Genomic DNA, 55,494 nt, shown 5'->3' on the forward strand with positions numbered 1-55,494 from the left:
CGCTTCAGGTGATGGCTGGGCAAAATTGCAGCCCAACGGCTCGCTAAAGGGCCAAATCTGCTTCCACAACGGCGATGAAGCAAACTTCACCGCCCGTCCGTGGCCGACTTCTTCAACAGCCTGCTAGCGCCGAACCGGCGCTTCAGCCCATCGAAGCCGGCTTGAAACACCGCCTGGGCGCGGCTGCGGACCGCCGCTTCCTGGTCGGTCTCCAAAGTCGCGCGCCAGACGATGAAGCATTGATCGCCGTCGATTACCGGCTCGAGCCGGATCACCGCGCGATAGTCGCGCATCGGGAGCTTGGTTCCAGGCGGCGTGCCGACGATGGCATAGCCGATCGTCATCTCGGCGTCGGAAAGCTGGGTCAATTCGTGGACCCAGACGCTGCCGTCGTCGAAGGCCAGCCGGCGGCGGCAGCCGATGCGGTCGGCCGGGCCATCCTCGATCGCCGAGCTCAGGATCGCCGCGTTCCAGTCCGGCATGGCGTTGAAGTCCCGGATCAGCGCCCAAACCAGCTGCGCCGGCGCGGCGATGACGGAGCTGCGATAGACCTCGATCATTCGACCACCAGGCTCATCCGGAGATTCTCGTCGAAGACTTCGCCGCCGATCCCCTGGTAGAAGCCGATCGCGAGCGGGTTCTTGCGCCAGACTTCCCAGACGATGCGCTGGGCCTGCTGCGCCCGGGCGATTTCCTTGACGGCATCCATCAGTGCCCGGCCGGCGCCGGTGCCGCGGGCCTCGGCGCCGACGAACAGGCTGATCACATAGATCGAGCGCCAGATCTCCCAGACCCCGGGATGGAAGCTGATGTAACCGACCGGCCGGCCGCCGGCTTCGGCGATCAGGGTCCTGCAGACCGGGTCCGGCCCGAACGACTGGTCGAGCAGTATGTCGAGATCCACCGCGGCATCGGAAGGCTCGATCGCGTTCAGGTATTCGATGAACTCGCCGAGCAGGCGTTTGACCACCTCGCGGTCGTCGGAGCGCGCCGGCCTGACTGTGACTGCCATGGATTCCTCTTTCCGTCTTTGGTCCGACTTTAGGCATCGGGACACGAAATCGGAACCTATCTTCGGGCCGCAGGGTTGGCCTCGGAGGCCCCGATACTCAAGCAAAGGGACATGAGCGATGGGAAACGAGGCGGGGCGCGGCATCCACGGGCATGACACGATCGTCATCGGCGCCTCGGAAGGCGGGCTTGAGGCGCTGCAGACGCTGGTGCGGACCTTCTCCGCCGATCTGCCGGCCGCTGTTTTCATCGTGATGCACATCGGCATCCGCAGCCATCTCACCGAGATCCTGGGCAAGAAGAGCGCACTGCCGGTCCTCTCGGCCGAGAGCGGCGCCCCGGTCCGCACCGGCACGATCACTGTCGCGCCGCCGGGGAAGCACCTGCTGATCCATGACGGGCATATGCTGCTGCGCCGCGGCCCGCGTGAGAACATGGCCCGGCCGGCAATCGATCCGCTGTTCCGAACGGCTGCCGCGAGCCGCGGCGGGCGGGTCATCGGCGTTGTGCTGTCGGGCAATCTGAATGACGGCACCGCCGGGCTGCGCGCGATCAAGCGCTGCGGCGGCCTGGCGGTGGTGCAGGACCCCGAGGATGCCGCCGTGCCCGCCATGGTCCGAAGCGCCCTGCGTCACGTCGATGTCGACCACGTGCAGCCGATCGACGGCATGGGCGACTTGCTGTCCGAACTGGCGCGCAAGCCGGCGCCGCCGACACCCGAGATCCCGCTGGAAATCCGCGTGGAATCGACTATTGCCGCCCAGGAGCTGGCCACCATGGAGCTTGAGGAAGAGCTCGGCGAACTCTCCCCGTTCAGTTGTCCGGAATGTAACGGCGTCTTGTGGGAGGTTAATGACGGAAGTATGCTTCGCTATCGTTGCCATGTTGGCCACGCTTTCACGGCGGAAACCGTCCTCTCTGCCAGGGCAGCGGAGGTGGACCGGATGTTGGAAAGCCTGTTGCGTTCCCATCAGGAGCGGGCGGCCCTGGTGCGTCGGATGGCCCAGCACGAGCGAAGCCTGCAGAACGACTCCCTGGCCGCACAACTCGAAGCGCGCGCCGAGGAATACGAGCACGACGCCGAGGTGGTGCGGCGACTCGCGCGCCATGGCCGGCCGACCGAGGGAGATGAAGGGGAATTTCTGAGGAATGAAGCGGCCGAAGAGCAAGAAACATGAGGAGCAGAAGCCGCCGGAGAAGAACCACGCCACCCCGGTCGTCGGGATCGGCGCTTCCGCCGGCGGCATCGATGCACTCCGGACCTTCGTTCCGGCCGTCGCGAAGGACAGCGGCCTGGCCTTCGTCGTCGTCCAGCACCTCGATCCCGATCACACCAGCCATCTTTCGACGCTGCTCGGGCGGGCGACCTCGATTCCGGTGGTCGAGATCCACGACGATACCCCGATTGAAGCCGACCACATCTACGTCATTCCGCCCAACACCGCGCTCAGCATCACCGGCAACCGCCTGCTCCTCACAGCGCCGACCCAGAACCGCGGCTTTCGCACGCCGATCGACGGCTTCCTGATTTCGCTCGCGGAAGCGCGCGGCGAGAATGCTGCCTGTGTCATCCTCTCCGGGACCGGCAGCGACGGCACGCTCGGCCTGCGCGCCATCAAGGAGCACGGCGGCGCCACCTTCGCGCAGAAGGGCGCCGAATACGACGGCATGATGCGCAGCGCGCTCGGCACCGGCCTGGTGGATTTCGTGCTGCCGGTCGAGGAAATCCCGGGCAAGCTTGCCGACTATTTCCGGCACCTGGCGAGCGTGGACGGGCTCAAGGGACCGGACGGCCTGCGCACCGAAGCCGGCGACCACCTGGCGCAGATCTGCAGCTTGCTGCAGATGCGCACCGGGCATGACTTCCGCGGCTACAAGGACAAGACCGTCGCCCGCCGCGTGCAGCGGCGCATGCAGGTGCTGCAGATCGACGACGTCACGGCCTTCATCGAGCGCCTGCGCAAGGATCCGCAGGAGCTCGACGCGCTGCTCCAGGACCTGCTCATCGGCGTCACCAACTTCTTTCGCGACCCCAAGGCCTTCGACGCCCTGGGACAGATCATTCCGCAGATCTTCTCGACCAAGACCGGGCAGGACACGGTCCGGGTCTGGGTGCCCGGCTGCTCGACCGGCGAGGAGGCCTATTCGATCGGGATCCTGCTGAAGGAATTCACCCTCGCCAAGCAGGGCATGCCGAAGATCCAGATCTTCGCCAGCGACATCGACGAGGAGGCGCTGCAGATCGCCCGCATCGGCCGCTATCCGGCCGCCATCAGCAAGGATGTGCCGCAGCGCCTGCTCGATCGCTATTTCGTGCATGAGGACGGGACTTACCGGATCTCCGGGGAGCTGCGCGAGGCCTGCCTGTTCTCGGCCCACAACCTGCTGCGCGACGCACCTTTCTCCAAGCTCGACCTGGTTTCCTGCCGCAATCTGCTGATCTACCTGACGCCGGACCTGCAGAACCGGCTCATTCCGCTGTTCCACTACGCGCTCAATCCCGGCGGCTATCTCTTCCTCGGCAGCTCCGAGAACGTGACGCGGCACACCCGGTTGTTCTCCACGGTGGACAAGGCGCAACGCATCTTCCAGCGCCGGGCGCTGGTCGAGCGCCGCCTGCCGGAATTCCCGCTCACCGCGCCGGAGGGCGCCCGGCGCAAGGCGTCGCCCGTGGCCCGTCCGGCCAACGAGCAGGAAAGCCTGCAGACCCTGGCCGAGCGCCAGCTGCTCGACCGCTATGCGCCGGCTTTCGTGGTGATCAACGGCGAAGGCGACCTCATCCATGCCTCGGGGCGGACCGGCAAGTATCTCGAGCTGGCGGTCGGCACGCCGAAGACCGACATCTTCAGCCTGGCGCGCCGCGGGTTGCGGCCCGACCTGCGCGCCGGCGTGCACAAGGCCATGGCCACCGGGCAACCGGTGCTGCAGTCGAATGTCGTCGTCGGCACCAATGGCGGCCGGCAGGCCATCAACCTGGTGGTTCATCCGCTGCGCTCGCCGCAGAGCCACGATCCGCTGTTCATGGTCGTCTTCCAGGACATCGGCGGCATCAAGGGCAGCGGCGAAGCAGAGCAGGGCAATGAGGATGTGGAGAATTCCAGCCTGCGCCAGCTCGAGCAGGAATTGCGCGCCACCAAGGAACGGCTGCAGACCACGACCGAGGAGCTGGAATCCTCCAACGAGGAGTTGAAATCCGGCAACGAAGAACTCTCCTCGATGAACGAGGAGCTGCAATCGGCCAACGAGGAGCTCGAAACCTCCAAGGAAGAGCTGCAGTCGATCAACGAGGAACTGCAGACCGTCAACGCCGAGCTGAATGCCCGGGTCGAGGAGCTCTCCCGCGCCAACAGCGATATCGCCAACCTGCTGGAGAGCACGCAGATCGCGACCGTGTTCCTGGACCACAACCTCACCGTCAAGAGCTTCACGCCGGCGGCCAAGGATGTGTTCCGGCTGGTCGAGAGCGACACCGGGCGGCCGATCAGCCATGTCCGGCCGCGCTTCGCCTCGGATACCGTGCAGGAAGATGCCGAGCGGGTGATGCGCACGCTCGGCACGATCGAGCGCCAGGTACAGAGCACGCATAATGAGTCCCGCTACGTGATGCGGGTGCTGCCGTATCGCACCGTCGAGAACGTGATCGCCGGCGTGGTCATCACCTTCACCGACGTGACGCGGATCACCGCCGCCGAGGCGCGGATCAACGAGCTGACCCGCGATCTGAAGAGCCGGCTGCAGAGCCTGGAGACGCTGATCGAGCTGGTCCCGGTCGGCATCCTGATGATGGAGGATTCCAGGACCGGCGCCGTGCGGGTCAATCGCTATGGCGCGCAGCTGCTGGGCGAAAGCGGCAGTGGCGACGCGCTGCGGCCGGTTTCCACCAGCCTGCGCATTCTGCATCAGAATCAAGACGTGCGGCTGGACGAGCAGCCGCTGCAGAAATCGGTGGGCTCGGGCGAGCCGATCGCCGGTTACGAGGCGGTGCTGGTACGCCCCGACGGCAGCCGCGCCGATGTGCTGATGTCGGCGACACCGCTTGCCAACGACGAAGGCAAGGTCCGGGGCGGCATCGCGGTGATCCTGGACATTTCCGAGCGCAAGCGGGGTGAGTTGCAGCAGCAGGTCCTGCTGCATGAGCTACAGCACCGGGTCAAGAACATCATCACCACCGTGGGCGCGCTGGCGACCCGGATGCTGAAAGGCACGACCTCGTTGGAGGATTTCTCGACCGCCTTCACCGGGCGGCTGAGCGCGATGGCGAAGACCCATGAGTTGCTGACCGCGAGCAACTGGCAGGGTGCCGGCCTGCGACCGCTGATCGACGCGACGGTCAGGGCCTACGGCTCCCGGGACGGGCTGAACATTTCTGTTTCCGGGCCCGACCTCGTGCTGGCGCCGGCCGCGGCATCGACCCTGGGGCAGGTGCTCTACGAGCTCGCGACCAATGCGGTCAAATACGGAGCGCTCAAGGAGCGCAACGGGCGGGTCGATATCAAGTGGCGGGTGACGAAACTCGACGGCAGTGCGGATGTTGCCCTGGAATGGATCGAATCCGACGGGCCTGTCGTCGGGGCCAACGCCAAGGAAGGCTTCGGCACCGCCTTCATCCGCCGGAGCGTCGAGTACGAGTTGAACGGCAAGGTCGATATCGAGCTTCAACCGACCGGCTTTCGCTGCCGGATCCTGTTTCCGAGCGAGCGCAATCTGCTAGATGGCCCAACCGGGTTGGGAGGCCAAAGGAATGTTTCACCACCCGACTGACTCCGCGCCCCGGGCTCACACACTGCGTGTGCTGGTGGTGGAGGACAATCTGCTGATCGCGGAAACGCTCTGCGACGCGCTGGAGACGTGGGGGTGTGTGGTGGTCGGGCCGGTGCCGGACCTGCCGCGCAGTCTGGCGCTGCTCGACCAGGATCCGCCCGACGCCGCGCTGCTCGACATCAACCTCGGCGGCACGCTGTCTTTTCCCTTGGCGGAGATCCTGGAAAAGCGGGGCGTGCCCTTCGTCTTCATGACCGGCTATGACGACGGCGTGGTGTTTCCGCCGGAATTCCGCGAGGTGCGCCGGCTTTCCAAGCCCTTCGACTCCAAGGATCTCACCGAAGTCCTTGAAGTCTGGGCCCGATTGGCGCGCGGCTGAAGCGGTCGGACAGCCACCGTCGGCGGGAACTCCCGACCTCCTCCCGGGTTCATCCCGGGACTGGAAGTGGGGTGTCGGGATGCTGCGCTTCGTCGGCGATGTCGGGATCTATCTGCCGGATCGGGATGCCATCACGTTCACCGCCTTGGACGGGCGCCTGCCGGTGGCCTGCCGGGTTCGGCGGTCGGCCCTGACCGCGCTCGGCTGCAGCTTCCGCGCCACCCCGCAGGAGCTGGTGGACGGGTTCCAGTCGGTGCGCAAGTTCCTCGAGCGGGTCGCCCGCTTCAAGTGGAACACCGGCCGTTTCTCCCGGGGCGCCAACCACCACCCGGTGGTCAATATCGAGGACGCCGACATCTACAGCTTCTATCGCGTCGAGGACGGCAAGCCGATCGCCGAACTGCAGGCGGTACCGGAAGGCCAGCCCGACGACACCATGTGGCATGAGGGCACCGGTTCGCCGCTCCGGCTAAACCTGCACAGCCTGCGCATCCTGGTGGTCGAGGACAATTTCCTGACCGCCGACGCGATCCAGGACCTGCTGGAGACCAACGGTTGCGAGGTGGTCGGCCCGGCGCCGAGTGTGGCCGCGGCGCTGGAGCTGATCGCGGCTGCGCCCCTCGACGGCGCGGTGCTGGATATCAATCTCGGCGGCGAGCTTTCATTTCCGGTCGCGGCGGCGCTGATCGAGCGCGATGTGCCCTTCCTCTTCCTGACCGGCTACGACGAGCTGGTGGTGCCGCAGCAGTATCGCGGCATGCGCCGGCTGGAAAAGCCGACCGACCTGCGGCAACTCGCCGAGATCGTCACCAGCGCCTTCGGGCAGCCCTCGCGCTTCGCCCACTGACGCGGCCAACGGCGTCGCGAAAATGCCCCCGCGGTTCGGGCCGCGAGGGCTTTTTCGTCAAGGGCGTGCAGCGCTAGTTGCCGCTGCTGCCGCCACCGCCGGAACCACCGCCGCCGGAGCCGCCACCGCTCGACCCGCCGCCGGCGCCGCTGGTCCCATCGCTGGTGCCGCCGCCGCCCGCACCCGTGCCGGTGCCGGAACCCGTGCCAGTGCCGGTGGCTGGATTGTTGGCGCCGCCGACCCCATTGTCGCCGCCGCCGTTGGGGACCGTGTTGGTGTTGGAGCTGTTGTTGTTGGTGCAGTTGGTCTGGTTGGCGCCGGAACAGTTGGCTCCGTTATCCTGCGGCGTTGTGGTGCTCTGGGCCGCCGCCGGAAGCGCCGCGGAAGCGACTATGAGCGCGACCGCCGCCGTTCCGGCGAGGCCATTGCGCGTGGCTTTCAGGATGATCATGCAAACTCCTTCTTGATGAATTGCAGCATGTGGAAAGCCAACCGGGGTTCTCTGAGCGAGTTCCGGGCACAGCGCTTTGTCGGACCGCCTCCCGCTTTGCGCGAAACAGATGGGTGATGTAGCCTTTCGCAAAGTGGAACCGGCAGGGGACCGGGATGGCCGAGAATGTCGAGCAACGACAGGTGAAGCTGGCCGCCGCCCAACACGCGGCGGAGCGGGCGCGCGCCATTGCCGGCCGCACTTCCAAGGCAACGCCGAGCTTCCTGCGCTACCTGCTGGCCCGCTTCCAAAGCGACGGCTGCACCACCGCGGCCGCGGCCCTGGGCTATACTTCACTGCTCGCCATCGTGCCGATGCTGACCATCGCGCTGGCGATGTTCGCGGCGTTCCCGTTCTTCGCCGATATCCGCGGCGGCATGATCCAGAGCCTGTTCACCAATCTCGCGCCGAGCCTCGGCGCGACCGTGAACACCTATCTCAACACCTTCATGGACAATGCCGGGAAGGCGACCGGCGCCGGCATCGTCGGCCTGGCCGTGACCGCGATCCTGCTGATCCACACCATCCAGACCGCGTTCGACCGGATCTTCGGCTCGACCCGGGGCAGGACGCAGTGGGGCCGCTTTCCGATCTACTGGGCGCTGCTCACGCTGGGGCCGATCCTGTTCGGTGTCAGCTTCTCGATCTCCACCTATTTCTTCCAGATCGGCGCCGAGGCCGACTTCTACGGCATCAGCACCGGCGTGCAGATCCTCGGCAACATCCTGCCCTTCGTGCTCGAGGCGGCGGGCTTCGCGCTGTTCTATCGCCTGATGCCGACGCGGCCGGTGCTGAACGTCGATGCGATATGGGGCGGGCTGGCCGCCGCCTTCCTGTTCGAGGTGGTGAAGCGGGCGTTCGGCCTCTATCTCACTTACGCGCCGACCTACCAGGCGCTCTATGGCGCGCTGGCGGCGATCCCGATCTTCATGGTCTGGATGTACCTCGCCTGGGTCATCACCCTGATCGGCGCCGAGATCACCGCGGCCCTGCCGGAATGGCGCGCGGGCCGGCGCGCCTTCGTGGCGCACCACCGCCGCGGCGACCAGCTGAGCTTCAGCCTCGGCGCCCTGGCGCTGCTCCGGCAGGCGCGGGCCCACGGGGTCGGGGTGCGCAGCCAGGACTTCGTCGAGGAACTGCACGCCGATCCGGTGCTGATGCATACCCTGCTGGAGCAGCTTCAGCGCGCCAACATCATCGCGCACAGCGACCGCGGCCGCTGGGTGCTGACCCGCGACCTTTCCGCGATGACCATGCATTACCTCTGCCGCGTGCTCGGCGTCACCCTGGCCGGCGGCGAAAGCGGGAACGTGCCGCGGGTCGGCCCCCTGGTCGAGCGGCTCGACCAGGAGGAGCAGGGGATGCTGGCGCAGTCGGTCGAGGCGGCGCTGGCCGCGCTGGACAAGCCGGCCCCAGAATCCAAGGAGGCGGAGCCCAAAGAGGCCGCCAATTCGCGGTAGTCGCCCCGGACCGGCGCCGCTATAACTTCCCGCTCAACCGAATGAGCTGAGGAAAAGGCGGAATGAGCGCGATCATCGACATCCACGCAAGACAGATCCTGGACAGCCGGGGCAACCCGACCGTGGAGGTTGATGTCACCCTGGAGAGCGGCGCCATGGGCCGCGCCGCCGTGCCCTCCGGCGCCTCGACCGGCGCCCATGAGGCGGTCGAGCTCCGCGACGGCGACAAGTCGAAGTACGGCGGCAAGGGCGTCCTGAAGGCGGTCGATGCGGTCAACGGTGAGATCTTCGACGCGATCTCCGGCCTCGACGCCGCCGGCCAGTTGCATATCGACAAGACCATGATCGACCTCGACGGCACGCCGAACAAGGCGCGGCTCGGCGCCAACGCGATCCTCGGCGTCAGCCTGGCGGTCGCCAAGGCCGCGGCGCAGGAAGCCGGCCTGCCGCTCTACCGCTATATCGGCGGGACCCAGGCCTCGGCCCTGCCGGTGCCGATGATGAACATCATCAACGGCGGCGCGCATGCCGACAACCCGATCGACTTCCAGGAATTCATGGTCCTGCCCTGGGCGGCGCCCTCCTGCGCCGAGGCCATCCGCTGGGGCGCCGAGGTCTTCCACGCGCTCCGCGCCGAGCTGAAGAAAGCCGGGCACAACACCAATGTCGGCGACGAGGGCGGCTTCGCTCCCAATATCGCCAGCGCCGAGAAGGCGCTCGAGTTCGTGGTGAAGTCGATCGAGAAGGCCGGCTTCAAGGCCGGCGATGAGATCGCGCTCGGCCTCGACACCGCCTCCACCGAGTTCTTCAGGGACGGCAAGTACGTCATGGAAGGCGAGGGCAAGACCCTGGATTCCGACGGCATGGTGAAGCTCTATGCCGACCTCGTCGCCAAGTTTCCGATCGTGACCATCGAGGACGGCATGGCGGAGGACGACTGGAAGGGCTGGAAATCGCTGACCGACGCGATCGGAAAGAAGGTGCAACTGGTCGGCGACGATCTCTTCGTCACCAACCCGAAGCGTCTCAGCGACGGCATCCAGAAAGGGGTCGCCAACGCGATCCTGGTGAAAGTGAACCAAATCGGCAGCCTCTCGGAGACCCTGGAAGCCGTGGAAATGGCGCATAAGGCCGGCTACCGCGCGGTCATCTCGCACCGCTCCGGCGAAACCGAGGATTCGACCATCGCCGACATCGCCGTCGCCACCAATGCCGGCCAGATCAAGACCGGCTCGCTGTCGCGCTCCGACCGCAACGCCAAGTACAACCAACTGATCCGCATCGAGGAACAGCTCGGACCCAGCGCGCGCTATGCGGGGAAGGGCGTGTTCCGGCGTTGACATAGGGGCGTCAGCACCGGCGGGCGGCCAGGAGATACCATGTCACAATGGGTCATTGGTGCGGGCGTGCTGATCCTGGCGGCTCTCCTCGCCGGCTTTGGTGTCAAAAAACTACGTTCAGGCTCCAGAATCGGCCTGATCATGATCCTGTTCAGCTTGTGTCTATTGCTGCAGGTCTTCGGGTATGCGGTGGTCTTGCGGAGATAGGCCATGTCGTTCGACTCACGAAAAATGAATCTCTTCTAACCTGTTGAATCGATTTCTGTTGACGGCAGGAATCGTGATGTGATTCGCTCTTCTCATGGACCTCCGCCGCGATATCAAGCGTCGACTCGCTCAAGTGACCTGGCCGATGCTGGGCGCCTGCCTTGCGGGCTACTTCGTCTATCACGCGGTGCAGGGCGATCGCGGCATCGTCGCCTGGATGCAGTTGAACCAGCAGATCCGCGTCGCCGAGGACGAGCTCGCCAAGACCGATACCGAGCGGCAGGAGATGGAGCAGCGCGTGGCGCTGCTCTCCAACACCAGCCTCGATCTCGACATGCTCGAGGAGCGCGCGCGGGTGATGCTGAATTTCGCGCATCCCGACGACCTGGTGATCTTCTACAACGCGCAGCAGACACCCGGCACCGCGCCGCAGCCCGCGCTCAACTGATCCTTGCCTTACTTTGCATAGTTAACTTCAATCCGGTTAACTGTCATTTTATGTTGTAAATTCATAGCAATAAGTCGGATTGAACTTTTATTGCGCTGAGCCTAATTTACCCCCTGCGGCGGCTTCCTCGACCCCAAGCGAACCCGGGTGAACCGGGCGTGTTGTGGACGGGTTCCTAGTTCGCCCGCCCAATGAAGCCAACAGGGGGTCTCATGGCCAAAACCGCCACCAAGCCTGCCGCCAAATCCGCCGCCCAGCCGGCCAAGATCCCTTCCGAACAACTGATCCAACATTACCGCGACATGCTGCTGATCCGCCGCTTCGAGGAGAAGGCGGGCCAGCTTTACGGCATGGGCCTGATCGGCGGCTTCTGCCATCTCTACATCGGCCAGGAAGCCGTGGTGGTCGGCATGCAGGCGGCCTCGGAAGAGGGCGACACGGTCATCACCTCCTACCGTGACCACGGCCACATGCTGGCCTGCGGCATGGATCCGAAGGGCGTCATGGCCGAGCTGACCGGTCGCGCCGGCGGCTATTCCAAGGGCAAGGGCGGCTCGATGCACATGTTCAGTGCCGAGAAGGGCTTCTTCGGCGGCCATGGCATCGTCGGCGCGCAGGTGCCGCTCGGCACCGGTCTGGGCTTCGCGCATAAGTACAAGAAGGACGGCAAGGTCGCGATGGCCTATCTCGGCGACGGCGCCGTGAACCAGGGCCAGGTCTATGAAGCCTTCAACATGGCGGCACTCTGGAAGCTGCCGGTCGTCTATGTGATCGAAAACAACAAATACGCCATGGGCACCTCCGTGCAGCGCTCCGCCGCCGGCACCAAGCTCTGCGATCGCGGCCTCGCCTACGGCATTCCGGGTGAGCAGGTCGATGGCATGGACGTCGCCACCGTGCGCGCCGCGGCCGCCAAGGCGCTGGGCCATGCCCGCGACGGCAACGGTCCCTACATTCTTGAGATGATGACCTATCGCTATCGCGGCCATTCGATGTCGGACCCGGCGAAGTACCGCACTAAGGAAGAGGTCGCGAAGATGCGCCAGGAGCATGATCCGATCGATCGCCTGCGCGAGCGGCTGCTCTCCGAGAAGCATATCGACGAGAACGGCCTGAAGAATATCGACCGCGAGGTGAAGGAGCTGGTCTCCCAGGCCACCGAGTTCGCCCAGGCCTCGCCGGAGCCGGATCCGGCCGAGCTCTACACAGATGTCCTGGTCGAAGCCTAGGGGGAGCGCAAGATGTCCGTTCAAGTCCTGATGCCCGCGCTCTCGCCGACCATGACCGAGGGCAAGCTGTCGAAATGGCTGAAGTCGCAGGGTGACGCGGTGAAGGCCGGCGACATCCTGGCCGAGATCGAGACCGACAAGGCGACGATGGAAGTCGAAGCGGTCGACGAGGGCGTGCTCGACCAGATCCTGGTGCCCGAGGGGACGGAGAACGTCGCCGTCAACACGCCGATCGCGGTCCTGCGCGGCGATGACGAAGCCGCGGGTGCGGCGCCCGCACCGGCGGCACCCAAGGCTGAAGCGCCGAAAGCGGAAGCGCCGAAAGCCGCGGCACCGGCGGCGGCCAAGCCCGCCGCGGCACCGGTCGCCGCCGAGGCCGTGTTCACGGGGCCGACCACGACCCAGACCGTGCGCGAGGCCTTGCGCGACGCGATGGCCGAGGAGATGCGGCGCGACGAGACCGTGTTCCTGATGGGCGAGGAAGTCGCTGAGTACCAGGGCGCCTACAAGGTCAGCCAAGGCCTGCTGGAGGAGTTCGGCCCGAACCGGGTGATCGACACGCCGATCACCGAGCATGGCTTTGCCGGCCTCGCGGTCGGCGCCGCGTTCAGCGGGTTGAAGCCGATCGTCGAGTTCATGACCTGGAACTTCTCGATGCAGGCGATCGACCAGATCGTCAACTCGGCGGCCAAGACCAACTACATGTCCGGCGGCCAGATGGGCTCGCCGATCGTGTTCCGCGGGCCCAACGGCGCCGCGGCCCGCGTCGCCGCGCAGCATTCGCAATGCTATGCGAGCTGGTACGCGCATATCCCGGGCCTCAAGGTGGTGGCGCCGTGGTCCGCCGCCGACGCCAAGGGCCTGTTGAAATCCGCGATCCGCGATCCCAACCCGGTGATCTTCCTGGAGAACGAGATTCTCTACGGCCAGAGCTTCGAGGTGCCGCAGGACAAGGATTGGATCGTCCCGATCGGCAAGGCCAAGATCGTGCGCAAGGGTTCCCAGGTCACCATCACCGCCTTCTCGCGCATGGTCGGCGTCGCCCTCGAGGCCGCCGAGCTGCTGGCGAAGGAGGGGATCGACGCGGAAGTCATCGATCTCCGGACCATCCGACCGCTCGACACCGAGACCATCGTCGCCTCGGTGCAGAAGACCAACCGCCTGGTCAGCGTCGAGGAAGGCTGGCCCTTCGCCGGCATCGGCTCGGAGATGGCGGCGGTGATCATGGAGCAGGCCTTCGACTATCTCGACGCGCCGGTCGCGCGGGTCGCCGGCGTTGACGTGCCGATGCCCTATGCCGCCAATCTCGAGAAGCTGGCGCTTCCGCAAGCCGCGCAGATCGCGGATGCGGCCAAGCAAGTCTGCTATCGCTGAGCGGGGGGAGGGAGCGATGCCGATCAACATCCTGATGCCTGCCCTCTCGCCCACCATGACCGAGGGCAATCTAGCCAAGTGGCTGAAGAACGAGGGCGACACCGTCAAGGCCGGCGACGTGATCGCCGAGATCGAGACCGACAAGGCGACCATGGAGGTCGAGGCCGTCGATGAAGGCAAGATCGGCAAGATCCTGGTCGCCGCCGGCACCGAGGGCGTGAAGGTCAACGACGTGATTGCCGTGCTGCTGGAGGAAGGCGAGAGCGCTTCCGACATCGGCGCCACGCCGCAGTCGAACCCGGAGCCCGCTGCCAAGACCGCGGATGCCAAGCCGAAAGCCGCCGCCCCGGCGCCCCAGGCACCGGCGCCCAAGCCCGCGGCTGCGGCAACGCCGGCAGCGAAACCCGCCGGCGGCAACCGCGTCTTCGCCAGCCCGCTCGCGCGCCGCATTGCCGAGCAGAAGGGCATCGACCTGTCCGGCCTCGCCGGCAGCGGGCCGAACGGCCGCATCGTGCGCGCCGATCTCGACAAGGCGCCCGCGGGCCGTGCAGCTCCCGGTGCCGCCGCGTCGAAGCCGACGACCTTGCCGGGCGCGCCGAGCTTCAACGCATTCGGCGAGCCGGAATTCGAGCTGATCCCGCACACGACCATCCGCAAGACCATTGCGCGCCGCCTGCAGGAGTCGAAGCAGTTCGTGCCGCATTTCTACCTGACGGTCGATTGCGAGCTCGACCGGCTGCTGGCCTTGCGCGAGGACGCCAATGCCGGCTCGGCCAAGGAAGGGCCGAACGCCTACAAGCTCTCGGTCAACGACTTCATGATCAAGGCCTATGCCATCGCGCTCCGCCAGGTGCCGAAGGCCAATGCCTCCTGGAGCGATGAGGGTATCAAGCAGTACAAAAGCTCGGATATCTCGGTCGCGGTGGCGATCCCGAACGGGCTGGTGACGCCGATCATCCGCCATGCGGAGTCGAAGACGCTGACCCAGATCTCCGCAGAGATGAAGGAGCTGGCCGGCCGCGCCAAGACCGGCAAGCTGAAACCCGAAGACTACACCGGCGGCAGCGGCTCCCTCTCCAATCTCGGCATGTTCGGGGTGAAGAGCTTCAGCGCGATCATCAACCCGCCGCAGGCAACAATCCTGGCGATCGGCGCCGGCGAGCAGCGCGCGGTGGTGAAGAACGGCCAGCTCGCGGTCGCGACGGTGATGAGCGCCACCTTGGCGGTCGATCACCGGGCGGTCGATGGCGCGCTCGGCGCCGAACTGCTGGCGGCCTTCAAGCGGCTGGTCGAAAGCCCGGCCGCGATGCTGGTCTGATCGCAAGACGGAGGCTGGGCCATGCGCCCCATCATCTATGTCGCCGCCGGGCTGATTCTCTTGATCGTGGTTGCCCTTGCCGGCGGCGTGGCCCTGATCGGCGGCGGGGTTACCTGGGTCGCCACCAAGAAGGTGGATGTGAGCGATCCCAACGCCGCCGACACGTTCCGGACCAAGTTCGAGCAGAACTGCAGCACGATGGCGACCAAGCGCATCGACAAGCAGGACTACCAGAAGATCGCGCTGGTCAAGCAGGTCTGCAGTTGCGACGCCAAGGCGCTGATCGCCTATATGAGGCGCAACAAGGACATGACGATCCTGGAGCTGGAAAAGCGCCTGCTGACCCGGGACGCGGCGATCATTCGCGAGTTCGACTCCTGCAACAAGGCATACGGCGTCGATGTCGAGCCGGACTGACGGCATGTCCGCGGAACGCGCCGGGGGAACTGCATGAAATACGTATTCTGGGGCATCGTCATCGTGGTCGTACTCGCCGTCGTGGTGGTCGTCGGCGGGGTCTATTGGTTCTCCACGACCACGGTGGATTTCAACGACCCGCAGCTGGTCGGCAAGTTCGGCGAGACCTACGCCAAGAACTGCGTCGGCACCTACGAGAAGCAGCTAACCAAGGCCGGCACGCCGCCGACGTCGGAGCAGCTCGTGGCTGCGGAGGCAGCTTGCAAATGCGCCCGCGATCCGGTGATCGCAGCGCTCGCCAAGCGCCCGAAAATGACTGTCTCCGAGCTGGCCGGCATCATGGCGGCGGATCCGGAGATTAGGACCATCACCAAAACCTGTTCCGAGGCGGCCGGCCTGACGGTGCCGCAATGAGCCAACAGCCGTATATGAAGATCTATCTCGGCATCGCGGCCGTCATCGTCATTGCCATCGGGATCGGCGTGTATCAGTTCGCGTTCATGCATGTCCCGGCCGGTATGGTTTCGACGAAAGAAATGACCAAGAGCTGCGAGGACCAGGCGTTTCGCAAGGAAGCCGCGGTGACGGATCCCGAGGCCGCCCGGATGAAGGTCGTCTGTGAGTGCATGATGGAAGCGAATGCGGCGGCCTTGAAGGAAGGCGTGACCGTCGTCGAATGGATGGCCGAGGCGCAGAAGAACGCGACGGCCTGCATGGCGAAGGCCGGCATCTCGACGGAGTAGAGAAAGGAAGGATTGGCGTGGCCGATACGAATTTCGACGTGGTCATTCTCGGCGGCGGGCCGGGCGGCTATGTGGCGGCGATCCGGGCCGCGCAGCTGAAGCTCAACACCGCGGTGGTGGAGCGCGAGAATCTCGGCGGCATCTGCCTCAACTGGGGCTGCATCCCGACCAAGGCGCTGCTGCGTTCGGCCGAGGTCTATCACCTGATGAAGCACGGCGATGCCTATGGCCTCAGCGCCAAGGAGGTCAGCTTCGACTTCCAGAAGGTGGTGGACCGCTCGCGCAAGGTCTCCGGCCAGCTCACCGCCGGCGTGAAACACCTGATGAAGAAGAACAAGATCACGGTGTTCGACGGCACCGGGAAGCTCAACGGCGCCGGCAAGGTCAAGGTCGAGAAGGACGGCAAGCCGGTCGCCGACCTCTCCGCCAAGCACATCATCCTGGCGACGGGTGCCCGGGCCCGCGCGCTGCCCGGGCTCGAGCCGGACGGCAAGCTGATCTGGACCTATCGCGAAGCCTTGATGCCGAACATGATGCCGAAATCGCTCCTGGTGGTCGGCAGCGGCGCCATCGGCATCGAGTTCGCCAGTTTCTTCCGCACCCTCGGCGCCGAGGTGACCGTGGTCGAGGTGCTCCCGCGCGTTCTGCCGGTCGAGGATGCGGAGATCTCCGCCTTCGCCCATAAGGCCTTCGAGAAGCAGGGCATGAAGATCAAGACCGGCGCCACCGTGAAGGCGCTGAAGAAGGGCAACAACAACGTCACCGCCACGATCGAGGCCGGCGGCAAGACCGAGGAGCTGACGGTCGATCGCGTCATCATGGCGGTCGGCATCGTCGGCAATGTCGAGGGCATCGGAATCGAAGGCACCAAGGTCAAGGTCGAGAAGACCCATGTGGTGATCGACGAATTTGGCCGCACCGGAGAGCCCGGCGTCTATGCGATCGGCGACCTTGCCGGCCCGCCCTGGCTCGCCCACAAGGCGATGCACGAGGGCGTGCTGGTGGTCGAGAAGATCGCCGGCGTCAAAGGCGTCCATCCGATGGACGTGAAGAACATCCCCGGCTGCACCTATTGCATGCCGCAGGTTGCCAGCGTCGGCCTGACCGAGGAGGCGGCCAAGGCCGCGGGCCGCGAGATCAAGGTCGGCAAATTCCCCTTCATCGGCAACGGCAAGGCGATTGCTCTGGGCGAGCCGGAGGGCCTGATCAAGACCGTGTTCGACGCCAAGACCGGAGAATTGCTGGGCGCGCATATGGTCGGCGCCGAGGTGACGGAACTGATCCAGGGCTATACCATCGCCAAGACCCTGGAGACCACCGAAGCCGAGCTGATGGCCACGGTATTCCCGCATCCCACCCTCTCGGAAATGATGCATGAGTCGGTGCTTGCGGCCTACGGCCGGACGCTCCATTTCTAGGGGGAAGAAACTTGCAGAACCAGGGGCCACCCGACGCTTTATTCTGGGTCATGATTGTCATCATGATCCCGATCTATGCGGTGACGATCTGGGCGATGGTTCGCATCATCCAAAAGGCCGGATATTCCGGCTGGAACTTCCTGTGGTACCTCGTGCCGATCGTGAACATCGTGATGTTCTTCATCTTTGCGTTTGGAGAATGGCCGGTCACCCGGCGCATCAAGGAGCTCGAAGGGCGCGTCTTCGGTGATCTGCCCGACCCGAGGCTCAATAGGCCGTTGTAAGTATGCCCAACGAAACCGCTCTCTTGCGTCACCCCGAGAAGGCCCATCGGCCGGACACGCCACTCCTGCGCAAGCCGGACTGGATCCGGGTCAAGGCGCCGATGTCGACCGAGTTCGCCGAGACTCGCGCCCTCATGCGCAAGCTCGGCCTCAACACGGTCTGCGAGGAAGCGGCCTGCCCGAATATCGGGGAATGCTGGAAGCAGAAGCACGCGACGGTAATGATCCTGGGCTCGCGCTGCACCCGCGCCTGTGCCTTCTGCAATGTCGCGACCGGCCGACCGGACCTGCTCGATCCGCATGAGCCGGCGCATGTTGCCGAAGCCTGTGCGGCGCTCGGCTTCCACCACATCGTCATCACCTCGGTCGATCGCGACGATCTCCCGGACGGCGGGGCCGGGCATTTCGCCGAGACCATCCGGCGCATCCGCGCCACCTCGCCCCAGACCACCATCGAAGTGCTGACGCCGGACTTCCTGAAGAAGCCCGGTGCCATCGAGACCGTGATCGAAGCCGGCCCCGACGTGCTCAACCACAATCTAGAGACCGTGCCGCGGCTCTACCGCAGCGTCCGGCCGGGGGCGCGCTATTTCCATTCGCTGCGGCTGCTGCAGCGGGCGAAGGAGCTGTCGCCGACCATATTCACCAAGTCCGGCATGATGGTCGGCCTGGGCGAGACATTGGACGAGGTCGGGCAGGTGATGGATGACCTCCGCGCCGCCGATGTCGATTTCATGACCATCGGCCAGTATCTGCAGCCGACCCGCAAGCATCACCATGTCGATCGCTTCGTGACCCCGACCGAGTTCAGCCAGTTGAAGCAGCAGGGGCTCGGCAAGGGTTTCCTGCTGGTCGCCGCCTCGCCGCTGACCCGCTCGTCGCACCATGCCGGCGACGACTTCAAGAAACTGCAGGCGGCGCGGGCCGCGAAGCTCCCGGCCGAATGATCGCTCTGGTCGTCGAGTTCGTCGCATGGCGATGAAGACCCATCATGAGACGCGGCGGCTGCCTTATTCGCCGCAGCAGATGTTCGACCTGGTGGCCGATGTCGCCCGCTATCCGGAATTCCTGCCCTGGTGCGTCGGCGCGCGGATCCGGGAGCAGCAGGCGGACATGCTGCTCGCCGACCTGATGATCGGCTTCAAGATGGTGCGCGAGAAATTCTCCAGCCGGGTCTGGCTGCACCGGGCCGAGCGGCGCATCGACGTCGAATACATCAACGGCCCGTTCCGCCAGTTGAAGAACCACTGGACCTTCCACGACGATCCGGATGGCTGCCGGATCGAGTTCTTCCTGGAGTTCGAGTTCAGCTCGGCCATGCTGCAGAAGCTGATCGGCGTGCTGTTCCACGAGGCCGTCCGCCGCATGGTCGCCGCCTTCGAGGCCCGGGCGAAACAGCTCTACGGCTGACCGCGGCGCTTGAAAGCCCAGGTAGAACCGCCAATCTCCCGTAAGATAGCTGTCGTCCAGCCAGTTCAGGGAGGAATCATGCGTAAGCTGTTGATTCTACTTCTGCTCAGCGTCGGTATCGGCAGCAGCGCCGCCTGGGCGCATCACGGCTGGAGCACCTATGATGCCGCGACCGTCCTCACCATCGAGGCACCGATCCTGACCGCCGCCTATGAGAACCCACACAGCAACATCACCCTTAAGGATCCGGCCGGGAAGGAATGGCATGTCATCCTGGCGCCGCCCTCGCGCATGGAGCGCCGCGGCATCGCCAAGGATGCATTGGTGGCGGGAAAGACCGTGACCGTGGTCGGCTATCCGAGCCGGAACGTCGATGGCGAGATGCGGGCCGAGCGGATGACCATGGACGGCAGCGTCGTCGAGCTTCGTTAGCCCGGTGGAGCACGCCGCGGGGGCGCCGGGCTGGGCGGTGGCGCTGCAGGATTCCGCCTTTGCCTTCGCGATACGGGATTCCACCTGGATCTATCCGACCGCCAATCTCGCCCATATTCTCGGCCTGGCACTGCTGGTCGGCTCGATCCTGATCCTCGATCTTCGGGTCCTGGGTGTCGGCCGCTGGGTTTCGACCGACGCGCTCTCGCGGCTGACGACGCCGTTCACGATCCTCGGCCTCTGCTTGTCGCTCAGCAGCGGCAGCGTGCTGTTCTCCGCCGACGCGGCGGCGCTCGCCTCCAACCCGATCTTCCGCCTGAAGATGGCGCTGCTCGCCGCCGGGCTCGCCAACGCCCTGCTGTTTCGACTGCTCTGGCAGCGGCGGATCGCCGGGTGGACCGAGCGCGCACCGGTGCCGGCCCGCCTGCAGGCCGGACTCTCCGGTCTCGGCTGGCTGGCGGTCGCGGGTTGCGGACGGTTGATCGCCTATTTCTAGCCGGGGATCGCCAGGATGCAGGTGATCGGGTCGCTGTAGCCGTCGGAGGTCTTGAACTCGCGATAGCCGGGTGACTGGCCGCGGGCGACGATCTGGAAATCTTCGAGTGTCGCCAGGTCGAGCAGGCTGCCCGGCGCCCGCGCATCGGTCGAGGCGATCACCATACCCGCGGCGTTGACAAAGGCGGCGAAGCTGCCGGCATAGGGCGCGCCGCTGTCATCGACCGGGAGCACGTCCAGGAGCATCTGGTGGAACTGCGGCGCGCCGTCGAAAACGATCGCCACGCCGCCGACCGTGCGCGCGGAATCCGGCGCCAGGATCGAGCCGCAATAGACATAGGTCGGCCGCCCGTCATAGAGCGGCGTCGGTTCGAAGGCGGAGACCGAATAGGCCTGGGTGTTGCGGCCGGCCAGCGCTGCTTCGATATGCGCGCCGGCAAGCTTCTCGCCGACCATGCCGCTGGCGCCGCTGCGGGAATCCGCGACCACGCGACCGCCCGCATCGAAGACGAAAAGCGTGCTGTAGACGGTATAGAGCCCGTTGATATAGGCGAGGATCCGGCCGATCTCGGCGGCTTCGCCCGGGCCCGGCGTGCCGGCCGCGAGCGTATTGCGGAAGTATGGAGTCAGCGCCCACCAGCGGTTGTCGTTGGCGCGCTCATAGAGATTGCGGTCCATGATATCGACGCCGAGCGCCGCCATCTGCTCCGCCTCGCGGCGCAGGCTGCCATGGGTCTGTTCGTAGAGCGTGCCGATCACGCCATGCACGGCGTTGCGAATCTGTTCGCCGACCTCGCGGATGCTGCCCAGGACCGCGGGCAGCACGCGGTTGTTCTCGCGGTCGGCGGCGATCTTGCCGTTGAGGCCGATCAAGTGCAGGTCGGAATCGATCGCATAGGCGCGGCGCGAGATCTGCTTCAGGGTATCGGAGACGATCGCCGAAGCGGCGACGCTGCGCTCGTCATGCTCGTCCGTCGCCGCGGCTTCCTGCGCTTCCTGCCGCAGCAGGGCGGGGCGCAGTGCAACGCCGCTCCAGCCGAGGCCGAAGAAGCCCTGGTAGCCGCGGGTCGGGCGCCGCAGAGCGAGATGGTCTTCGTCATCGAGCGTCACGGTGACGAGCTGCTCCGCTGCGATATCGAGGCGCGACCCGAGGGCGAGACCGGCGGTATCGCTGCTGGCGATCACCTGGCCGTCGCGGTCAACGATTCCCAGGATCAAACCGGGCGCGGCGCCCTGGAGCAGGCTGGCGAAGATGCCGCGCATCTCGTCGTCGAACTTGAAGGAGAGGGCGAGGACGCCGATCGGGGCGCGGCTCGGACCGGGGATGGTCTGCACGTACAGCAGCTGCGCTGTGCCGTCCGGCCCATGGCGAAAGATTTCGCGGAAGCTGCCCGCCTGCTGGAGCGCCGCATCGACCAGCGGATCATCCGCGCCGAAGCGGCTCGCGGCGCCCAGCCGGGTCACATGCAGTGCGCCGTTCGACCGGTAAACCGCGATGTCGTCATAGACCGAGTATTTGGCAACGTATTCATCCAGCCGCTGTCGCAGGGCTTCGATCTCGGATTCGGAAATTTCGGCGGCGCAGAGGCTGTCGATGATCGCTCCGTCCTCCGCCAGGAAGCCGACATCGGCGGTGCGCTCGAACAGATTACGGATCAGGATGTCGATGGAAATTTGAGCACGGGTGCCCAATTCGACGGCAGTTTCGCGACCCTGCGATTCGGCGAGCGCCGACATGAGCTCGCCGCGCAGCTTGTTGAACTCGCCGCCGACCTGCTCCAGAGAGGCCAGCAATCCGGGCTTTTCCGCGAGGCCGTTGGGCTTTCCGCTCATCACCAGACGCGCCCAGGTGCGCTGCAGCTGGCTCAGCGTCTCGACGGAAACGACTCTCTCTTGCGACATGATGCGACGGAACAGCCCCCAGGACGGGCGGCTCTAAGCAATTTCCGTGCAACTTCGAGAGAGCGCTCCAGCGGCGGCCGGACCGGGCCGCCGCTTCGGCAGCGTCGCCGTTACTTCGTCACCGTGAAGGCCAAATGCATGCCGGCGTCGAAATGACCCGGCTGGTTGCAAAACACGACATAGCGCCCTGGCTTCAGGTCCATGGTGAGCGAACCGGACTTGCCGGGATCGAGATCGCTGCTGAGCTCCTCGACGCCTTTCAGCTTGTCCTCATCCACCTTGGCCGGGTTGTCGGGATCCTTCGGAAACTTGTCGAAGGCGAGGTCGGTCTTCCAGATCAGGAACTCGTGCACCATGCTGGTCGACGAATTCTTCACCTCGAAGGCGACCTTGCCGGCCTTCGCATGGTCGGTGCTGAGGGTCATGCCCTGGCTGCCGTCCGCCTTGTTCCAGAGCTCGACCTTGACCGGCGCGGTCGCCGCCGCGGCCCCTGTCGCGGAGGCGACGACCGTCGTTGCCGCCAGCAGGATGCCGGCGGCTGAATGCCTCTTCATGACTCGAATCCTTTCCCAGTTGCTCTGCGGCGTCCTGTTCACTGCCGCGGTGCCGTGATCATGAGCGCCCTTCACTGACGCCGTGCTGACCGCGTCAGGAAAATGCTGCGCGCGCGACCGGCAACGCTGCGTAGATGATTCCCTCGAGCCGCTGGTCGGGATCCGGCTCGACCTCGATCTCGGCATGGGCGGTGGCGACCGCGGCGATCACCGCGTCGAGCGCGTCGCCGCCGCTGTTGTCCAGCAACATCCGCTGAATGCGGCGCTCCGGCCGATCGATCAAGCCGGCATCGACCAGGCGTTGCAGGATCGCCGTGCGCTCGAGCCGATGCGCGCCGCTCCGGCCCTTATAGGCGGGATAGAAGCCGATCGCTTTCAGGCTGCTGGCCGGGCAGGCCTCGATCAAGATCGGGTGAGGCTTGGCGGGCAGCGGCTGATAGGGGCGAATGACGGCGGCGCCGGAGGCCAGCAGCGGGCCGAGCAGATGGGCAATCCCCCACCAGGTCTGGCGATAGATGCGCAGGTTGTAGGAGTTGAACGGCGTCTTGGCCGCACGGTCGGTGGCGCGGCGGATCTCCCGCCCGTCGGCACGGCGCAACGCCCAATCTCGAAATGAATCGGGATCGGGAAAGCGCGCGGCAAAGCCCGCAGCGAAGCTTTCCCAGCGCGGCGTGTCGATCACCGACTTCGGCAGTGTGAACGGAAAGTCGAAGCCGGCAATCGTGTCCGGCTGGCTGACGACATGCCGCGCCAGCGCCGCGATCGCAATGGCCGGCGCCGTGCCGCTGTCCGGGAGATCGGCGGCGGGAAAGAGATCGAGCAGCGTCAGCCGGTTGCCGCGGCCGCGCTTGCATTCCGCGATCCAGATCTTCCGCCCGGCATCGCTGGCGCCGCTGAAATCGACGCCAAGGACCCGTTTGGGCTTCATCTACACCGTGGCGGAATAGAGATGGATGAGGGCGCGGGTGACGGTCTGTGCGCGGACAGAGTCGCGGTCGCCGTCGAACAGGCAGCGTTCGACCTGATGCCAGCCGTCCTTGCGCCAGAGGCCGATATAGACCAGGCCGACCGGCTTCTCGGCCGAGCCGCCGCCCGGCCCGGCGATGCCGGTGACGGAGATGGCGACATCGGCTTGCGAGCGGTGCAGCGCGCCCTTGGCCATCGCTTCGGCAACCTCGCCGCTGACCGCGCCATGGGCCTCGAGCAGGCTCGCGGAGACGCCGAGTTGCTCGCGCTTGGCCTCGTTGGAATAGGTGACCCAGCCGCGGTCATAGACATCGGACGAGCCGGCGACCGCGGTCAAAGTGCCCGCGACCAGGCCGCCGGTGCAGCTCTCGGCGGTGGCGATCTTCAGCTTGAGATCGCGATAGCGCTGCAGGAGGGCCGCTACGTCCATTCAGGAGAGCGGGAGAGCCACGGTGGCCATCGCCTGGGCGGCGATGCCTTCGCCGCGGCCGGTGAAGCCGAGCTTCTCGGTGGTGGTCGCCTTCACGCTGATGCGATGTGCATCGATGCCCATGATCTCGGCCAGCCTTGCGATCATCGCCTCGCGGTGCGGGCCGACCTTCGGCTTCTCGCAGATGATGGTGATGTCGCAATGGGTGACGTGGCCGCCCTGCTTGGCGACCAGCTTCATCGCAAGGTCGAGGAACTTCCAGGACGGGGCGCCCCGCCATTGCGGGTCGGAGGGCGGGAAATGCGCGCCGATATCCTGCGCAGCAATCGCGCCGAGGATCGCATCGGTCAGCGCGTGCATCGCGACGTCGGCGTCGGAATGGCCTTCGAGCTTCTGGTTGTGCGGAATGAGGATGCCGCACATCCAGACGCCGTCGCCATCGACCAGCCGGTGCACGTCATAGCCGCTGCCGGTGCGGTATTCCAACGGCACCACCGCACGCTGTTCCGCCATCATACGCTCGGCCCGCTCGAAATCGGCTCGGGTGGTCACTTTGAAATTGTTCACGATTCCCGGCACCAGCACCACCTTGATTCCCGCGGCCTCGGCCACCGCGGCGTCGTCGGTCATTTCCGGCCCGGTCGCCGCCTGGCGATGCGCCGCCAGGATCGACTGGAAGCGGAAGCCCTGCGGGGTCTGCGCCCGCCAAAGCCCGGTGCGATCGACCGTCTCGCCGCTGAACTTGCCGTCGGCGCGCTTCAGGGTATCCACCACCTGGACGGCGACCAGGGCGCCGTCGTGATCCTGCAGCGCATCAATCGTACGATCGATGGTCGGCGCGTCGACGAAGGGCCGTGCCGCATCATGGATCAACACCAGGTCGGGCGGGCTGCCGGTCAGGCTCTCGAGGCCATTTCGCACCGAGGCCTGGCGCGTCGCGCCGCCGAGTGCCGGAGCGAGCAGCGGCAAACCGGTCGCCGCCGAATCATAGAGCTCGCGGTAGGTGTCGTTGATCACGACCTTGACGCCGCCGATCCGGGGATGCGCGGCGAAGGTCTCCAGGCAATGGCGCAGCAGGGGCTTTCCCGCCAATGGCAGGAACTGTTTCGGCAATTCGCCGCCCATGCGCAGTCCGCTGCCCGCGGCCACGACCAAAGCTACAACATTCGTCATTCGGGGTCCTCAATGGGGGCGCAACCTAGTCAGGATGCGGCGATTTGCCAAGCTGGGCCGTTTGCCAAGGCGGGGTCCGGCAACCATAATAGTCAGATGCACACGACTCTCATCTCCCAGCTGGCCGCCCTGGTGGCCTTGTTGCCCCTGACCGCCGCGGCCCTGGCGGCGCGGCTGGGACGCAATCTGCTGCTGTGGCTGCTGCTGGCCGCGGCCATCGCCGGTCCGGTCGCCCTGGTGGTCTCGCAGATCAGCGCCGGCTGGCAGCCGGGACTGTCCGCCAATCTCTGGGCCAGCATCGCGGCGACCTTGCTCGCCTTCGGCGCGCTCTGCCTGGTCCGGCCGGGCGCCTATCGCCTGGGCGCGCTGCTGCTGCCTTACCTGGCCCTGAGCGCGATCCTGGCGATCGCCTTTTCCAGCGCGCCCAATGCCGAAGGTCCGGTGGTGCTGACCGGCACCTGGTTCTCGCTGCATGTGGCGCTGGCGGTTGCGAGCTATGCGACCCTGACTCTGGCGGCGATCGCCGGAACGGCGGTCCTGCTGCAGGAGCGCGCCTTGAAGCGCCGCGCCCATCTCGGTTGGACCGGCCAGACCCTGCCGCCCCTGGCCGAGGCCGAGGGGATGCAGATCCGGCTGCTGACCTGGTCGGCCGGGCTGATGGCGGCGGCCTTGGCGACCGGCGCGGCCAACGAGGTCATTGAAACCGGGCACGTCCTGGCGCTCACCCATAAGATCCTGCTGGCTTTCCTGGCCTTCGGCCTGATCGTCGCCCTGTTGCTCCTGCACCACCGCACCGGCCTCAGGGGCCGCCATGCCGCGCGCTGGCTGCTGGTCGGCTACCTCTTGTTATTGCTGGCTTATCCGGGCGTGAAGTTCGTCAAGGACGTGTTGATGGGCTGACCGCAGCCGACCCGGGGCCTCATTCCTTGGGCGGAGCTTTGCAGCGCAGCAGACAAGTATAAAACTGTTGCTTCCGCGCCATAATTCCGGTGTTATCGCCTGGATTTTGTGCAACGCCGCAAGTGTGCTTAGAGAATGAGCATCCAAATCGGTCCAGTCACACTGAGCGACCCGGTCATCCTGGCGCCCATGTCCGGCGTCACGGACATGCCGTTCCGTCGACTCGTGAAGCGGGAGGGCGCCGGCCTGGTGGTCAGCGAGATGATCGCCAGCGAGGCGATGATCCGGCAAACCCGGCAGTCGATGAAGATGTCGACCAACTGCGCCGATGAGTTCCCGATGTCGGTCCAGCTCGCCGGCTGCGAGCCGCATGTGATGGCCGAGGCCGCCAAGCTCAACGAGGACCGGGGTGCCGCGATCATCGACATCAATTTCGGCTGTCCGGTGAAGAAGGTGGTGAACGGCGAGGCCGGCTCGGCGCTGATGCGCGACGAGGTCAAGGCCGCCAAGATCCTGGAGGCCACCGTGAAGGCGGTGAAGCTGCCGGTGACCCTGAAGATGCGGACCGGCTGGGACCACAGCAACCGCAATGCGCCGAGCCTCGCGAAGATCGCCGAGGATTGCGGCATCCAGATGCTGACCGTGCACGGCCGCACCCGCTGCCAGATGTATAACGGCTCGGCCGACTGGGCCTTCGTGCGCCAGGTGAAGGAGGCGGTGAAGCTGCCGGTCGTGGTGAACGGCGACATCGTCTCGCTGGAAGACGCGGCGAAGGCGAAAGAGGAATCCGGGGCCGACGGCGTGATGGTGGGGCGGGGCGCCTATGGACGGCCCTGGTTCCTGAAACAGGTCATGCAGTTCCTCAAGAACGGCGAGCGCCTGCCGGATCCCGCGCTCAGCCATCAGCTCGCGACCTTGCTCGAGCATTATCGCGCGATCCTGGAGCATTACGGCGTGCAGCATGGCGTGAAGATCGCGCGCAAGCATGTCGCCTGGTACTCGAAGGGCCTCTACGGCTCCAACGAGTTCCGCACCAAGATCAATTTCATGGACGATCCCAAGGCCGTGGAAGCTGAGATCCTTAGCTTCTACACACCGCAGATCGAGCGAGCCGCCGCCTAGATGACGAACCTTGCCGCCGCCCTCACGCGCCCTCAGCCGGATCAGACCTCGGAGCGGCGCAGGGCGACGGACCTCATGCCCTTCGCCTGGTCGGTCCTGCTTGACGCCGTGCCTTTCGCCTTGGTCGTGCTCGATCCCCAGAACCTGATCGTTGCCGCCAATCATGCCGCGGAACAGCTGCTCGGCGCCGGGCGCACCCTGCTTCATGGCAAGGCGCTCAGCGACTACATCGCCGGCGACAGCCCGCTGTTCACGCTGATCGCCGAAGCGCGGAACGGCAGCATCGCCGTGGCCGAGCCGGACTTGGCGCTGTCCGGGCCGAAGCTGCAGGCCGCGCATGTGGCCATCGACGCCGCACCCATCGCCGAGCAGCCGGGCCACGTGGTGCTGGTGGTGAAGGACCGCAGCATCGAGCGCCGCTTGAACCGCCAGAGCTTGAGCCGCGATGCCTCGCGCTCCGCCAAGGCGATGGCGGCGATGCTCGCCCATGAGGTGAAGAACCCGCTTTCCGGCATCCGCGGCGCCGCACAGCTGCTGGAGAAGCGCGTCGAGACCGACGGGCGGATCCTGACCCAGCTGATCTGCGACGAGACCGACCGCATCGTCGGCCTGGTCAACCGCATGGAGATGCTGAGCGACGAGCGGCCGGCGCCGATGTCGCCGGTCAACATCCACGAGGTGCTCAGTCACGTGCGCCGCCTGGCGCAGGCCGGTTTCGCCAGCCACGTCGGCTTCCGCGAGGACTACGATCCGTCCTTGCCGCCGGTCTGGGGCAACCGGGACCAGCTGGTCCAGGTCTTCCTCAACCTGGTGAAGAACGCGGCCGAGGCCTGTCCCGAGCATGGCGGCAACATCGTGCTGGCGACGCAGTTCGTGCCCGGCTTGCGGCTCGGCGATCGTTTCACCGGCGCGCGGCCGCGCCTGGCGCTGACCGTGCGGATCCAGGACAACGGCGCCGGCATTCCGTCGCATATCCGCGACGGGCTGTTCGACCCCTTCGTCACCGGCCGCGTCGGCGGGAAAGGGTTGGGGCTGGCGCTGGTCGCCAAGATCATCGCCGAGCATGACGGCGTCATCGAGTTCGAGAGCCAGCCGCGCCGCACCGTGTTCTCGATCTCCCTGCCACTCGCCGATGTCGAACCGATCCCCGAGCCGGAAGCGGCGGCAACCCCCGCAGTAAGGAGCTGAGCCGATGGCAGCCACCATCCTCGTCGCCGACGACGATCGCGCCATCCGCGTCGTGCTCTCCCAGGCTCTGGGCCAGCTCGGCCATAATGTGCGGGCGGCATCCGACGCCTCCACGCTCTGGCAATGGGTGCGCGAAGGCGAGGGCGACGTCGTCATCACCGATGTGGTGATGCCCGACGAGAACGCGCTCGACCTCATCCCGCGCATCCGCGAGCGGCGCCCGGACCTGCCGATCATCGTGATGAGCGCGCAGAACACCCTGGTGACCGCGATCCGCGCCACCGAGCGCGGCGCCTTCGAATATCTGCCGAAGCCCTTCGACCTCACCAATCTGGTCGGCGCGGTCGAGCGGGCGCTGGCGGAGACCAAGGAACCCGCGCGCCCTGAGCCCGAGGTCCCGGCGGTCGACCATCATGCCGGCGGGCCCGACGCGTTGCCGCTGATCGGCCGCTCGCCGGCGATGCAGGAGATCTACCGGGTGATCGCCAGGCTGGTGAACACCGACATGACGGTGCTGATCCACGGCGAATCCGGCACCGGCAAGGAGCTGGTGGCGCGCGCGCTGCACGATTTCGGCCGGCGTCGCGACAAGCCCTTCGTCGCCGTCAACATGGCGGCGATCCCGCGCGAGCTCATCGAAAGCGAGCTGTTCGGCCACGAGAAGGGCGCCTTCACCGGCGCGGTCAACCGCGGCATCGGCCGCTTCGAGCAGGCGGCCGGCGGCACCTTGTTCCTGGACGAAATCGGCGACATGCCGCTGGAGGCCCAGACCCGCCTGCTGCGCGTCCTGCAGTCGGGCGAGTTCTCGCCGGTCGGCGGCCGCCAGGCGATCCGCGCCGACGTGCGGATCGTCGCCGCGACCCATCGCGATCTCCGGCTGATGATCCAGCAGGGCGCCTTCCGCGAGGACCTGTTCTATCGCCTGAACGTGGTGCCGATCCGCCTGCCACCCCTGCGCCAGAGACCTGAGGACATCGCCGACCTGGCGCGGCATTTCCTCACCCTGGCGCAGCGCGACGGCCTGATGCCGAAGACCCTGGACCCGACCGCAATCGAGCGGCTGAAGGCCTATTCCTGGCCCGGCAACGTGCGCGAGCTCGAGAACCTGATCCGGCGCATGGCGGTGCTCTACAGCGAATCCGTGATCGACCGGCGAATCGTCAACGCGGCCCTGGCGGAGCAGGAGCCGTCGCCGGCCGCCCGCGCCAACGGCGGCGAGGAAACGCTCTCGCAATCGGTCGAGCGCCATCTCGACGGCTATTTCAAGGCCCACCCGCATGGCCTGCCGGCCAGCGGCCTCTATGACCGGATCCTGCGCGAGATTGAGCGGCCGCTGCTCGCTCTGTCCCTGCAGGCGACCCGCGGCAACCAGATCCGCGCGGCCGAGCTGCTCGGCCTGAACCGCAACACCTTGCGCAAGAAGCTGCGCGAGCTCGACCTGCAGCCGAGCCGGGGCGCGAAGTGATAGGGGCCGGGAGGTGAACTCCATCACGACCAACACGGGCGATCCGTCAGTCAAGCGCGGCGGCGCCTGGAGCTTCGTCCGCAGCATCTTCGAGCGGATCGCCGCCACCAGCCTGGAGCGGCGCCTGGCCGCCGTGCTGATGGCGGTGGGCGCCACCTGCAGCGTCGCGACGATCTACGTGCTGTTCCGCGGCGGCTGGTCTTCGCGCGAAGAGGCCGATCGCCTCATCACCTACCTGCTCACGACCGACATCGTGATCACGTTGGCGCTGGCCGGAATCGTGATCCGGCGCCTCGTCCTGCTGGTGCTCAGCCGACGACGCGGACAGACCGGATCGAAGCTTCACGCCCGCCTGGTCATTCTGTTCGCCCTGATCGCCGTCATCCCGACCGCGGTGGTTTCGATCTTTGCGGCTACCTTCCTCAATCATAGTCTCGACGCTTGGTTCAGCACCCGCCTGCAGGACGCGGTTGAAGGCTCGACTCAAGTCACGCAGGCTTACGAGCAGGAGCAGGGTCGCCAGATTGCCACCGCCATCACCGGAATTATCAATGCCATGCGCGAATCGGGCATTGCCGTCGGCGACGACCAAACCCGGCTCAGCGAGTTTCTCGGCTACCAACGGGCGACCCGCAGCCTCACCGATGTCGCGCTGATCACCAGGCTCGGGCAGGTCATCGCCGATGGTCGCGGTTCCACCGAACCGCCGAAAGAGATCACATTCAGCGACGCGGTTCTCGACGATGCCGATCGCGGCAAACTCATGGTCACGAAGAACGACGACGGCTTCGTGGGCCTGATATCCTTGTCTGTGGGTCTTGAAAACAAGCTTTACCTCTACGTCCTTCGCACTCCCGATCCTAAGATCGTCAACGCGATCGAAAAGACCCGGGTTGCGGTCGATCTCTACCGCACGCTCGAAGACGCCCGGACCGGACTGCAGATCACCGTCGGCCTGATCCTGGCGGTTCTGGCCTTGCTGGTTCTGACCGCCGCGATCTGGGTTGCAATCGTCTACGCCACGCAGATGGTGAAGCCGATCTCCCGCTTGGCCTCGGCAGCGGAGCAGATCGGCAGCGGCGACTTGAGCGCACGGGTCAAGATCGGCATGGCTGAAGACGATCTCTCCGCCTTGAGCCGCACCTTCAACGTGATGGCGATCCAGCTGCAGAGCCAGCAGCACGCCCTGATCGCCGCCAACCGGCAGTCCGACGAGCGGCGCCGGTTCACCGAGCTGGTGCTGTCCGGCGTCTCTGCCGGCGTGATCAGCCTGGCCGACGACGGCACCATCGACCTGCCCAACCGCTCCGCCTCGGAGCTGCTCGGTGTCAACCTGGAGAACCTGATCGGCCAACCGCTCGGCGTGATCTCGCCGGACATGGCGGAGATCGTCGAGAAGGCGCGCAGCCGCAATTCCGGCACCGCCGACGGCCAGGTCCTGTTCAGCCACGGCACCATCAACCGCACCTTCCACGTCCGGGTCGTCTCCGAGGCGGAGGAAGAGGGGCGCAGCAAGCTGGTCGTCACCTTCGACGACGTCTCCGAGCTGCTCTCGGCGCAGCGCAAGGCCGCCTGGTCCGACATCGCCCGGCGCATCGCGCATGAGATCAAGAACCCGCTGACCCCGATCCAGCTTTCCGCCGAGCGGCTGAAGCGGAAGTATCTCCGCCAGATCACCGAGGATCCGGACACGTTCACCGCCTGCACCGACACCATCGTGCGGCAGGTCGGCGACATCGGCCGCATGGTCGACGAGTTTTCGGCGTTCGCGCGCATGCCGGCGCCGGCCCTGCGGCCGGAAGACGCCGCCGAGCTGGCCAAGCAGGCCGCCTTCCTGCAGCAGAACGCGCATCCGGGGATTCACTACGTCCTGGAGATTCCGGAAGGTCCGCTCGAGCTGGTCTGCGATGCCTCACAGTTCAACCGCGCGATCACCAATCTGATGAAGAACGCCGCGGAATCGATCAACGACCGGCTCGAGGAGCAGGCGGCGCGCGGCGATACCGACTTGACGCCGGGCGAGATCCATCTATGGATGAAGCCGAGCGACGATCGTCTCCTGATCGGCATCGACGACAACGGCCGCGGACTGCCCGAGCACAACCGCGACCGACTAACCGAACCTTATGTCACCACCCGCAGCAAAGGCACCGGCCTCGGCCTTGCGATCGTGAAGAAGATTCTGGAGGATCACGGCGGCACACTGTCGCTCAGCGACCGGGCAGGCGGCGGCGCCGCGGTCCTGGTGACGTTTCCGTTGGACGCAACCGCATTGAATATCGCAGACTCCGGCAAGGCGCACGCCGCCGCCGGATCGGCATAGAGTAAGTAGACGGGCATGGCGCAGGACATCCTGATCGTCGATGATGAAGCCGACATTCGGCATCTGATCGCCGGTATTCTGCAGGACGAAGGCTATCAGACCCGGGAGGCCGCCGAGAGCGATGCCGCCCTGGCGCAGCTGCGCCATCGCCGTCCGCATCTGCTGATCCTCGACATCTGGCTGCAGAACAGCACGCTGGACGGGATGGGTCTGTTGGAGATCCTGAAGCGCGATTATCCGGAGCTGCCGGTCATCATGATCAGCGGCCACGGCAATATCGAGACCGCGGTCAACGCCATCAAGAACGGCGCCTACGACTTCATCGAGAAGCCGTTCAAGGCCGACCGGCTGCTGGTGATCATCGAGCGCGCCCTCGAGGCCGCGCGGTTGCGGCGCGAGAACGACGAGCTGCGCGCCCGCTCCGGCACCGAGACCGAGCTGATCGGCGTTTCGCCGGTGGTGACGCAATTGCGGCAGGCGATCGAGCGGGTGGCGCCCACCGGAAGCCGGGTCCTGCTCTCCGGCCCGGCCGGCAGCGGCAAGGAAGTCGCGGCGCGGATGCTGCATCGCCGCTCCAAGCGGGCCAGCGGCCCCTTCGTGGTGGTGAACTGTGCCACCATGCATCCCGACCGGCTGGAGATCGAGCTGTTTGGCGTCGAGCGAACCGGCGACAGCGCCGACGCGCCGGGCAAGATCGGCTTCCTGGAGCAGGCCCATGGCGGGACCCTGCTGCTGGACGAAGTCGCCGACATGCCGCTGGAGACGCAAGGCAAGATCGTGCGGGCGCTGCAGGAGCAGACCTTCGAGCGGGTCGGCGGCAAGAGCCGGGTCGAGGTCGATGTCCGGGTGATCGCTTCGACCTCCAAGGATCTCCAGGCGGAGATGTCCGCCGGGCGGTTCCGCCAGGACCTGTTCTATCGCCTGAACGTGGTGCCGATGCGCCTTCCGGCGCTGCGCGAGCGGCGCGACGACATCGTGCCCTTGCTGGAATATTTCATGCGCCGCGCCGCCGACCAGACCGGCCTTCCGGTGCGCCGCCTCGGCGACGATGCGCTGGCCATTCTCCAAGCCTATGACTGGCCGGGCAATGTGCGGCAGCTCCGCAATGTCATCGACTGGCTGCTGATCATGCCGCCGGGCAGCCCGGACGATCCGATCCGCGGCGACATGCTGCCGCCGGATATCGGCGCGGTCTCGCTTTCGCCGGTCGCGATGAACGACGGCAGCGAGGTCATGTCGCTGCCGCTCCGCGAGGCGCGCGAGATCTTCGAGCGCCGCTACCTCGAATCCCAGGTGACACGCTTCGGCGGCAACATCTCGCGCACCGCCAATTTCATCGGCATGGAGCGCTCGGCGCTGCACCGCAAGCTGCGCTCGCTCGGCATCACCACCTCCGACAAAGGCGAGCGGCCGGAAGGCTGATCGCCATCTCTCTCAGGATCAGCCCCCATCATGTCCCGGATCGCTTACGTCAACGGCAAGTATCAGCCGCACCGCACCGCCGCCGTCCATATCGAGGACCGCGGCTACCAGTTCGCCGACGGCGTCTATGAAGTGGTGCCGGTCCAGAACGGCAAGCTGATCGACGAGGAGCTGCATCTCGATCGCCTGGAATTCTCGCTGGGCGAGCTGGAGATCGCTGCACCCATGGACCGGCGCGCGCTGAAGCTGGTGCTGCGCGAAGTGCTGCGGCGCAACGGCGTCGCGCGCGGCATCCTTTACATGCAGGTGACCCGGGGCGTGGCACCCCGCAACCACGCCTTCCCGGTGATGGCGCGGCCCGCACTGGTGATCACCTGCAAGCGGCTGAAACCCGTGCCGGCGAAATACCTGGAGGAGGGTGTCGGCGTCATCACGCTCCCCGATCTCCGCTGGAAGCGCTGCGACATCAAGACCATCGGCCTGCTCGCCAACGTGCTCGGCAAGCAGCGCGCATCGGAGGAGGGGGCCTACGAGGCTTGGCAGATCGATCCCGAGGGCAATGTCACCGAGGGTACCTCGACCAATGCCTGGATCGTGACCAAGGACCGCAAGATCGTGACCCGCCCGCTCGGCCACGAGATCCTGCCCGGCGTCACGCGCCGCGCGCTTCTCGCGCTTTTGGAGGCGACGGATTTCACGCTCGACGAGCGGAGCTTCAGCCTGGACGAGGCGCTGGCAGCTTCCGAAGCCTTCCTCACCAGCAGCAGCGTCTTCCTGCTGCCGATCACCCGCATCGACGGCAAGAAGGTCGGCAACGGCAAGCCCGGTGACCTCTCGAAGAAGCTCCGCCAGCTCTATCTCGACCATGCGGAGCGCCAGGCCAGCGCCGCATGAGCGATCTCTTGAGTCCCGAGCGCGGCAAGACCGTGCCGATGCGACCCGCCGCAATCCTGTTCGACTGGGACAACACGCTGGTCGATAGCTGGGCGGTGATCCATGCGGCGCTCAATGAATGCTTCACCGCGATGGAACGCCCGCTCTGGACCCGGGAGGAGACCGAGGCGAAGGTGCGCGGCTCCCTGCGCGATACCTTCCCGGAGATGTTCGGCAACCGCTGGCAGGATGCCGAGCGGGCCTTCTATGACGCCTTCGGCCGGATCCATCTGACGCAGCTGACGCCGCTGCCCGGCGCCGCCGATCTGCTACGTGAACTCAGCGGTTCCGGCGTCTATCTCGGCGTGGTCAGCAACAAGCGCGGGCAGTTCCTGCGCCTGGAAGCCGAGCATCTCGGCTGGCAGGGCCACTTCAAGCGCCTCGCCGGCGCCGGCGACAGCGCCCGCGACAAGCCGCACCGGGACCATATCGATCACGCCCTCGGCCTCGGCACCGCCAGCCCAGGCCCGATCGCCGGGCAGGACGTCTGGCTGGTCGGCGATGCCGATGTGGACATGCTCTGCGCCAAGAATGCCGGCTGCCAGGCTGTGCTGGTCCGGCCGACGGCGCCTGCCGCCGGCGAGTTCAATGCAGCAGCGCCCGATCTCTATTTCCCGGACCTCAAATCCCTGGCCGCACATCTGCGCACTGCCTGACGGTGCAAGCCCACCGTCGCGCGGTTCGAACCAGCCGGCAGCGACCGGCGACGGATGATGGCACCCGCCGCATCCGCAGTCGGGTTATCGAAACCAAGGAAGATGCCATGGCCGATTCGAAGCAGCCGAAGCCGCAAACCAGCAAGCCCGAGAAGGGCGAGTTGTCCGAAGCCAGCCTGAAGAAGGTCACCGGCGGCGACATGCCGACCGCGGTCGAGCGCCGCGGCCGGCCGTAACGGCCGACATGACCCGGTCGCTCCAGGGTGACCGGTCATCTGCAAAAACGGCCGCCTGCAACCCGCAGGCGGCCGTTTCATTTCAGCCGCCTGTAGGCAAGCTTACGCAGCCTGCCCCGGTCCTGTGATCGCCATCACACGCCTTGCCTGAACGCCGGCCGCGACCATCGCGACAAGTCTCTTGTTCCCACAACCGGTGCGGAACGTCGCCAGCGGCAATCCCGCGGGCGGCTCGCGAACTCTCTGCAGACGGAGACGACATGACCGATACGAAGAAGCAGGAAATCGCGGCGAAGGCCGAAAAGCCCGCCGCGCAGACCGGCTCGGAACTGTCCGAGCAGGATCTCAGCCAGGCTTCGGGTGGCGCGCTCAACGCCTATAAGCCGGTCAGCATCACGGACGGGACCCATAGCGGCGGCGGCGGCGGCGGCGCCGGCCTGGTCGGCCATATCTGGGTCGACAAATCCGCGGCCGGCGACGGCAGCGTCTAAACAACATGCGCCGGTCGGTCTCCTGAAAACACTGGAGCGGCGCAGAGATGGCCGTCGCCTCGGAAGGGGCGGCGGCCATCGTCGTTTTGACCTGTCTCAAGTGCCGACGGCGGGCGCGCCGGAACACCGGGAATGCCGGTGTGTTGATCCGCGGGCGCCGTAGTCAGGTGGGCGTCGGCGCTGGAATAGTCCTCATTTGCCAAGCATTTGCAGCATATCCACCTTCCGATCCGGGCAGTTTGCACTGATCGGGAATTATGTTACTCGTCATTCCGGCGGTTAACCTCAGATACCAACCCCTGGCCGCCATCGCTGGGTTGTTCGGCCCCCAGAACCGGCAACCCCAAGAACAATGGACGGAGACAATAATGGCCAACGAGAAATCCCAAAGCGTCCAAGACGTCTTTCTGAATAACATCCGCAAGAACAAGATGCCGGTCACCATCTTCCTGGTGAACGGCGTGAAGCTCCAAGGCATCGTCACCTGGTTCGACAACTTCTCCGTGCTGCTCCGGCGCGACGCCCATTCGCAGCTGGTCTACAAGCACGCGATCTCGACCATCATGCCGGCGGGTCCGCTGCAGCTGTTCGAAGGTGCCAAGGAGGCGGAGGAGGCTTGACGCCTCCCCGTCCCACCTTCGCCCCCACCTTCGCCGCTGACGAGGGGCAGCAGTGACCGGCGCACCGCATTCTGATAACCGGCCGATGGTGGACGGCGACGGCGTGCGCCATCACGACCGCGCGCTGGTGTTGCATCCTTCGTTCAAGACCGGCCCGCGCGCCGTCTATTCCGGCGGCCGCTCGCCGGAGAGCCGGCTGGAGGAGGCCGCGGGGCTTGCCCGCGCGATCGACCTCAACGTCGTCGCGGCGGAGATCGTGCGCATCAACGAGCCGAAGCCAGCGACCTTGATCGGGTCAGGCGGCGTCGATCGCCTGGCCGCGTTGATCGCCGAGCAGGAGATCGCGGTCGTCGTCATGGACGGCGCGATCACGCCGATCCAGCAGCGCAACCTCGAACGCGCCTGGAAGTGCAAGGTGATCGACCGGACCGGCCTCATCCTGGAGATCTTCGGCGAACGCGCACGCACGAGGGAGGGCCAGCTGCAGGTCGAGCTTGCGGCCTTGACCTATCAGCGCAGCCGCCTGGTCCGGTCCTGGACCCATCTCGAACGGCAGCGCGGCGGCTTCGGCTTCCTCGGCGGTCCGGGCGAAAGCCAGCTCGAAATCGATCGCCGGTTGATCGACGAACGCATCATCCGCAACAAGCGCGACCTCGAGGATGTGAAGCGTACCCGCGGCCTGCACCGCAAGGCCCGCCGCCGCGTGCCTTACCCAGTGGTGGCGCTGGTCGGCTACACCAACGCCGGCAAGTCGACCCTCTTCAACCGGCTGTCCGGTTCCGGCGTGCTCGCCGCGGACCTGTTGTTCGCGACGCTCGACCCGACCATGCGCCGGATCACCTTGCCCGACGGGCGGGAGATCATCCTCTCCGACACCGTCGGCTTCATCTCCGACCTGCCGACCGAGCTGGTCGCGTCATTCCGCGCGACCTTGGAAGAGGTGCTGGAAGCCGACCTGCTGCTTCATGTCCGCGATGCCTCGCATCCCGAGACCGAGGGCCAGAAGGCCGATGTCGAAGCCGTGCTGCAAAGCCTCGGCGTCGGCGGCATCGAGGGCGAGCGGATGATCGAGGTGCTGAACAAGATCGACCGGATCGAGCCCGAGGAACGCGAGGCCTTGCTCGAACAGGCCAAGCGGCATCACCCGGTGGTCGCGATCTCCGCGATCAACGGCGAAGGTTGCGACCGGCTGATCGGCATGATCGAATCGCGGCTGCGCCATACCCAGTTCACGCTGACCTACCGGCTGCCGCACCAGCAAGGCGCCGCCGGGGCCTGGCTCTACGAGCATGGCGAGGTGCAGGAGCGGCGGGACGAATCCGACTATTATGAACTGACCGTGCGCCTCACGCCGGCGGACAGCGAGCGGTTCGAGCGCCGCTACGGCGTGGCGCCGGAGCAGGAGAACGAGGAGGCGAAGCGAGACCATGGCTGAAATCGCGGTTCCGACGCGCGAGGAGATCGTCGCCTTGCTGCAGGCGGTGCTGGACGGCAACACCAGCCGCACGGCGGCGGCCGAATGGGCGAGCGAAGTGCAGGAGGAGATCGAGGAACTCGACACCGACGCGGTCGATCCCGAGATGTGGCACCTGCTGCGGCTTTCGGCGAGCCTGGACGTCATGTCCGGCGAGAACTACCTCCACGACGAAGCGACCATCCGCGACTGGATCGAGGGCCGGGGATGAGCATCGCCGCCGTGACCGAGGTCCCGGATCCGAGCAAGGTCGCGACGCTGTTGCGCGACATCGCCCGGGTCGAAGTGCTGCCCCGCTTCCGGCAGCTGCAGAAACATGAAATCCGCGAGAAGAGCCCCGGCGATTTCGTGACCGTCGCCGACGAGGCGATGGAAGCCGCGCTGGCGCCGAAGCTGGCGGCATTGCTGCCGGGATCGCTGCTGGTCGGCGAGGAGGATTGCGCCCGCGATCCTTCGGTGATGCGGCGCCTGGCATCGGACCAGCCGGTCTGGGTCATCGACCCGGTGGACGGCACCGCCAATTTCGCCGAGGGCAAGGAAGAATTCTGCACCATGATGGCGCTGATCGAGCGCGACCGGGTGCTCGGCGGCTGGATCTACGACCCGGTGACCGACACCACGAGCTACGCGGTCAAAGGCAGCGGCGCCTGGAGCGCCGGCAAGCGCCTCGCGCCGCCGCCCGCGACCGATCGCTATCGCGGCATTCTGGCGGTCGGCTCCAAGGGTGATCGCGCGACCGCGCAGCGGGTGATGCAGCGCCGCGACCGCGTGCAGCAGGTGAAGAGCGTGCGCTGCGCCGGCCTCGAATACCTGCGTCTCGCGCGCGGCGAGGTCGATTTCCTGATGTTCAGCGGCGTGATGCCCTGGGACCACGCGCCGGGCGGCGCGGTGATCGAGGAGCTCGGCGGCCATATCGGCTATTTCAACAGCGACGGCTATCGCCCGAGCCAGGCGGAAGGCGCCACCGGCATCCTGGCCGCGCGCGATCGCGCGACCTGGGACGAGGTGCACCGCCGCATGCTCGCCGCGGAATAGAGCCAAGCATATTCAAGCCAAGCTTGTTCAAGAGTGAGGGGATAATGAAGGTTGCGTTTCTCGGCCTCGGTGTCATGGGCTTCCCGATGGCGGGCCATCTGAAGAAGGCCGGTCATGATGTGACGGTCTACAACCGCACCGGCGCCAAGTCCGCCAAATGGGTCGAGACCCACAAGGGCGGCTCCGCCGCGACCCCGCGCGAGGCCGCCAAAGGCCAGGAGATCGTCTTCGCCTGCGTCGGCAACGACGACGACTTGCGCAGCGTGGTGCTCGGCAGTGACGGTGCCTTCGCCGGCATGGCGAAGGGTGCGTTGTTCGTCGACCATACGACGGCATCCGCGGAAGTCGCGCGCGAACTGGCGGCGGCCGGCGCCAAACTCGGCATCGGCTTTGTCGATGCGCCGGTCTCCGGCGGCCAGGCGGGTGCCGAGAACGGCAAGCTCGGCGTGATGTGCGGCGGGAGTGAGCAGGATTTTGACCGCGCCAAGCCGGTGATCGACTCCTATGCCAAGGCCTGCGTGCTGCTGGGGCCGGTCGGCAGCGGCCAGCTCACCAAGATGGTCAACCAGATCTGCATCGCCGGCCTGGTCCAGGGCCTGGCGGAAGCCATGAATTTCGCGATGAAGGCCGGGCTCGACACCACCAAGGTGGTCGAGGTGATCTCCAAGGGCGCGGCGCAGTCCTGGCAGATGGAGAACCGCGCCCATACCATGGTCCAGGGCAAGTTCGACTTCGGCTTCGCGGTCGACTGGATGCGCAAGGACCTCGGCATCTGCCTCGCGGAAGCGCATCGCAACGGCGCGCGGCTGCCGGTGACCGCCCTGGTCGACCAGTTCTACGCCCAGGTGCAGCAGCGCGGCGGCAATCGCTGGGACACCTCGAGCCTGATGGATCTCGTCGCCCGACCCTAAGCCGAGCGTTTCTCCTCCGCCCATTTCCGCTCAAGCCTTTCCATATGGTGGCGGAGCAGGGCGCCGATGCGCATCTCGCCATAGGGTTGGCGGTAGATGCGTTGCGGATAATGCACGTCGGGATAGGAATTGCCCTCGAGCAGCAGCGGGCCTGAGGGCGTGATCGCGATGTCCCAGCCGACCAGGATCCGGTCGCGCGTCACCCGATGGGCGCGCTCCGCCAGCGCGGCCACGGCAGGCCAGCAGGGTACGACGCGGCCTTTGACGGCGACGCCGGTGACCGGATGCCGGTCATACCAGTCCGAAAGGCATTCCGGCTGATCGCCCGTGATGGCGGAGAGGCGCCCATCCTCCAGGTCGATGACCGAGGCATATTCGGCGATCGGCTTCTTCACCGGCCAGTCGGGCTCGAGCTTGGTCAGCACGCGCAAGTAAGCAAGGACCAGCTCCGGCTGCTGCCGCTCATCGAGGCAGGTCACGGCCCGGATGGTGATCAGGGACCGGCCGGCCAGGCCCTCGAGCTCCGGATGATTGTGGAGCCGCGGCAGGACCATCACGTTTCCGACGTCGAAGCGGCGGATCAGGTCGCTGACGATCTGGCCCAAGGTCAGATGCCGCCCGTCCTCCGCCTCGTAGCGGAAAGCGGAGATCCGGCGATAGAGCTGCACGCCGCGGGCGCCGCGGCCCACCCTCGGCTTGGCGAAGAGGTCCTGGTCGAGATCGAGCAGGTTGCCGCTCTGCCAGACGACGCGACCGTCCTCGATCAGCATCAGCGGCGCCGCATGGGGCAGGCTGGTGCGGGCGCACCAGGCGAGGAATTGGAGCTTGTCGCCGAGATTGATCCGGCGCTCGGCCGCCGGCGGCTGCAATCGGTGCAAATGGCGGAGCAGCTTGCCCTTCACCTCACGGCGCAGGAAATACTGGTCCACGGCATCGAGCGCGCCCGGCTTATAGAGCTCCTCGAGATAGTAGATCGACGGGTCGATGCCTTTGCCAAAGGCGAGGCGCAGCAGGACGGCGAACTGACGCGCGACCGAGATGCCGGTCTGCGCGCGGACCTGCGGCGCGAGGCGCGGGGCATACCAGGCGATGCGCAGGGCGTCGAGCAGGCGGATGCCGAGGATGCGCCGCAGCCGGTCCGGCCAGGGCAGCCGGCGCAAGGCGCGCGCTTCGAGCCGGCGCGCCAGCAGGCCGAGCGGCACGTCGCCAAGGTGATTGTCGATCGGTGACGAGAGCGGCGCCGGCGCGGCGACGCGATGCGAAGGCAGAGCCAGACCGTTCATTCCACTTCCAGGACCGAGGCGCGGCGCCCGGCCGGAAATGGCCGCGGCGGTGTCAGCGGGACGCGGGCTTGGCTTCCTCGGCCTTCACGCGCTGCCACAATGCCTCGAGCTGCTCCAGGGATGTTGGCATCGCGACCTGTCCCCCTCCTGACCCGCTTCCAGCGCCGGCCAGGGCCTCCATCCGCTTGAACCGGCGCTCGAATTTCTGGTTGGCGCGGCGCAGCGCGCCTTCCGGATCGACACCCAGATGCCGGGCGAGATTGGCGCAAGCAAACAGCAGATCGCCCAACTCTTCGTCAAGCCGCTCGGGGTTTCGGTCGCCCAATTCGGCCTTCAATTCAGCGATTTCCTCTTCGACCTTGTCGATGACGGGCGCCGCCTCGGGCCAGTCGAAACCGATCCGCGCCGCGCGCTTCTGCAGCTTCTCCGCGCGCGTGAGGGCAGGGAGGCCGGCGGCGACGCCGTCCAGAACGCTGACGGCGCGCCCGGCCGCCGCGGCTTCTGCCGCCCGTTCCTTGGCCTTCTGCACTTCCCAGGCGACGGTCTGCGCCGCGGCGGTCTCAATGCTGGCCGAACCGAAGACGTGGGGATGGCGCGCGATCATCTTGTCGTTGATCGCGGCGAGCACATCCTCCATCCGGAAATGCCCGGCCTCCGACGCCATCTGGGAATAGAACACGACCTGGAACAGCAGATCGCCGAGCTCGCCCGGCAACGCCTTCATGTCATCGCGCTCGATCACATCCGCGACCTCGTAGGCTTCCTCGATCGTATGCGGCACGATGGTGCGGAAGCTCTGCTCCAGATCCCAAGGGCAGCCGTCCTTGGGATCGCGCAGCCGCGCCATGATCGCCAGCAGCCGATCCAGCGCCCGGGCGGCGGCGCTGGGGGCGGCGGCGCTGGGGATGGCGGGTTCCAGGGGATTGTTCATCGGCGGACTCTCTGCGAGGGAATGCTCGCCGGTGAGAATGCCCGCCGGAAGGGTGCGGCTACAAGCGTTGGATCAACGCAAATCCGCGTCTAGGTCGGCGAAGCCCTGGCGCACCGCCTCGAGCAGGGCCGGCATCGAATAGGGCTTGCCGAGCCAGCCGAGCGGCTCGGCGGGCGCCGCGCGGCGGCGCACTTCCGGGTCGTGATGCGCGGTCGCGAAGATGCAGCGAATCCCCTGCTTGCGGAACAGCTCCAGGGCCGCCTCGACCCCGTCCATTCTTCCGGCGAGGCGGATATCCATCAGCACCAGCCCCGGTCGGACGGCGGCGGCAATGGCGATCGCTTCCTCGCCCGAGGCCGCGGTGCCGGTCAAAGCAAAGCCGGCTTCGGTCAGCGCGGCTTCGATCTGCATCGCCACCAGAAAATCGTCTTCCACCACCAGGACCGGCGCCTGGATGGTCGCGGGCCTTGCGGCACCCGACCTTTCATCCGGGGCGAAGCGCGGCGCCGGGTTGGTCGACAAGTTCGGCGCCGCGTGGAAGCTGGACAGTCCCATCGATCGGGTTCGTTGCGACACGGCGCACCCCTAGGAGAAATGAATGATGCAGCGCGCCGGATTTCGCGCCGTCTCGAAGCGGCCGCGGAGCTGGCGCGCGAGACCCTGGACCAGCTGCAGGCCGGAGGACCGGCGCACCACCGTTTCCAGCTCGAAGCCGGGGCCCTCATCCTCGACCGTGAGCCTGAATCCTTCGCCCTCGCGCTCCAGCTGCACCAGGATGCGGCCCGGGCGGCTCTTCATGCCATGCTTCACCGCATTGGTGAGCAGCTCGTTGAGGATGAGCGCGAGCGGCATGGCTGAATCGTTCGGCATCCGGCCCACGTCCGACCGGCATTCGATCAGGATATCCGCCGGGAAAGCATGCTGCGAGGTCTTGCAGACCGCGTTCAGGAATTCCTGGCCGTCGAAATGCGTCGCGTCGGTGGTGCCGTAGAGCACGCGCTGGGCCGCCGCCATCGCCGCCAGGCGGTCGCTGGCTTCGCCGAGGACCAGCTTCGCCTCCACGTTCTGCGTGTTCCTGGCTGCGCTCGCCAGCAGCGACTGCAGCATCTGCATGTTGTTCTTGACCCGGTGATTGAGCTCGTTCAGCAGGATGCGCTGCTGCGTCTCCGCCTGCTTTCGCTCGCTGATATCGACCAGCATGTTGATGGCGCCGGTGATCCGGCCCTTCGCATCCCGGAGCGGCGTGGGGTAGGGGATGAACGGCACCCGCGTGCCGTCCGGCCGCTCGGCGACCGCCTCGGCGTCGCGGATCGCCCGGCCTTCCTTCAGCGCCACCGCCATCGGGCACTGGTCGTGCGGCAGCGGCGTGCCGTCGGGCCAATAGAGCTTCCAGGTGACGCACCATTCGTCGCTGCCTATGACCGGGACGCGGCCGGCCAGCTCCACGGCCCTGTCGTTGAAATAGGTGACGCGGCCTTCTGCGTCGGTCGTGTAGATCGCGGCCGGGATCGCCGCCAGCAGGTCTTTCAGCTGCTGCTCGCTGTCGCGCAGGCGCGCCTCGGCTTCCTTCCGCTCGGTGATGTCGCGGGCGATCTTGGAAGCGCCGATGATCCGGCCCCATTCATCGCGAATCGGCGAGATGGTGAGCGATATGTTGATCGGATGGCCGTCCTTGTGCCGGCGGACCGTTTCGAAATGATCGAACCGCTCGCCGGCGCGGATGCGCGCCAGGATCTTCGGCTCCTCGTCCTGGCGGTCCTCGGGGATCAGCACATTCACCGAGCGGCCGATGATCTCCTCCGGCCGGTAGCCGAAGATCCGTTCGGCGCCGCCATTCCAGGTCTGGATGATGCCTTCCAGGCTCTTGCTGATGATCGCGTCGTCGGAGGATTCGACGATCGCCGCCAGGCGCTGGGCGGCGCGCTCCGCCTGCATCCGTTCCAAGCCGAAGCCGAGCTGGCGGGCGAGGGTGACCGCGACGTCGATCTCGGCCTCGCTGAAGGCGTGCGGCGCATCGTAATAGGCCATGAACTTGCCGAGCAGCCGCCGGTTCTGCAGCAGCGGGATGAAGGCGCAGGCGCCGATGCCCTCGGCCGCGATGCTCTGTTTCAGCGCCGCGGGCAAATCGGCCTCAGCGACATCCTCGATCCGCACGGGCTGCGGCTGAGTCTCCCCCGGCGACCAGGGGGAGTGACCCTCGACCGCGCGGCGGTATTCCTCCGAGAGGCCGCGCGCCGCGGCAAAGCGCAGGGTCCCGGCGCGGTCGGCCAGCAGGATGGCGGCCCGATCGCAGCGCAAGGCCCGCAAAATGGCGTCGAGTGCCGCCGCATGCACCTGCTCCGGCGATCGCGCATGCTGTATCGCCTCGGTGAAGGCGAAGAGGGCACTCTGCTCCTCCATCCGCCGGGCCAGCGCCTCTTCCGCCCGCTTGCGGTCGGAAATGTCGAGCTGCACCCGGACGGCGTAGAGGAACTGTCCGGCCGGGTCGAGCACGCTGGTGGAATTGATCGAGGCCCAGAAATAGCTCCCGTCCTTGCGTCGGATCCGCTTTTCCAGGGTGTAGCGGTCGATTTCGCCGGCCACCTGGCGGCGGAACTGGCTGCGGTCGCTCTCCACATCCTCGGGAAAAGTCGTGTCGAAAAGCGAAACGCCGATCAGGTTCTCGGGGCTGAAGCCGGTCAGGTCGCAGAGATGCGCGTTCACCCGCAGGAAGCGCCCTTCGGCATCGATTTCCGCGATCCCAACCTCGGCATGGTCCAGGGTTGAGGTGAGGCGCTGGCTTTTCTGGATTAGAGCGGGTTCGCCGGGACGCTCGGGGCGGGGCAGGCGGACGGTTGTATGCTCCTCCGCAGGCGGCGCCCCGGCTTCCGGCAGGGCGACAATCCCTTCGACATTCATGGCGCATCCCCGTCCAATAGGTGCTGCGCCACAGCGACAAAAATCCAGATCAGAATGGCCGCTCAGGCCCCGGAGGCGCAACAACTCGCTACAGCTCAACCTCTAAAAGCCTGCAAGGTTCCCCGCAGCCAAGAGCCCGGCCAAGGCGAACGGAGGGAACAAGGTTGAGGGAGAGAATTCCGCGCAGATCATAACTTAACGCATTGTAACAGTGCTAAATCTATCATTTATTATTCGCATAATGTATATTATGGAAAATATGATAACTACCGGGCGACCTCATTGGGCACCGGGACCGGCTTTGCCTCGCGCCGCTCGTCTTCGGGCAGCGCAGCTTCGGCCACCCAGGCGTCGAACAAGGTATAGCCGACCGCCAGCACCGTCGGGCCCAGGAACAGGCCGATCAGGCCGAAGGCCACTAGGCCGCCGATCACGCCGACCAGGATCAGCAGCAGCGGCAAGTCCACGCCTTTCTTGATCAGGATCGGGCGGAGGAAGTTGTCCATGAGCATGCATGGGATGGTCAGGGCCAGCAGGATGGTCCCGGTCAGGGTGTCGCCGCTCCAATAGAGCCAGCCGACCGTCGGCAGCATCACCAAAGCCGGCCCGAGCTGCGCCACGCACAACATCAAGATCAGCGCGCTCAGGATCGAGGCATAAGGCACGCCGGTCACCACCAGGGCCAAGGCGCTGCAGGCTGCCTGGATGAAGGCCGTCACCACGACGCCCAGGGCGACGCCGCGGATCGCCTTGCCGCTCAGAACGATGGCATGCCGGCCGCGCTCGCCGGCAAGCCGGGCGCCGAAGCGCATGGCATAGGCCGCGGCCGCCTCGCCGCGCGCGAACAGCACCGCCGAGACCGCCACGGTCAGCAGGAACTGCACCAACAGGCCGCCGAAGCTGCCGACCGCGCCGATGAACCACTGGGTCGCCATCAGGACATAGGGCCGGATCTTGACCACGAGATCCTGGCCGCCGTTATCGACGGCGCCCTGCCAGGCGGCATGCCAGCGGGGGCCGACCAGCGGCAGGCCGGCGAGCCAGTCCGGTGGCGGCGGGATATGGGCATCGGACGCCGATCCCACGATCCGCACGATCTCGCCGGAGTTCTCGACGATGGTGTCTATCGCCAGCCAGATCGGCACCACCAGCACCAACAATAAGGCCAGGGTCATGACGGTGACCGCCCGCCCCCGGCTCCCCAACCGCGCCTGGAGCCGGAGCAGCAGCGGCCAGGTCGCGATCACCAGGGTGGCGCCCCAGGCGATGGCTGGCAGGAAGGGCTGCAGGATCCACAGGCAGAGCGCCAGCAATCCCACGATGAAGACGATCCCCAGCGTGCGTTGCGCCAGGTCGGTGCGCACGGGTTCGACCTGCATGAGTCACCGCCCCCTCGTGTATCAGCGGGAAACGCTAACGCGCCGGGCCAGCTTGCGGATATTGGCCTTTAGGGACTTGGAATGCCGCTAGTTGCGGGCTTCCATCATCTCTTCGGCGGTGGTGACCGCCGCTTCGAGGCGCTCGTCCCAGTTCTTCAGGTTGCGCTCGGCATCCTTGAAATAGGCGGTGCGCTTGATGCCCCAGGTCAGCAGCTTGCCGACCAGCCGGCCCGGCAGATGCATCGGGCGGTCGAAGTCGAAGATCAGGACCACCCGCTCCTCGTCGGTGTCGTTCCAGACCTCATGCGGGAAGAAGTCGTCGAACACCACGCATTTGCCGGTCTCCCAGACCACGATGTCCTGGCCAACCTCCATGCGGCAGCGCTCGCGTTCCTTGGGGATGATCAGGCCGAGATGGGAGCGCAGCACGGTCTTGGTGACGCCGCGGTGCCGGGCGATGTGGTAATGCGGCGACAGGATCGAGAACCAGGCGGATTGCAGGTTCGGGATCTGCTGCAGCAGCTTGGCGGTCTCCGGGCAGCGCTCGCAATTGCGCCGGCTCGGCACGCCGAAGCCATAGAGGATGAAGACCTTCCAGCGGTCAGCCTTGGAGATCTTCTTCTGGTCGCGGGAGATCTGGTGGAACGCCGGCAGGCGCTCGCGATCCTTCAAGAGCTCGGCGAGCTCGGCACGGATCGTGGTCCAGTTCGCCTCGACCGGACCAAGGAACGGATAGAGGTTGCGGTCGTGCACCGGCCGGTCCGGGACCGTGCCCTGGCGCCCGATGAAGTTCGCGACGCCGAGGATGAATTTCCGCCCGGTCTTCTTGACGAAACGCCGGCGCGCCTTGCGCGCGCGCCACAGAAGCGTCTTCTTCCTGCCGTCTCGGGTATAGCCAGCGTCCACGCCTTCACTCCAAACCTCGAGACAGAGCCCCACCCTGTCTGGATTCTTCAAATATGGCCGGTACTTAGCAATGTCCGGGTGGGCATCGTCAAGCTGATCTTAGGACCCGGTCAGCGATCGCCGCAGAGCCAGACCAAAGACTGGGTCCAGAGCCGGGCATAGCCCTTCCATGCGACAAATTCCGGCGGAAGCCAATGCGGCCCGATGTCCGAGGTCCAGGCCAGGGTCCGGCCCTTGCCATGCCGCCCGGCCACCAGCAGCGGCTTGCCGCCATATTCGGCCGAGACCGTCGCCAGCACCTCGGCCTCCGGCTTCGGCACCACCTCGTTGAAGCCCAGCAGCTGCGGCCAGCGCCCGGTGAAGCCCTCGAGGATCGGATGACCCTTCTTGCGGATCGCCGGCGTGAAACCTTCCGGCACCTCGACGCGGTCGTCATAGGGGTGGATCTCGACCGGCAGCACTTCCTCGACCGCCGTGCCGTGATAGCGCGCGGCGCCGTTGATGCCCTGGAAGCTCAGATAGCCGCCGACCATCATCAGGCCGCCGCCGGCCTCGACGTAGGATTTCAGCAGCTTCAGCCGGTTCGGGGTGCGCTTGCTGCGGAGCCAGGTGTCCGGGTGCAGCAGCAAGGTGTTGGCGCCGATATCCGACAGCATGACCGCGTCATAGGCCGAGAGCGCCTCCAGGCTCTGCGGAAACGCCTCCTGGGCCTCGTGCGCCGGCATATAGCGCAGGTTGAACGCACTACCCTTCAGCGCCGCGACCAGGGGCTCGGCGCCGAGATGGAAGGTCACCGAGGAAAACTGGTCGAAACCCTTGTAATGGGTCGCAGCACTTGCCCAGGATTCGCCGGCGAGCAGGATCTTGCGGGACTTTGCCATGGCGGACGGACTCCGAGAGGAAAACCGTCAGCTTCGTAGCATCAAACGCAAGCGAGCGGCAGTTCCCTACTTTCGCTTCTTGGGTTTGCCCTTGGCCTTGCGGGATGGGGGCTTCGCCGCGCGCTTGGGCGCCGCTTTCTTCCTGGCCTTGGGTGCGGCCTGGCGTCGAAGGGATTTCGGCTTGGCCTGCGCCGCGACGACGTCGCGGAGAAATGCCGAATCGAAATACTCGACGAACTCCACGATCTTACCGTCGCGGAAGCGAATGACATCCACCATGTCGAAGGGCATCACGCAGTCGCTGACCAGGCATTTGACTTCGCCGCCGGTCAACGCGACCACGCGATCGCCGTCGGCGATCAGCTCGCGGCAGCGGAACTTCTGCCATTGGAAACGCTTGGCGAGCTTGGTGAGCGATTCCGCAATGTTCTTGTGTCCCGTCCACATGCCGGCAAAGTCGATATCCTCCCGGCGCGCGGCGAAACCGAACCGACCGTCTTCCGCCATGGCCGCAAAGAACGGTGCGCGGTCGCCGCGGCTGTAGCCCTCATAGATCGACTGCATCACTTCGGAATTGCGGTTCCCGCCGGCCATGCTGCTTCCCCCATGTCTGAATTCCCCGCCGGTTGCAATCCTAGCACAACCGAAACGATCTTTCAGTACGGGACGGTTCAGCCTTGGATCCAGATCAGACCGGGGCCAGCGGCAGGTGCGGCTGCGGCGGCAGTTCGACGGTGATGGGATCGCCGGGAACGACCTCCCCGCCTTCCAGCACCACCGACATCACACCGGCCTTGCGCACCAGCCGGCCCTCGGTATCGCGGTCCAGCACCGCGGCTGTCAGGCCATGCTGGAAGCCGTCCAGCTGGCTGCAGGGATTGCGCAAGCCGGTGATGCGGATGACCGCGGTCCGGCCGATGCGGAGCAGCGACCCAGTCGGCAGACCGAGCAGGTCGATGCCGCGGGTGGTGATGTTCTCGCCGATGTCGCCCGGATGGACCTTGAAGCCGGCCGCTGTCAGCTCATCGTGGAGCTCGGCATGGACCAGATGCACCTGGCGGAGATTGGGCTGGGTCGGATCGACCCGGACCCGCGAGCGATGCTTCACCGTCTCGCCGCTATGCGCATCGCCCTCGACGCCCTGCCCCTTCAGGAGCCGGATGCTCATCTCGGTCGATTTGCTGAAGCGGTGGCTCTTGCTGCGGCTGACCGCGGCGACGCTGCCCTTCATATCTCCACGCTCAAGCCGTCATAGCCCGGCTCGACGCCCGGCGGGCATTTCGCCTTCACCGCATCATAGTCGGTCTGGTGGTTAAGATGGGTCAGGATCGCGTGCTTCGGTTTCAGGCGCTCGATCCATTGGATCGCCTTGTCGAAATGCGCATGGGTCATGTGCGGCTCGAAGCGCAGGCAGTCGACAATCCAGAGGTCGAGCCCTGCGAGAATCTCGAAGGCTTCCTCCGGCAGGTCGACCGCATCGGTCGAATAGGCCATGGAGCCGACGCGATAGCCCAAGGTTTTCGAGCCGAAGCCGTGATCCTGGTCGAAGGGCGTCACGGTGAGGCCACAAAGCTCGAACGGTCCCGAGACTGGCTTTGCTTCGAGGAACGGCTTGTAGAGATGGCCCGAGCCGTCGGTGTTCTGGGTGAAGATATAGGCGAAGCGCTCGCTCAAGGTGCGCAAGGTCTCCGCCGCGCCATAGGCCGGGATGCGCTGGCTCTTGTCATAGGAGCGCATGAAGCGCACGTCGTCGATGCCCTGGGTATGGTCGGCGTGGTCGTGGGTGTAGAGGATCGCATCGAGCTTGCCGACATTCGCGTCCAGCATCTGCGCCCGGAAGTCCGGCGAGGTGTCGAGCACGATGTTGGCACCCGCATGCTGCACCAGGACCGAGACCCGGCGCCGCCGGTTCCTCGGGTTGTCCGGGTTGCAGGAGCCCCAGTTGTTGCCGATCAGCGGCACGCCGCCGGAGCCGCCGCAGCCGAGCACGGTGACTTTCATGACTTGGGTTTCACTCCAAGGCGACCGAGCTTGTGCCACGCCGCCTGCAACATGGCGCTGAGCGCGCAAACAGCAACGAAGATCGCGATGAATTGCCCGAGAAAAAACGCCAGCACCGAACGCCAGACAATCGCGCCCGATTGCGTCTCGAAGAGCTCACCTTGATTGTTGTTCTCGAATGCCATCCATAGGGTCAGGGATGCCCAGGCAATTCCAAGAGCGGTGGCGAGGAGAATGCTCTTCATAGGCTAGGCCTGAACCTGCGCCTTCGAGAACAGCCGCTTGAAATTCTCTGTCGTTTTCGCCGCGAAGGCTTCGCCCGACATACCGAACAGCTGTGCGGCGAACTCGGCGGTGTGCTTGACGTAGCTGGGCTCGTTCTTCTTGCCGCGTTTCGGTACGGGTGCCAGGTAGGGCGAATCCGTCTCCACCAGCAGCCGGTCCAAGGGCACGGTCTTGATCACCGCGCGCAGCTCCTCGGCATTCTTGAAGGTCACGATGCCGGAGAGCGAGATGTAGAAGCCGATCTCCAGCGCCGCATCCGCCAGCTTTTGGGTCGAGGTGAAGCAGTGGATGACCCCGGTGAGGCCGCCCTTCCCCGCCCCGATCTTCAGCTCCTCGATCGTGTCGTCGTCGGCGTCGCGGCTGTGCACGATCAGCGGCAGGCCGGAGCGGCGCGCGGCCTCGATATGGGTGGCGAAGACCTGGCGCTGCCGTTCGCGCGGGCTCTTGTCGTAGTAGTAATCGAGCCCGGCCTCGCCGATCCCGACCACCTTGGGGTGCTGGGCCAGTTCCACCAGCCGCTCGGTGTCGACCGCGGGTTCCTCGGCCGCCTCGTGCGGATGGATGCCGACCGAGCAGCTGATCCGGGGATCGCTCTCGGCGATCGCCAGCACCTTGTCGAACTCGGTGACCTTGGTGCAGATGGTGACCAGATGGGCGACGCCGTTGGCCTCGGCGCGCGCCAGCACCTCCGGCACCTGCCCCTGGAAATCCGGAAAATCGAGATGGCAGTGGCTGTCGATCAGCCGAGCACTCATGCCGCCGTCTCTTCGACGAAGCGCGGGAACACCCCTTCCGGCTTCGGCAGATCGGTGCCGCTCGCCAAGGCGTGTTCCGGCCCAAGCGCCGCGAAGCTGCGGTCGTCGTTGTGCACCTCGAGCTGGTCCAGGATCTTCGCGCTGGATTCCGGCATGAAGGGCTGGATCAGCAAGGCCAGATGCCGGATGGTCTCGGCCAGCACATAGAGCACCGTGCCCATCCGCGCCGGATCGGTCTTCTTCAACGCCCAGGGCGCCTGCTCGTCCACATAGCGGTCGGCCTCGGTCACCACCTGCCAGATCGCTTCCAGTGCCTTGTGGAACTGCTGCGAGGCCATCAACGGCCGCACCGCCGCGAGCAGGCCATGCGCCGCGCCGAGCAGCTTTCGGTCGGCCTCGGTCAGCACGCCATGCGACGGCAGCTTGGCCTCGCAGTTCTTGTTGATCATCGACAGCACGCGCTGCGACAGATTGCCGATGCCGTTGGCGAGGTCGCCATTCATCCGCTGCACCATGCCGCGGTGCGAGAAGTCGCCGTCATTGCCGAACGGCACCTCGCGCAGCAGGAAATAGCGCACCTGGTCGCGGCCATAGCGTTGGATCAGCTCATGCGGATCGATCACGTTGCCGAGCGACTTCGAGATCTTCTGGCCTTCGTTGGTCCACCAGCCATGGGCGAAGACGCGCTTCGGCGGCTCGAGGCCGGCCGCCATCAGGAAGGCCGGCCAGTAGACCGCATGGAAGCGGACGATATCCTTGCCGACCATGTGCAGGTCGGCCGGCCAGAACTTGATGTAGTTTTCCTGCTCGGTGTCGGGAAAGCCGACCGCGGTGATATAGTTGGTCAGCGCGTCCAGCCAGACATACATGATGTGGTCGGCGTCGTCGGGCACCGGAACGCCCCATTTGAAGGTGGTGCGCGAGACCGACAAGTCCTTCAGCCCCTGCTTCACGAAGCTGATCACCTCGTTGCGGCGGGAATCCGGGCCGATGAAATCCGGGTTCTTGGCGTAGAAATCCAGCAGCGGCTCGGTCCAGGCGGAGAGCTGGAAGAAGTAGCTCGGCTCCTCGACCCAGGCGACTTCGGCGCCGGAGGCCTTGGCGATCTTCTTGCCGTCCGGACGAGTCTCGAGCTCGTCCTCCTGGTAGAAGGCCTCGTCCCTGACCGCGTACCAGCCGGAATAGGAGCCGAGATAGATCTGGCCCCGCTCTTTCAATCGCCGCCACAGCTCCTGGCAGGATTCGATATGCCGGCGCTCGGTCGTGCGGATGAAGTCGTCGTTGCTGAAGTTCATCGCCTCGGCGAGCAGGCGAAAGCGCTGCGAGACCTCGTCGGTGAAGGCTTGCGGGCTCTTGCCGGCCGCTTCCGCCGATTTCTCGACCTTCTGCCCGTGCTCGTCGGTGCCGGTCAGGAAATGCACGTCATAGCCGTCGAGCCGCATGAACCGCGCCAGGGCATCGCAGGCAAGCGAGGTGTAGGCGTGCCCGATATGCGGTGAATCGTTCACATAGTAGATCGGCGTGGTGACGTAGAAGCTCTTGCGATCGGCCATCGGATTCCTGGGGTTGTAGGAGAGCGGCGAGCTTTCGCTCGCACGGCCCCGGCCTATCCGTCGCCGAGACCACCCGCCTCCACGGTCTGGAGAGCGAGCCAAGCCGTCAGCCAGGCCTGCCGGCGGTCGAGATTGACGCTCAGCACCCGGGCGAACAGCCGCTCGACTTTCTCCCACAGCTCCAGCCAGCGATCAAGCCCGGCCGCCCCAAGCCATTTCCGGGTCAGATCCGCCTCGCCCGGGAAGCGCTCCGGCGCCACATTTCCGCCTAAAGCGGCGTTCCTGAGGAAGCGCGCCCCGATCCATTCCAGCAACTCCGCCGCCTGCTCGAAAGCCAGTTCGCTGCCGCGACCACTGACGCGGTCCGCCAGCTTGTGCAGGGCCGCCGTATCGGTGCGCGGCCATTGCACCAACAGCCCGGCGATCTCGTGGAACAAGCCCACGGCCTCGGTCTCGACCAGGGTCAGGGCATGACCCAGGCTGCCCTCGGCCAGCGCCGCCACCAGGTTGAGATCCTCGCCCTCGAGCTCCGGCGCCCGGGCTTTGAGCTCCGCCGCCATCACCGCCTCCGGCAGCGGCGACAAGGTCAGGCGCCGGCAGCGCGAGCGGATGGTCGGCAGCAGCCGGCCCGGCGCGTGGGAGACCAGGATCAGCACCGTGCGCGGCCGCGGCTCTTCCAGGATCTTCAGCAGCGCGTTCGCGGCGTTGCGGTTGAGATCGTCCGCCGCATCGACAATCAGCACCCGCCAATCGCCCTCGGCCGGGGTCATCCTGAGGAAGTCGATCGCGGCGCGGACGTCCTCGATGACGATCTCGCTGCGGAGCTTGCCCTTATCGTTGAGCGAGCGTCGCAGCAGCCGGAAGTCGGAATGCGCCAGCTCCGCGAGACGGCGAAACACCGGATGCCCGGTTTCCATCTCCAGGCTCGCCGCACGCTTCGGCGCTTCCCCGAACAGGCCGCCGCCCTCTTCCGTCTGCGCCGGCGTCGAGAGCAGAGCGCGCGCCATGCGAAAGGCGAGTGTCGCCTTGCCGACGCCCTTCGGGCCGGTGATCAGCCAGGCATGCGGCATCCGCCCGGATTCCAGTGCGGTCAGGAACCCGAGCTCGGCCGCTTCATGGCCGATCAGCCGCGTCGCGTTGGCTGCCGCGGGCGGCGGCAGGATGCGGGCATCGGCATCGGCGGCGGGCCGGCGCGCCATCAGAGCTGGACGCGGAACCGCTTGGCCACGGCGGCGCGCACTGCCGCGGCGACCTTCTCGATCGGCAGCGTCGCGTCGATGAGCTTGCAGCGCTCCGGTTCCTCTTTGGCGATCGCCAGGAAGCCCGCATGCAGTCGCTCGTGGAAGGCGCGGCCCATGCGTTCGTAGCGCTGGTGCTCGGCGGCCCGGCCGAGGCCGATGTCGACCGGCAGGTCGAGAATGAGCGTGAGGCCCGGCTCGGTCTTGCCGACGATCTGCGAGCGCAATTGCTGCAGCCAGCCGAGATCCTGGGCCTGGCCGTAGCCTTGATACGCGAGCGTTGAATCCGCGAAGCGATCGCAGAGCACCCATTTGCCTTCGTCGAGCGCCGGCCGGATCACCTTGGCGAGATGCTCGGCCCGCGCCGCGAAATGCAGCAGGGCCTCGGCATCGGCCGGCCAGCGCCCGGGCTCGCCCTCGACCAGCAGGCGCCGGATCTCCTCGGCGCCTGCTGCGCCGCCGGGCTCGCGCGTAGTGACCACGGTCTCGCCGGCCTTGCGCAGCGCCTCGGCCAGGAGACGAAGCTGGGTCGACTTGCCGCCGCCCTCGCCGCCTTCGAACGTGACGAATTTCAGCGGCGGGCGCACCGGCGTCGACATCGGCCTCGCGCCCGCGTCAGTTGGTTTGGGTCTGCGGCTGCGGCTGCTGTTCCGCCGGCGGCTGCTCGGCCTGGGCTTGCTCTGGGCCGAAGATCATCTGCTGCAGCATCGCGACCACGCGGCCGCCGAAGCCGAGCTGCGGCACCTCTTGCGCCGCGACCAGCGGTGCCCGGAACTCCGGCATGCCGGGGATGGTCATCACCAGTTCGCCGACCGGCTGGCCGGCGGCGACGGGTGCGGCGACCGGCCCGTCATAGACCGCCTTCACCTGGATCTTGTCGCGCTCGGAAACCGGCAGGGTCACCAGCAGGTCCTGGGCCACGGTCAGCGGCACGGTCTTCTGCTGGCCCATCCAGACATTGGCCTGGGCGAGGATCGTGTCCTTCTTCGCCACCGTGTAGTCGCCGAACGAGCGGAAGGCCCAGTCGAGCAACTGGCCGGTCTCGTCGGCGCGGTCCTGCATCGAGGTCATGCCGTGCACGACCATGAAGATGCGCCGCCCATCGCGAATCGCCGAAGCGGTCAAGCCGAAGCCCGCCTCCTCGGTGTGACCGGTCTTCAGCCCATCGACGCCTGTGCCGGGGCGGTAGAGCAAGGGATTGCGGTTGCCCTGCTTGATCTTGTTGAAGACGAACTCTTTCTCACTGAAGTAGTGATAGAATTCCGGGAAATCGGCGAACAGGCGATTGGCCAGCACGTAGAGATCCTGCGCCGTCATCAGGTGGTTCGGGTCCGGCAGGCCTGATGCATTGACGAAGAAGCTGTTCTTCAGCCCGATCTCGGCGCCCTTCTTGTTCATGCGGTCGGCGAAGGCCTCCTCGCTGCCGGCGAGCCCTTCGGCCACCACCACGCAGGCATCGTTGCCCGACTGCACGATGATGCCGCGGATCAGGTCCTCGACCATGATGTCGCCGTCGATCG

General features: G+C 66.2%; 59 protein-coding genes (1 of these 59 only partly in view). 35 read left to right on the forward strand and 24 right to left on the reverse strand.

From position 1 onward, the window contains the following. Positions 1-86 precede the first annotated feature (86 nt). Together ACH2CY_RS15140 and ACH2CY_RS15145 are read right to left on the reverse strand one after the other, a co-directional pair. The gene (locus tag ACH2CY_RS15140; protein ID WP_395020125.1) at positions 87-560 is read right to left on the reverse strand and encodes an SRPBCC family protein; all 474 of its coding nucleotides are present in this window, start codon (positions 558-560) and stop codon (positions 87-89) included. After that, positions 557-1,012, reverse strand: a complete 456-nt coding sequence (locus ACH2CY_RS15145; RefSeq protein WP_395020127.1) for a GNAT family N-acetyltransferase — start codon at positions 1,010-1,012, stop codon at positions 557-559. Before ACH2CY_RS15145 ends, ACH2CY_RS15140 begins: the two co-directional genes overlap by 4 nt. Before the next feature lie 118 nt (positions 1,013-1,130). Between ACH2CY_RS15145 and ACH2CY_RS15150 the strand changes: the two genes are divergently transcribed. From ACH2CY_RS15150 to ACH2CY_RS15165, 4 genes are all read left to right on the forward strand, one after another. Then, the gene (locus ACH2CY_RS15150; protein ID WP_395020129.1) at positions 1,131-2,189 is read left to right on the forward strand and encodes a chemotaxis protein CheB; all 1,059 of its coding nucleotides are present in this window, start codon (positions 1,131-1,133) and stop codon (positions 2,187-2,189) included. Beyond that, positions 2,161-5,772, forward strand: a complete 3,612-nt coding sequence (locus ACH2CY_RS15155) for a CheR family methyltransferase (RefSeq protein WP_395020130.1) — start codon at positions 2,161-2,163, stop codon at positions 5,770-5,772. Before ACH2CY_RS15150 ends, ACH2CY_RS15155 begins: the two co-directional genes overlap by 29 nt. Further along, positions 5,753-6,151, forward strand: a complete 399-nt coding sequence (locus tag ACH2CY_RS15160) for a response regulator (protein WP_395020131.1) — start codon at positions 5,753-5,755, stop codon at positions 6,149-6,151. Before ACH2CY_RS15155 ends, ACH2CY_RS15160 begins: the two co-directional genes overlap by 20 nt. Positions 6,152-6,230: 79 nt before the next feature. Beyond that, entirely contained in the window at positions 6,231-6,998 is a 768-nt protein-coding gene (locus ACH2CY_RS15165) for a DUF1488 family protein (RefSeq protein ID WP_395020132.1), read from the forward strand. Between the two features lie 73 nt (positions 6,999-7,071). On the opposite strand, the gene ACH2CY_RS15170 is transcribed toward ACH2CY_RS15165, so the two are convergent. Further along, positions 7,072-7,449 (reverse strand): hypothetical protein, encoded by a 378-nt coding sequence (locus tag ACH2CY_RS15170; RefSeq protein ID WP_395020133.1) that lies wholly within the window; start codon positions 7,447-7,449, stop codon positions 7,072-7,074. Between the two features lie 155 nt (positions 7,450-7,604). On the opposite strand from ACH2CY_RS15170, the gene ACH2CY_RS15175 reads away from it, so the two are divergent. The 16 genes from ACH2CY_RS15175 to ACH2CY_RS15250 all read left to right on the forward strand — a co-directional run bounded on the left by ACH2CY_RS15175 (position 7,605) and on the right by ACH2CY_RS15250 (position 20,064). Further along, on the forward strand, positions 7,605-8,948 hold the full coding sequence (locus tag ACH2CY_RS15175; protein WP_395020134.1) for a YihY family inner membrane protein: 1,344 nt from the start codon (positions 7,605-7,607) through the stop codon (positions 8,946-8,948). A gap of 62 nt (positions 8,949-9,010) precedes the next feature. Next, complete coding sequence (eno, locus tag ACH2CY_RS15180; RefSeq protein WP_395020135.1) at positions 9,011-10,288, forward strand: phosphopyruvate hydratase; 1,278 nt, start codon at positions 9,011-9,013, stop codon at positions 10,286-10,288. A 39-nt stretch (positions 10,289-10,327) separates the two neighbouring features. Beyond that, positions 10,328-10,495 carry a hypothetical protein gene (locus tag ACH2CY_RS15185; protein WP_395020136.1) on the forward strand — a complete coding sequence of 56 codons (168 nt, stop codon included), beginning with the start codon at positions 10,328-10,330 and terminating at the stop codon, positions 10,493-10,495. 94 nt (positions 10,496-10,589) lie between these two features. Further along, positions 10,590-10,943 (forward strand): septum formation initiator family protein, encoded by a 354-nt coding sequence (locus ACH2CY_RS15190; RefSeq protein ID WP_395020137.1) that lies wholly within the window; start codon positions 10,590-10,592, stop codon positions 10,941-10,943. Between the two features lie 212 nt (positions 10,944-11,155). Next, entirely contained in the window at positions 11,156-12,172 is a 1,017-nt protein-coding gene (gene pdhA, locus ACH2CY_RS15195; RefSeq protein ID WP_395020138.1) for a pyruvate dehydrogenase (acetyl-transferring) E1 component subunit alpha, read from the forward strand. Between the two features lie 12 nt (positions 12,173-12,184). Next, the gene (locus ACH2CY_RS15200) at positions 12,185-13,546 is read left to right on the forward strand and encodes a pyruvate dehydrogenase complex E1 component subunit beta (RefSeq protein WP_395020139.1); all 1,362 of its coding nucleotides are present in this window, start codon (positions 12,185-12,187) and stop codon (positions 13,544-13,546) included. 16 nt (positions 13,547-13,562) lie between these two features. Then, positions 13,563-14,864: a pyruvate dehydrogenase complex dihydrolipoamide acetyltransferase gene (locus tag ACH2CY_RS15205; RefSeq protein WP_395020140.1), complete on the forward strand. Its 1,302-nt coding sequence runs from the start codon at positions 13,563-13,565 to the stop codon at positions 14,862-14,864. A gap of 21 nt (positions 14,865-14,885) precedes the next feature. Further along, complete coding sequence (locus ACH2CY_RS15210) at positions 14,886-15,281, forward strand: hypothetical protein (RefSeq protein WP_395020141.1); 396 nt, start codon at positions 14,886-14,888, stop codon at positions 15,279-15,281. Positions 15,282-15,314: 33 nt separating this feature from the next. Then, positions 15,315-15,695: a hypothetical protein gene (locus tag ACH2CY_RS15215; RefSeq protein ID WP_395020142.1), complete on the forward strand. Its 381-nt coding sequence runs from the start codon at positions 15,315-15,317 to the stop codon at positions 15,693-15,695. Beyond that, a complete protein-coding gene (locus ACH2CY_RS15220; RefSeq protein WP_395020143.1) occupies positions 15,692-16,024 on the forward strand; it encodes a hypothetical protein in 333 nt (110 codons plus the stop codon). Before ACH2CY_RS15215 ends, ACH2CY_RS15220 begins: the two co-directional genes overlap by 4 nt. Before the next feature lie 17 nt (positions 16,025-16,041). Continuing rightward, positions 16,042-17,442 (forward strand): dihydrolipoyl dehydrogenase, encoded by a 1,401-nt coding sequence (gene lpdA / locus ACH2CY_RS15225; protein ID WP_395020144.1) that lies wholly within the window; start codon positions 16,042-16,044, stop codon positions 17,440-17,442. An 11-nt stretch (positions 17,443-17,453) separates the two neighbouring features. Next, complete coding sequence (locus ACH2CY_RS15230; RefSeq protein WP_395020145.1) at positions 17,454-17,726, forward strand: hypothetical protein; 273 nt, start codon at positions 17,454-17,456, stop codon at positions 17,724-17,726. Between the two features lie 2 nt (positions 17,727-17,728). Then, positions 17,729-18,673 carry a lipoyl synthase gene (lipA, locus tag ACH2CY_RS15235; RefSeq protein WP_395020146.1) on the forward strand — a complete coding sequence of 315 codons (945 nt, stop codon included), beginning with the start codon at positions 17,729-17,731 and terminating at the stop codon, positions 18,671-18,673. Between the two features lie 31 nt (positions 18,674-18,704). Next, positions 18,705-19,136, forward strand: coding sequence for a type II toxin-antitoxin system RatA family toxin (locus ACH2CY_RS15240; protein ID WP_395020268.1), 432 nt, complete (start codon positions 18,705-18,707; stop codon positions 19,134-19,136). A gap of 78 nt (positions 19,137-19,214) precedes the next feature. Then, entirely contained in the window at positions 19,215-19,568 is a 354-nt protein-coding gene (locus ACH2CY_RS15245; RefSeq protein ID WP_395020148.1) for a DUF6152 family protein, read from the forward strand. 4 nt (positions 19,569-19,572) lie between these two features. Continuing rightward, a complete protein-coding gene (locus ACH2CY_RS15250; protein WP_395020149.1) occupies positions 19,573-20,064 on the forward strand; it encodes a DUF6644 family protein in 492 nt (163 codons plus the stop codon). Here the strand turns inward: ACH2CY_RS15250 and ACH2CY_RS15255 are convergent. The 5 genes from ACH2CY_RS15255 to ACH2CY_RS15275 form a co-directional block, all read right to left on the reverse strand. Beyond that, positions 20,061-21,965, reverse strand: coding sequence for a hypothetical protein (locus ACH2CY_RS15255; RefSeq protein WP_395020150.1), 1,905 nt, complete (start codon positions 21,963-21,965; stop codon positions 20,061-20,063). The genes ACH2CY_RS15250 and ACH2CY_RS15255 overlap by 4 nt on opposite strands. A 110-nt stretch (positions 21,966-22,075) precedes the next feature. Further along, entirely contained in the window at positions 22,076-22,519 is a 444-nt protein-coding gene (locus tag ACH2CY_RS15260; RefSeq protein WP_395020152.1) for a hypothetical protein, read from the reverse strand. Between the two features lie 94 nt (positions 22,520-22,613). Further along, on the reverse strand, positions 22,614-23,447 hold the full coding sequence (locus ACH2CY_RS15265; protein WP_395020153.1) for a hypothetical protein: 834 nt from the start codon (positions 23,445-23,447) through the stop codon (positions 22,614-22,616). Beyond that, positions 23,448-23,915, reverse strand: a complete 468-nt coding sequence (locus tag ACH2CY_RS15270) for a CinA family protein (protein ID WP_395020154.1) — start codon at positions 23,913-23,915, stop codon at positions 23,448-23,450. Continuing rightward, positions 23,916-25,088, reverse strand: a complete 1,173-nt coding sequence (locus tag ACH2CY_RS15275; RefSeq protein ID WP_395020155.1) for a bifunctional 2-C-methyl-D-erythritol 4-phosphate cytidylyltransferase/2-C-methyl-D-erythritol 2,4-cyclodiphosphate synthase — start codon at positions 25,086-25,088, stop codon at positions 23,916-23,918. Positions 25,089-25,184: 96 nt separating this feature from the next. Here ACH2CY_RS15275 and ccsA point away from each other — a divergent pair, with 96 nt between their 5' ends. From ccsA to ACH2CY_RS15350, 15 genes are all read left to right on the forward strand, one after another. Beyond that, on the forward strand, positions 25,185-25,988 hold the full coding sequence (gene ccsA, locus ACH2CY_RS15280; RefSeq protein ID WP_395020156.1) for a cytochrome c biogenesis protein CcsA: 804 nt from the start codon (positions 25,185-25,187) through the stop codon (positions 25,986-25,988). Positions 25,989-26,123: 135 nt separating this feature from the next. Further along, positions 26,124-27,110, forward strand: coding sequence for a tRNA dihydrouridine synthase DusB (dusB, locus tag ACH2CY_RS15285; protein ID WP_395020157.1), 987 nt, complete (start codon positions 26,124-26,126; stop codon positions 27,108-27,110). Further along, on the forward strand, positions 27,111-28,298 hold the full coding sequence (locus tag ACH2CY_RS15290; protein ID WP_395020158.1) for a nitrogen regulation protein NR(II): 1,188 nt from the start codon (positions 27,111-27,113) through the stop codon (positions 28,296-28,298). A gap of 4 nt (positions 28,299-28,302) precedes the next feature. Then, on the forward strand, positions 28,303-29,763 hold the full coding sequence (ntrC, locus tag ACH2CY_RS15295) for a nitrogen regulation protein NR(I) (protein ID WP_395020159.1): 1,461 nt from the start codon (positions 28,303-28,305) through the stop codon (positions 29,761-29,763). A gap of 13 nt (positions 29,764-29,776) precedes the next feature. After that, complete coding sequence (locus ACH2CY_RS15300) at positions 29,777-32,086, forward strand: ATP-binding protein (RefSeq protein ID WP_395020160.1); 2,310 nt, start codon at positions 29,777-29,779, stop codon at positions 32,084-32,086. 15 nt (positions 32,087-32,101) lie between these two features. After that, on the forward strand, positions 32,102-33,508 hold the full coding sequence (locus ACH2CY_RS15305; protein WP_395020161.1) for a sigma-54-dependent transcriptional regulator: 1,407 nt from the start codon (positions 32,102-32,104) through the stop codon (positions 33,506-33,508). Positions 33,509-33,538: 30 nt separating this feature from the next. Continuing rightward, positions 33,539-34,402 carry a D-amino-acid transaminase gene (locus ACH2CY_RS15310; RefSeq protein ID WP_395020162.1) on the forward strand — a complete coding sequence of 288 codons (864 nt, stop codon included), beginning with the start codon at positions 33,539-33,541 and terminating at the stop codon, positions 34,400-34,402. Next, positions 34,399-35,097 carry an HAD family hydrolase gene (locus ACH2CY_RS15315; protein ID WP_395020163.1) on the forward strand — a complete coding sequence of 233 codons (699 nt, stop codon included), beginning with the start codon at positions 34,399-34,401 and terminating at the stop codon, positions 35,095-35,097. The genes ACH2CY_RS15310 and ACH2CY_RS15315 overlap by 4 nt, the downstream gene beginning before the upstream one ends. Before the next feature lie 107 nt (positions 35,098-35,204). After that, complete coding sequence (locus tag ACH2CY_RS15320; protein WP_395020164.1) at positions 35,205-35,333, forward strand: hypothetical protein; 129 nt, start codon at positions 35,205-35,207, stop codon at positions 35,331-35,333. A gap of 260 nt (positions 35,334-35,593) precedes the next feature. Continuing rightward, entirely contained in the window at positions 35,594-35,824 is a 231-nt protein-coding gene (locus ACH2CY_RS15325) for a hypothetical protein (RefSeq protein ID WP_395020165.1), read from the forward strand. 368 nt (positions 35,825-36,192) lie between these two features. Beyond that, positions 36,193-36,444 carry an RNA chaperone Hfq gene (gene hfq, locus ACH2CY_RS15330; protein ID WP_028097099.1) on the forward strand — a complete coding sequence of 84 codons (252 nt, stop codon included), beginning with the start codon at positions 36,193-36,195 and terminating at the stop codon, positions 36,442-36,444. Positions 36,445-36,529: 85 nt separating this feature from the next. Next, entirely contained in the window at positions 36,530-37,879 is a 1,350-nt protein-coding gene (gene hflX, locus ACH2CY_RS15335) for a GTPase HflX (protein ID WP_395020269.1), read from the forward strand. Beyond that, positions 37,872-38,129: a hypothetical protein gene (locus ACH2CY_RS15340; protein ID WP_395020166.1), complete on the forward strand. Its 258-nt coding sequence runs from the start codon at positions 37,872-37,874 to the stop codon at positions 38,127-38,129. Before hflX ends, ACH2CY_RS15340 begins: the two co-directional genes overlap by 8 nt. After that, complete coding sequence (locus ACH2CY_RS15345) at positions 38,126-38,953, forward strand: inositol monophosphatase family protein (RefSeq protein ID WP_395020167.1); 828 nt, start codon at positions 38,126-38,128, stop codon at positions 38,951-38,953. The genes ACH2CY_RS15340 and ACH2CY_RS15345 overlap by 4 nt, the downstream gene beginning before the upstream one ends. A 44-nt stretch (positions 38,954-38,997) precedes the next feature. Then, positions 38,998-39,864, forward strand: coding sequence for an NAD(P)-dependent oxidoreductase (locus ACH2CY_RS15350; RefSeq protein WP_395020168.1), 867 nt, complete (start codon positions 38,998-39,000; stop codon positions 39,862-39,864). On the opposite strand, the gene ACH2CY_RS15355 is transcribed toward ACH2CY_RS15350, so the two are convergent. The 16 genes from ACH2CY_RS15355 to ACH2CY_RS15430 all read right to left on the reverse strand — a co-directional run. After that, positions 39,861-41,147, reverse strand: coding sequence for a sugar-transfer associated ATP-grasp domain-containing protein (locus ACH2CY_RS15355; protein ID WP_395020169.1), 1,287 nt, complete (start codon positions 41,145-41,147; stop codon positions 39,861-39,863). The genes ACH2CY_RS15350 and ACH2CY_RS15355 overlap by 4 nt on opposite strands. A 52-nt stretch (positions 41,148-41,199) precedes the next feature. Next, positions 41,200-42,078 (reverse strand): nucleoside triphosphate pyrophosphohydrolase, encoded by an 879-nt coding sequence (gene mazG / locus ACH2CY_RS15360; RefSeq protein WP_395020170.1) that lies wholly within the window; start codon positions 42,076-42,078, stop codon positions 41,200-41,202. A 72-nt stretch (positions 42,079-42,150) separates the two neighbouring features. Beyond that, positions 42,151-42,633 (reverse strand): response regulator, encoded by a 483-nt coding sequence (locus ACH2CY_RS15365; protein WP_395020171.1) that lies wholly within the window; start codon positions 42,631-42,633, stop codon positions 42,151-42,153. A 30-nt stretch (positions 42,634-42,663) separates the two neighbouring features. Then, positions 42,664-44,976 carry a PAS domain S-box protein gene (locus ACH2CY_RS15370; protein ID WP_395020172.1) on the reverse strand — a complete coding sequence of 771 codons (2,313 nt, stop codon included), beginning with the start codon at positions 44,974-44,976 and terminating at the stop codon, positions 42,664-42,666. Between the two features lie 266 nt (positions 44,977-45,242). After that, a complete protein-coding gene (gene ydiK / locus ACH2CY_RS15375; protein ID WP_395020173.1) occupies positions 45,243-46,355 on the reverse strand; it encodes an AI-2E family transporter YdiK in 1,113 nt (370 codons plus the stop codon). 87 nt (positions 46,356-46,442) lie between these two features. Then, positions 46,443-47,261 carry an aspartyl/asparaginyl beta-hydroxylase domain-containing protein gene (locus tag ACH2CY_RS15380; RefSeq protein ID WP_395020174.1) on the reverse strand — a complete coding sequence of 273 codons (819 nt, stop codon included), beginning with the start codon at positions 47,259-47,261 and terminating at the stop codon, positions 46,443-46,445. A gap of 110 nt (positions 47,262-47,371) precedes the next feature. Beyond that, the gene (locus ACH2CY_RS15385; RefSeq protein WP_395020175.1) at positions 47,372-48,142 is read right to left on the reverse strand and encodes a glutamine amidotransferase; all 771 of its coding nucleotides are present in this window, start codon (positions 48,140-48,142) and stop codon (positions 47,372-47,374) included. Between the two features lie 66 nt (positions 48,143-48,208). Continuing rightward, complete coding sequence (locus ACH2CY_RS15390) at positions 48,209-48,736, reverse strand: nuclear transport factor 2 family protein (RefSeq protein WP_395020176.1); 528 nt, start codon at positions 48,734-48,736, stop codon at positions 48,209-48,211. Between the two features lie 94 nt (positions 48,737-48,830). Then, positions 48,831-49,373, reverse strand: coding sequence for an MOSC domain-containing protein (locus ACH2CY_RS15395; RefSeq protein ID WP_395020177.1), 543 nt, complete (start codon positions 49,371-49,373; stop codon positions 48,831-48,833). After that, complete coding sequence (locus tag ACH2CY_RS15400; protein WP_395020178.1) at positions 49,370-50,143, reverse strand: MBL fold metallo-hydrolase; 774 nt, start codon at positions 50,141-50,143, stop codon at positions 49,370-49,372. Before ACH2CY_RS15400 ends, ACH2CY_RS15395 begins: the two co-directional genes overlap by 4 nt. After that, positions 50,140-50,388, reverse strand: coding sequence for a hypothetical protein (locus ACH2CY_RS15405; RefSeq protein ID WP_395020179.1), 249 nt, complete (start codon positions 50,386-50,388; stop codon positions 50,140-50,142). Before ACH2CY_RS15405 ends, ACH2CY_RS15400 begins: the two co-directional genes overlap by 4 nt. Positions 50,389-50,391: 3 nt before the next feature. After that, positions 50,392-51,183: a TatD family hydrolase gene (locus ACH2CY_RS15410; protein WP_395020180.1), complete on the reverse strand. Its 792-nt coding sequence runs from the start codon at positions 51,181-51,183 to the stop codon at positions 50,392-50,394. Beyond that, entirely contained in the window at positions 51,180-52,736 is a 1,557-nt protein-coding gene (gene metG, locus ACH2CY_RS15415; protein ID WP_395020181.1) for a methionine--tRNA ligase, read from the reverse strand. Before metG ends, ACH2CY_RS15410 begins: the two co-directional genes overlap by 4 nt. Before the next feature lie 53 nt (positions 52,737-52,789). Continuing rightward, positions 52,790-53,935, reverse strand: a complete 1,146-nt coding sequence (locus ACH2CY_RS15420; protein ID WP_395020182.1) for a DNA polymerase III subunit delta' — start codon at positions 53,933-53,935, stop codon at positions 52,790-52,792. Further along, positions 53,935-54,573, reverse strand: a complete 639-nt coding sequence (tmk, locus tag ACH2CY_RS15425) for a dTMP kinase (protein ID WP_395020183.1) — start codon at positions 54,571-54,573, stop codon at positions 53,935-53,937. The genes ACH2CY_RS15420 and tmk overlap by 1 nt, the downstream gene beginning before the upstream one ends. 16 nt (positions 54,574-54,589) lie before the next feature. Then, positions 54,590-55,494, reverse strand: the 3' portion of a protein-coding gene (locus ACH2CY_RS15430) for a D-alanyl-D-alanine carboxypeptidase family protein (RefSeq protein WP_395020184.1). 298 nt of this gene lie beyond the right edge of the window; the window shows 905 of its 1,203 coding nt (coding positions 299-1,203); its start codon lies off the right edge, out of view — the gene reads right to left on this strand; its stop codon occupies positions 54,590-54,592.

The organism is Dongia sp. (assembly GCF_041905885.1).
Classification (GTDB): domain Bacteria; phylum Pseudomonadota; class Alphaproteobacteria; order Dongiales; family Dongiaceae; genus Dongia.

Coding starts and splice junctions, on each gene's coding strand:
- ACH2CY_RS15345 (WP_395020167.1), top strand. CDS start 38,126: ATGAGCATCGCCGCCGTGACCGAGGTCCCGGATCCGAGCAAGGTCGCG.
- ACH2CY_RS15365 (WP_395020171.1), bottom strand. CDS start 42,633: ATGGGACTGTCCAGCTTCCACGCGGCGCCGAACTTGTCGACCAACCCG.
- lipA (WP_395020146.1), top strand. CDS start 17,729: ATGCCCAACGAAACCGCTCTCTTGCGTCACCCCGAGAAGGCCCATCGG.
- tmk (WP_395020183.1), bottom strand. CDS start 54,573: ATGTCGACGCCGGTGCGCCCGCCGCTGAAATTCGTCACGTTCGAAGGC.
- ACH2CY_RS15400 (WP_395020178.1), bottom strand. CDS start 50,143: ATGAAAGTCACCGTGCTCGGCTGCGGCGGCTCCGGCGGCGTGCCGCTG.
- ACH2CY_RS15385 (WP_395020175.1), bottom strand. CDS start 48,142: ATGGCAAAGTCCCGCAAGATCCTGCTCGCCGGCGAATCCTGGGCAAGT.
- ACH2CY_RS15245 (WP_395020148.1), top strand. CDS start 19,215: ATGCGTAAGCTGTTGATTCTACTTCTGCTCAGCGTCGGTATCGGCAGC.
- ACH2CY_RS15175 (WP_395020134.1), top strand. CDS start 7,605: ATGGCCGAGAATGTCGAGCAACGACAGGTGAAGCTGGCCGCCGCCCAA.
- ACH2CY_RS15370 (WP_395020172.1), bottom strand. CDS start 44,976: ATGAATGTCGAAGGGATTGTCGCCCTGCCGGAAGCCGGGGCGCCGCCT.
- ACH2CY_RS15190 (WP_395020137.1), top strand. CDS start 10,590: ATGGACCTCCGCCGCGATATCAAGCGTCGACTCGCTCAAGTGACCTGG.
- ACH2CY_RS15410 (WP_395020180.1), bottom strand. CDS start 51,183: ATGAGTGCTCGGCTGATCGACAGCCACTGCCATCTCGATTTTCCGGAT.
- ntrC (WP_395020159.1), top strand. CDS start 28,303: ATGGCAGCCACCATCCTCGTCGCCGACGACGATCGCGCCATCCGCGTC.
- mazG (WP_395020170.1), bottom strand. CDS start 42,078: ATGAACAATCCCCTGGAACCCGCCATCCCCAGCGCCGCCGCCCCCAGC.
- metG (WP_395020181.1), bottom strand. CDS start 52,736: ATGGCCGATCGCAAGAGCTTCTACGTCACCACGCCGATCTACTATGTG.
- ACH2CY_RS15265 (WP_395020153.1), bottom strand. CDS start 23,447: ATGAAGCCCAAACGGGTCCTTGGCGTCGATTTCAGCGGCGCCAGCGAT.
- ACH2CY_RS15275 (WP_395020155.1), bottom strand. CDS start 25,088: ATGACGAATGTTGTAGCTTTGGTCGTGGCCGCGGGCAGCGGACTGCGC.
- ACH2CY_RS15205 (WP_395020140.1), top strand. CDS start 13,563: ATGCCGATCAACATCCTGATGCCTGCCCTCTCGCCCACCATGACCGAG.
- hfq (WP_028097099.1), top strand. CDS start 36,193: ATGGCCAACGAGAAATCCCAAAGCGTCCAAGACGTCTTTCTGAATAAC.
- ACH2CY_RS15405 (WP_395020179.1), bottom strand. CDS start 50,388: ATGAAGAGCATTCTCCTCGCCACCGCTCTTGGAATTGCCTGGGCATCC.
- eno (WP_395020135.1), top strand. CDS start 9,011: ATGAGCGCGATCATCGACATCCACGCAAGACAGATCCTGGACAGCCGG.
- ACH2CY_RS15305 (WP_395020161.1), top strand. CDS start 32,102: ATGGCGCAGGACATCCTGATCGTCGATGATGAAGCCGACATTCGGCAT.
- ACH2CY_RS15210 (WP_395020141.1), top strand. CDS start 14,886: ATGCGCCCCATCATCTATGTCGCCGCCGGGCTGATTCTCTTGATCGTG.
- ACH2CY_RS15255 (WP_395020150.1), bottom strand. CDS start 21,965: ATGTCGCAAGAGAGAGTCGTTTCCGTCGAGACGCTGAGCCAGCTGCAG.
- ACH2CY_RS15200 (WP_395020139.1), top strand. CDS start 12,185: ATGTCCGTTCAAGTCCTGATGCCCGCGCTCTCGCCGACCATGACCGAG.
- ACH2CY_RS15325 (WP_395020165.1), top strand. CDS start 35,594: ATGACCGATACGAAGAAGCAGGAAATCGCGGCGAAGGCCGAAAAGCCC.
- ACH2CY_RS15310 (WP_395020162.1), top strand. CDS start 33,539: ATGTCCCGGATCGCTTACGTCAACGGCAAGTATCAGCCGCACCGCACC.
- ACH2CY_RS15395 (WP_395020177.1), bottom strand. CDS start 49,373: ATGAAGGGCAGCGTCGCCGCGGTCAGCCGCAGCAAGAGCCACCGCTTC.
- ACH2CY_RS15185 (WP_395020136.1), top strand. CDS start 10,328: ATGTCACAATGGGTCATTGGTGCGGGCGTGCTGATCCTGGCGGCTCTC.
- ACH2CY_RS15170 (WP_395020133.1), bottom strand. CDS start 7,449: ATGATCATCCTGAAAGCCACGCGCAATGGCCTCGCCGGAACGGCGGCG.
- ACH2CY_RS15140 (WP_395020125.1), bottom strand. CDS start 560: ATGATCGAGGTCTATCGCAGCTCCGTCATCGCCGCGCCGGCGCAGCTG.
- ACH2CY_RS15390 (WP_395020176.1), bottom strand. CDS start 48,736: ATGGCCGGCGGGAACCGCAATTCCGAAGTGATGCAGTCGATCTATGAG.
- ACH2CY_RS15240 (WP_395020268.1), top strand. CDS start 18,705: ATGAAGACCCATCATGAGACGCGGCGGCTGCCTTATTCGCCGCAGCAG.
- ACH2CY_RS15315 (WP_395020163.1), top strand. CDS start 34,399: ATGAGCGATCTCTTGAGTCCCGAGCGCGGCAAGACCGTGCCGATGCGA.
- ACH2CY_RS15220 (WP_395020143.1), top strand. CDS start 15,692: ATGAGCCAACAGCCGTATATGAAGATCTATCTCGGCATCGCGGCCGTC.
- ACH2CY_RS15260 (WP_395020152.1), bottom strand. CDS start 22,519: ATGAAGAGGCATTCAGCCGCCGGCATCCTGCTGGCGGCAACGACGGTC.
- ACH2CY_RS15145 (WP_395020127.1), bottom strand. CDS start 1,012: ATGGCAGTCACAGTCAGGCCGGCGCGCTCCGACGACCGCGAGGTGGTC.
- ACH2CY_RS15420 (WP_395020182.1), bottom strand. CDS start 53,935: ATGGCGCGCCGGCCCGCCGCCGATGCCGATGCCCGCATCCTGCCGCCG.
- ACH2CY_RS15320 (WP_395020164.1), top strand. CDS start 35,205: ATGGCCGATTCGAAGCAGCCGAAGCCGCAAACCAGCAAGCCCGAGAAG.
- ccsA (WP_395020156.1), top strand. CDS start 25,185: ATGCACACGACTCTCATCTCCCAGCTGGCCGCCCTGGTGGCCTTGTTG.
- ACH2CY_RS15290 (WP_395020158.1), top strand. CDS start 27,111: ATGACGAACCTTGCCGCCGCCCTCACGCGCCCTCAGCCGGATCAGACC.
- ACH2CY_RS15215 (WP_395020142.1), top strand. CDS start 15,315: ATGAAATACGTATTCTGGGGCATCGTCATCGTGGTCGTACTCGCCGTC.
- dusB (WP_395020157.1), top strand. CDS start 26,124: ATGAGCATCCAAATCGGTCCAGTCACACTGAGCGACCCGGTCATCCTG.
- ACH2CY_RS15165 (WP_395020132.1), top strand. CDS start 6,231: ATGCTGCGCTTCGTCGGCGATGTCGGGATCTATCTGCCGGATCGGGAT.
- ACH2CY_RS15270 (WP_395020154.1), bottom strand. CDS start 23,915: ATGGACGTAGCGGCCCTCCTGCAGCGCTATCGCGATCTCAAGCTGAAG.
- ACH2CY_RS15160 (WP_395020131.1), top strand. CDS start 5,753: ATGTTTCACCACCCGACTGACTCCGCGCCCCGGGCTCACACACTGCGT.
- ACH2CY_RS15340 (WP_395020166.1), top strand. CDS start 37,872: ATGGCTGAAATCGCGGTTCCGACGCGCGAGGAGATCGTCGCCTTGCTG.
- ACH2CY_RS15155 (WP_395020130.1), top strand. CDS start 2,161: ATGAAGCGGCCGAAGAGCAAGAAACATGAGGAGCAGAAGCCGCCGGAG.
- ACH2CY_RS15150 (WP_395020129.1), top strand. CDS start 1,131: ATGGGAAACGAGGCGGGGCGCGGCATCCACGGGCATGACACGATCGTC.
- pdhA (WP_395020138.1), top strand. CDS start 11,156: ATGGCCAAAACCGCCACCAAGCCTGCCGCCAAATCCGCCGCCCAGCCG.
- ACH2CY_RS15355 (WP_395020169.1), bottom strand. CDS start 41,147: ATGAACGGTCTGGCTCTGCCTTCGCATCGCGTCGCCGCGCCGGCGCCG.
- ydiK (WP_395020173.1), bottom strand. CDS start 46,355: ATGCAGGTCGAACCCGTGCGCACCGACCTGGCGCAACGCACGCTGGGG.
- hflX (WP_395020269.1), top strand. CDS start 36,530: ATGGTGGACGGCGACGGCGTGCGCCATCACGACCGCGCGCTGGTGTTG.
- ACH2CY_RS15350 (WP_395020168.1), top strand. CDS start 38,998: ATGAAGGTTGCGTTTCTCGGCCTCGGTGTCATGGGCTTCCCGATGGCG.